Annotated in this window: 50 protein-coding genes and 1 tRNA gene (2 of these 51 running past the window's edge); 21 read left to right on the top strand and 30 right to left on the bottom strand. The window is 67.1% G+C overall.

What is annotated here, in order from left to right:
• From ACH2A7_RS03020 to ACH2A7_RS02980, 9 genes are all read left to right on the top strand, one after another.
• Positions 1-483: the final stretch of a hypothetical protein gene (locus ACH2A7_RS03020; protein ID WP_394959948.1), read on the top strand. Its footprint begins 1,083 nt before the window's first position; only the last 483 of its 1,566 coding nucleotides appear in the window; the start codon falls outside the window, past its left edge; the stop codon is at positions 481-483.
• A gap of 43 nt (positions 484-526) precedes the next feature.
• Positions 527-1,360 (top strand): HisA/HisF-related TIM barrel protein, encoded by an 834-nt coding sequence (locus ACH2A7_RS03015; protein ID WP_394959946.1) that lies wholly within the window; start codon positions 527-529, stop codon positions 1,358-1,360.
• 79 nt (positions 1,361-1,439) lie between these two features.
• The gene (locus ACH2A7_RS03010; RefSeq protein WP_394959944.1) at positions 1,440-2,162 is read left to right on the top strand and encodes a GntR family transcriptional regulator; all 723 of its coding nucleotides are present in this window, start codon (positions 1,440-1,442) and stop codon (positions 2,160-2,162) included.
• Positions 2,163-2,271: 109 nt separating this feature from the next.
• Entirely contained in the window at positions 2,272-2,796 is a 525-nt protein-coding gene (locus tag ACH2A7_RS03005; RefSeq protein ID WP_394959942.1) for an RNA polymerase sigma factor, read from the top strand.
• On the top strand, positions 2,793-3,389 hold the full coding sequence (locus tag ACH2A7_RS03000; protein ID WP_394959940.1) for a hypothetical protein: 597 nt from the start codon (positions 2,793-2,795) through the stop codon (positions 3,387-3,389). Before ACH2A7_RS03005 ends, ACH2A7_RS03000 begins: the two co-directional genes overlap by 4 nt.
• A gap of 1 nt (position 3,390) precedes the next feature.
• Positions 3,391-3,945 carry a hypothetical protein gene (locus ACH2A7_RS02995; protein ID WP_394959938.1) on the top strand — a complete coding sequence of 185 codons (555 nt, stop codon included), beginning with the start codon at positions 3,391-3,393 and terminating at the stop codon, positions 3,943-3,945.
• Between the two features lie 3 nt (positions 3,946-3,948).
• Positions 3,949-4,953 carry a hypothetical protein gene (locus ACH2A7_RS02990; RefSeq protein ID WP_394959936.1) on the top strand — a complete coding sequence of 335 codons (1,005 nt, stop codon included), beginning with the start codon at positions 3,949-3,951 and terminating at the stop codon, positions 4,951-4,953.
• Positions 4,954-5,141: 188 nt separating this feature from the next.
• A complete protein-coding gene (locus tag ACH2A7_RS02985; protein ID WP_394959934.1) occupies positions 5,142-6,500 on the top strand; it encodes an MFS transporter in 1,359 nt (452 codons plus the stop codon).
• Positions 6,501-6,608: 108 nt separating this feature from the next.
• On the top strand, positions 6,609-7,676 hold the full coding sequence (locus tag ACH2A7_RS02980) for a zinc dependent phospholipase C family protein (RefSeq protein ID WP_394959932.1): 1,068 nt from the start codon (positions 6,609-6,611) through the stop codon (positions 7,674-7,676).
• Between the two features lie 54 nt (positions 7,677-7,730).
• Here the strand turns inward: ACH2A7_RS02980 and ACH2A7_RS02975 are convergent, their stop codons facing one another.
• Positions 7,731-8,582, bottom strand: coding sequence for an NYN domain-containing protein (locus ACH2A7_RS02975; protein ID WP_394959930.1), 852 nt, complete (start codon positions 8,580-8,582; stop codon positions 7,731-7,733).
• Between the two features lie 234 nt (positions 8,583-8,816).
• Here ACH2A7_RS02975 and ACH2A7_RS02970 point away from each other — a divergent pair, with 234 nt between their 5' ends.
• Together ACH2A7_RS02970 and ACH2A7_RS02965 are read left to right on the top strand one after the other, a co-directional pair.
• Positions 8,817-9,545 (top strand): ABC transporter ATP-binding protein, encoded by a 729-nt coding sequence (locus ACH2A7_RS02970; RefSeq protein ID WP_394959928.1) that lies wholly within the window; start codon positions 8,817-8,819, stop codon positions 9,543-9,545.
• A complete protein-coding gene (locus ACH2A7_RS02965) occupies positions 9,542-10,462 on the top strand; it encodes a SufB/SufD family protein (protein ID WP_394959926.1) in 921 nt (306 codons plus the stop codon). The genes ACH2A7_RS02970 and ACH2A7_RS02965 overlap by 4 nt, the downstream gene beginning before the upstream one ends.
• A 41-nt stretch (positions 10,463-10,503) precedes the next feature.
• Here ACH2A7_RS02965 and ACH2A7_RS02960 read toward each other — a convergent pair whose 3' ends face one another.
• The 4 genes from ACH2A7_RS02960 to ACH2A7_RS02945 form a co-directional block, all read right to left on the bottom strand.
• Positions 10,504-12,273 (bottom strand): Na/Pi cotransporter family protein, encoded by a 1,770-nt coding sequence (locus ACH2A7_RS02960; RefSeq protein WP_394959924.1) that lies wholly within the window; start codon positions 12,271-12,273, stop codon positions 10,504-10,506.
• A gap of 191 nt (positions 12,274-12,464) precedes the next feature.
• Positions 12,465-14,243: a Na/Pi cotransporter family protein gene (locus ACH2A7_RS02955; protein WP_394959922.1), complete on the bottom strand. Its 1,779-nt coding sequence runs from the start codon at positions 14,241-14,243 to the stop codon at positions 12,465-12,467.
• Positions 14,244-14,606: 363 nt separating this feature from the next.
• Positions 14,607-15,536, bottom strand: a complete 930-nt coding sequence (locus tag ACH2A7_RS02950; RefSeq protein WP_394959920.1) for a polysaccharide deacetylase family protein — start codon at positions 15,534-15,536, stop codon at positions 14,607-14,609.
• Between the two features lie 21 nt (positions 15,537-15,557).
• Positions 15,558-15,911, bottom strand: coding sequence for a NusG domain II-containing protein (locus ACH2A7_RS02945; protein WP_394959918.1), 354 nt, complete (start codon positions 15,909-15,911; stop codon positions 15,558-15,560).
• Positions 15,912-16,075: 164 nt separating this feature from the next.
• Here ACH2A7_RS02945 and ACH2A7_RS02940 point away from each other — a divergent pair, with 164 nt between their 5' ends.
• Positions 16,076-17,464 (top strand): Sapep family Mn(2+)-dependent dipeptidase, encoded by a 1,389-nt coding sequence (locus ACH2A7_RS02940; protein ID WP_394959916.1) that lies wholly within the window; start codon positions 16,076-16,078, stop codon positions 17,462-17,464.
• 289 nt (positions 17,465-17,753) lie between these two features.
• On the opposite strand, the gene ACH2A7_RS02935 is transcribed toward ACH2A7_RS02940, so the two are convergent.
• Positions 17,754-19,235 carry a DUF1846 domain-containing protein gene (locus ACH2A7_RS02935; protein ID WP_394959914.1) on the bottom strand — a complete coding sequence of 494 codons (1,482 nt, stop codon included), beginning with the start codon at positions 19,233-19,235 and terminating at the stop codon, positions 17,754-17,756.
• A gap of 195 nt (positions 19,236-19,430) precedes the next feature.
• On the opposite strand from ACH2A7_RS02935, the gene ACH2A7_RS02930 reads away from it, so the two are divergent.
• The 5 genes from ACH2A7_RS02930 to ACH2A7_RS02910 all read left to right on the top strand — a co-directional run bounded on the left by ACH2A7_RS02930 (position 19,431) and on the right by ACH2A7_RS02910 (position 23,565).
• A tRNA-Val gene (locus tag ACH2A7_RS02930) sits at positions 19,431-19,507 on the top strand.
• Positions 19,508-19,620: 113 nt separating this feature from the next.
• A complete protein-coding gene (locus ACH2A7_RS02925; protein ID WP_394959912.1) occupies positions 19,621-20,088 on the top strand; it encodes an S-ribosylhomocysteine lyase in 468 nt (155 codons plus the stop codon).
• Positions 20,089-20,260: 172 nt separating this feature from the next.
• Positions 20,261-21,076 carry a MerR family transcriptional regulator gene (locus ACH2A7_RS02920; protein WP_394959910.1) on the top strand — a complete coding sequence of 272 codons (816 nt, stop codon included), beginning with the start codon at positions 20,261-20,263 and terminating at the stop codon, positions 21,074-21,076.
• Between the two features lie 455 nt (positions 21,077-21,531).
• Complete coding sequence (locus ACH2A7_RS02915) at positions 21,532-22,314, top strand: SDR family NAD(P)-dependent oxidoreductase (protein WP_394959907.1); 783 nt, start codon at positions 21,532-21,534, stop codon at positions 22,312-22,314.
• A 27-nt stretch (positions 22,315-22,341) separates the two neighbouring features.
• Positions 22,342-23,565: an OFA family MFS transporter gene (locus ACH2A7_RS02910; protein ID WP_394959905.1), complete on the top strand. Its 1,224-nt coding sequence runs from the start codon at positions 22,342-22,344 to the stop codon at positions 23,563-23,565.
• A 146-nt stretch (positions 23,566-23,711) separates the two neighbouring features.
• Here ACH2A7_RS02910 and ACH2A7_RS02905 read toward each other — a convergent pair whose 3' ends face one another.
• Together ACH2A7_RS02905 and ACH2A7_RS02900 are read right to left on the bottom strand one after the other, a co-directional pair.
• Positions 23,712-27,224 carry an FtsX-like permease family protein gene (locus ACH2A7_RS02905; RefSeq protein WP_394959903.1) on the bottom strand — a complete coding sequence of 1,171 codons (3,513 nt, stop codon included), beginning with the start codon at positions 27,222-27,224 and terminating at the stop codon, positions 23,712-23,714.
• 9 nt (positions 27,225-27,233) lie between these two features.
• Positions 27,234-27,947 carry an ABC transporter ATP-binding protein gene (locus ACH2A7_RS02900; RefSeq protein ID WP_394959901.1) on the bottom strand — a complete coding sequence of 238 codons (714 nt, stop codon included), beginning with the start codon at positions 27,945-27,947 and terminating at the stop codon, positions 27,234-27,236.
• Positions 27,948-28,236: 289 nt separating this feature from the next.
• Between ACH2A7_RS02900 and ACH2A7_RS02895 the strand changes: the two genes are divergently transcribed.
• The 4 genes from ACH2A7_RS02895 (at position 28,237) to ACH2A7_RS02880 (ending at position 34,018) form a co-directional block, all read left to right on the top strand.
• Positions 28,237-29,622, top strand: a complete 1,386-nt coding sequence (locus tag ACH2A7_RS02895; protein WP_394959899.1) for a radical SAM/SPASM domain-containing protein — start codon at positions 28,237-28,239, stop codon at positions 29,620-29,622.
• Positions 29,619-30,731, top strand: a complete 1,113-nt coding sequence (locus ACH2A7_RS02890) for a hypothetical protein (protein WP_394959897.1) — start codon at positions 29,619-29,621, stop codon at positions 30,729-30,731. The genes ACH2A7_RS02895 and ACH2A7_RS02890 overlap by 4 nt, the downstream gene beginning before the upstream one ends.
• 3 nt (positions 30,732-30,734) lie before the next feature.
• Positions 30,735-32,795, top strand: a complete 2,061-nt coding sequence (locus tag ACH2A7_RS02885; protein ID WP_394959895.1) for an AAA family ATPase — start codon at positions 30,735-30,737, stop codon at positions 32,793-32,795.
• A gap of 104 nt (positions 32,796-32,899) precedes the next feature.
• Entirely contained in the window at positions 32,900-34,018 is a 1,119-nt protein-coding gene (locus ACH2A7_RS02880) for an SLC13 family permease (protein WP_394959893.1), read from the top strand.
• Positions 34,019-34,307: 289 nt separating this feature from the next.
• On the opposite strand, the gene ACH2A7_RS02875 is transcribed toward ACH2A7_RS02880, so the two are convergent.
• The 22 genes from ACH2A7_RS02875 to malQ all read right to left on the bottom strand — a co-directional run.
• Entirely contained in the window at positions 34,308-35,606 is a 1,299-nt protein-coding gene (locus tag ACH2A7_RS02875) for a M23 family metallopeptidase (protein ID WP_394959891.1), read from the bottom strand.
• 131 nt (positions 35,607-35,737) lie between these two features.
• Positions 35,738-37,015 carry a murein hydrolase activator EnvC family protein gene (locus tag ACH2A7_RS02870; protein ID WP_394959890.1) on the bottom strand — a complete coding sequence of 426 codons (1,278 nt, stop codon included), beginning with the start codon at positions 37,013-37,015 and terminating at the stop codon, positions 35,738-35,740.
• A 609-nt stretch (positions 37,016-37,624) separates the two neighbouring features.
• Positions 37,625-37,834 carry a phosphatase gene (locus ACH2A7_RS02865; RefSeq protein ID WP_394959887.1) on the bottom strand — a complete coding sequence of 70 codons (210 nt, stop codon included), beginning with the start codon at positions 37,832-37,834 and terminating at the stop codon, positions 37,625-37,627.
• 106 nt (positions 37,835-37,940) lie between these two features.
• Positions 37,941-38,999 carry an A/G-specific adenine glycosylase gene (gene mutY / locus ACH2A7_RS02860; protein ID WP_394959885.1) on the bottom strand — a complete coding sequence of 353 codons (1,059 nt, stop codon included), beginning with the start codon at positions 38,997-38,999 and terminating at the stop codon, positions 37,941-37,943.
• Complete coding sequence (locus ACH2A7_RS02855) at positions 38,996-39,988, bottom strand: helix-turn-helix transcriptional regulator (RefSeq protein ID WP_394959883.1); 993 nt, start codon at positions 39,986-39,988, stop codon at positions 38,996-38,998. Before ACH2A7_RS02855 ends, mutY begins: the two co-directional genes overlap by 4 nt.
• 3 nt (positions 39,989-39,991) lie before the next feature.
• Entirely contained in the window at positions 39,992-40,858 is an 867-nt protein-coding gene (locus ACH2A7_RS02850; protein ID WP_394959881.1) for a prephenate dehydrogenase, read from the bottom strand.
• On the bottom strand, positions 40,855-42,126 hold the full coding sequence (aroA, locus tag ACH2A7_RS02845) for a 3-phosphoshikimate 1-carboxyvinyltransferase (RefSeq protein WP_394959879.1): 1,272 nt from the start codon (positions 42,124-42,126) through the stop codon (positions 40,855-40,857). Before aroA ends, ACH2A7_RS02850 begins: the two co-directional genes overlap by 4 nt.
• A 27-nt stretch (positions 42,127-42,153) precedes the next feature.
• The gene (locus ACH2A7_RS02840) at positions 42,154-43,260 is read right to left on the bottom strand and encodes a glycosyltransferase family 2 protein (RefSeq protein WP_394959876.1); all 1,107 of its coding nucleotides are present in this window, start codon (positions 43,258-43,260) and stop codon (positions 42,154-42,156) included.
• 13 nt (positions 43,261-43,273) lie between these two features.
• The gene (locus ACH2A7_RS02835) at positions 43,274-44,395 is read right to left on the bottom strand and encodes a glycosyltransferase family 2 protein (RefSeq protein WP_394959874.1); all 1,122 of its coding nucleotides are present in this window, start codon (positions 44,393-44,395) and stop codon (positions 43,274-43,276) included.
• 4 nt (positions 44,396-44,399) lie between these two features.
• Positions 44,400-45,491 carry a glycosyltransferase family 2 protein gene (locus ACH2A7_RS02830; RefSeq protein WP_394959872.1) on the bottom strand — a complete coding sequence of 364 codons (1,092 nt, stop codon included), beginning with the start codon at positions 45,489-45,491 and terminating at the stop codon, positions 44,400-44,402.
• 22 nt (positions 45,492-45,513) lie between these two features.
• The gene (locus ACH2A7_RS02825) at positions 45,514-46,608 is read right to left on the bottom strand and encodes a glycosyltransferase family 2 protein (protein WP_394959870.1); all 1,095 of its coding nucleotides are present in this window, start codon (positions 46,606-46,608) and stop codon (positions 45,514-45,516) included.
• 25 nt (positions 46,609-46,633) lie between these two features.
• Complete coding sequence (gene aroF, locus ACH2A7_RS02820) at positions 46,634-47,650, bottom strand: 3-deoxy-7-phosphoheptulonate synthase (RefSeq protein WP_394959868.1); 1,017 nt, start codon at positions 47,648-47,650, stop codon at positions 46,634-46,636.
• A 43-nt stretch (positions 47,651-47,693) separates the two neighbouring features.
• Positions 47,694-48,128: a type II 3-dehydroquinate dehydratase gene (locus tag ACH2A7_RS02815; protein ID WP_394959866.1), complete on the bottom strand. Its 435-nt coding sequence runs from the start codon at positions 48,126-48,128 to the stop codon at positions 47,694-47,696.
• Entirely contained in the window at positions 48,109-49,359 is a 1,251-nt protein-coding gene (locus tag ACH2A7_RS02810) for a shikimate kinase (RefSeq protein WP_394959864.1), read from the bottom strand. Before ACH2A7_RS02810 ends, ACH2A7_RS02815 begins: the two co-directional genes overlap by 20 nt.
• A gap of 13 nt (positions 49,360-49,372) precedes the next feature.
• A complete protein-coding gene (aroC, locus tag ACH2A7_RS02805; RefSeq protein ID WP_394959862.1) occupies positions 49,373-50,485 on the bottom strand; it encodes a chorismate synthase in 1,113 nt (370 codons plus the stop codon).
• Positions 50,486-50,489: 4 nt separating this feature from the next.
• On the bottom strand, positions 50,490-51,512 hold the full coding sequence (aroB, locus tag ACH2A7_RS02800; protein ID WP_394959860.1) for a 3-dehydroquinate synthase: 1,023 nt from the start codon (positions 51,510-51,512) through the stop codon (positions 50,490-50,492).
• 3 nt (positions 51,513-51,515) lie between these two features.
• Positions 51,516-52,607: a bifunctional chorismate mutase/prephenate dehydratase gene (locus ACH2A7_RS02795; RefSeq protein WP_394959858.1), complete on the bottom strand. Its 1,092-nt coding sequence runs from the start codon at positions 52,605-52,607 to the stop codon at positions 51,516-51,518.
• Between the two features lie 210 nt (positions 52,608-52,817).
• Entirely contained in the window at positions 52,818-52,997 is a 180-nt protein-coding gene (locus tag ACH2A7_RS02790; RefSeq protein WP_394959856.1) for a hypothetical protein, read from the bottom strand.
• A complete protein-coding gene (locus tag ACH2A7_RS02785) occupies positions 52,994-53,791 on the bottom strand; it encodes a hypothetical protein (protein ID WP_394959853.1) in 798 nt (265 codons plus the stop codon). Before ACH2A7_RS02785 ends, ACH2A7_RS02790 begins: the two co-directional genes overlap by 4 nt.
• Before the next feature lie 54 nt (positions 53,792-53,845).
• Positions 53,846-54,604 carry a hypothetical protein gene (locus ACH2A7_RS02780; RefSeq protein ID WP_394959852.1) on the bottom strand — a complete coding sequence of 253 codons (759 nt, stop codon included), beginning with the start codon at positions 54,602-54,604 and terminating at the stop codon, positions 53,846-53,848.
• Between the two features lie 42 nt (positions 54,605-54,646).
• The gene (locus ACH2A7_RS02775) at positions 54,647-55,384 is read right to left on the bottom strand and encodes a lysophospholipid acyltransferase family protein (protein WP_394959850.1); all 738 of its coding nucleotides are present in this window, start codon (positions 55,382-55,384) and stop codon (positions 54,647-54,649) included.
• A 177-nt stretch (positions 55,385-55,561) separates the two neighbouring features.
• On the bottom strand, positions 55,562-56,241 hold the end of the coding sequence (gene malQ, locus ACH2A7_RS02770; RefSeq protein ID WP_394959848.1) for a 4-alpha-glucanotransferase. The gene runs 799 nt beyond the window's last position; 680 of the gene's 1,479 nt are visible here — the last part of the coding sequence; its start codon lies beyond the right edge, outside the window; it ends in the stop codon at positions 55,562-55,564.

Genomic DNA, 56,241 nt, shown 5'->3' with positions numbered 1-56,241 from the left:
CTGATCTGGCCCGCCATCATCGGCGGCGTGTACCGCGCGGCCATCCTGCCCATCGTGCTGCTGGAGATGGAGAGCACCGGCTTCTCCTTCCTGGGCGCCGTCGACATGACCGGCCTGGTCATGGTGTCCGCCGGCATCACCCTGGCCAATGTGCTGTTCCCCCGCCAGAAGAGCGACGCGGCGGTGGCTCTGCCCGGCTTTTTGATCAACCTGGGCTTCGGCACCTTTGTGGAGGCGTCCTATCCCTTCATGTTCTCCAACAAGCTGGTGTTCGGCGGCGCCATCCTGGCCTCCACCGTGGCCAGCGCGCTGGTGGGCCTGCTGGGGGTGCGGGGTACCGCCTACGTCCCCTCGGTGATGGCCCCCTTCCTGGCCAACGAGGGCCACACCCTGCAGTTCGCGCTGTGCATGCTGGTGGCCATGGCGCTGGCCTTCGTCATCACCGTGGTGGCCAACCGCCTGCCCGTCAAGACCAAAGAATAAACCGCCGCGAAACGGCAACAACTGAGAAAAGAGGTTATTTGAGATGTTTTCCAACGATATGGCCAAACGGATGAGCCTTGGCATGGCAAAGGTCAAGAAAGTGCTGGAGGAGGGCGGCGGCCACACCATCCTCAGCACCGGCATCACCGGGGACGACGCCCGCATGGCCCGCGCCGTGGTGCAGGCCGGCGTGAAGATGCTGGAGCCCAACCACCCCGCCGTGGCGCTGGCCCGGGGCCACAAGGGCGTCACCGTGATGCACGACGCCGAGGCCATCCGCCACGAGATCACCGTGGATCAGATGGCGGAGGTCACCCGGGGCGTGCGCAGCGTGGTGCCCTCGGATGTGTACATCACCGTGGGCATCCCCGGCGGCTTCACCGAGGTGGTGCCCCATCTCCTCACCGAGCAGGACTTCATGAAGATGGCGCTGGCGGGCGCCGACGGCCTGCACACCCACAAGTCCTCCCTGAAGGACCTGGAGGAGCTGGTGACCATGGCCCACCGCTACGGCCTGCTGGTGGACGCCTACATCGGCCGCCCCAGCGACCTGCACACCTTCGGCCTGCCCGCCGAGACCCCCGAAGAGGTCTACAAGGTGGCCAAGCAGATGGAGGAGATCGGCACCGACATGATCGGCATGATGACCGGCATGAGCTACGAGGGCGTGGCCGCCGGCGAGATCCCCTCCCTGATGAAGGAGCGGGTCATGGCCATGGTGGAGGCGGTCAAGGTGCCCACCCTGGCCGAGGGCGGCATCAACACCGTCAACTTCAAGGCCTTCAAGGACACCAAGGTGAACATCCTGGTGGTGGGCACCGCCATCGACAACATGGTGGAGGAGGCGGCCCAGAAGGCGGTCCGTCAGTTCCTGTAAAGCAGATCTTTTTGGGCTCCGCCCGCCGCGCTGTGCGCGGCGGGCTTTGCCCGTATCCGCGGCGGAGAAAGGAGAGCGTATGGAAAAGGGTAAAGACTTTTTGTATATGAAGATGTACAATGAGTTCAAGGAGAAGATCGACACCGGGCGGCTGCGCCCGGGCGAGCGTCTTCCGCCGGAGTGCGACCTGGTGAAGCAGTACGGCGTGAGCCGCGACACGGTGCGCCGGGCCTTTTCCAGGCTGGAGGAGGAGGGCTATATCAAGCGCAAGGTGGCGGCGGGCACCTTTGTGCGCATCGAAAAGGCGGACTACGGCCTCTCCCGCATGGAGAGCTTTTCCGAGCAGATGCGCCGCCGGGGGCTGGAGCCCTCGTCGGAGCTGCTGTCCATCCAGTTCACCGCCGACCTGCCCGCCCTGGTGCGCCGGGAACTGGGTTTCTCCCGGGGGGAGCGGGCCTATGTCATCACCCGGCTGCGCAAGGCGGACGGCCGCCCCATGGCCTACGAGGTGGCCTATGTCTCCAGCGAGATCTGCCCGGGGATGCACACCCATCTGGGGGAGGGCACCTCGCTGTACCACATCTACGAGGATGTGTATCACCTGCAGCTGGGCAACGGCCGCATCACGCTGGAGGCGGAGACCCCCGGCCCCCAGCTGCAAAAGATGCTGGGGCTCCACCCCGGGGTGCCGGTGCTGACCATGCGCTGCACCATGCACCTGCAGGACGGCCGCCCGCTGTACTACGTCACCTGCGATTACAGCGGCGAAAAATATGTGTTCAGCGTGAATCTCACCCGCTGAAACGCGCCCCGGGCCAAAGGTCCGGGTTTTTTTGCGCGAGGCTGAAGAAACCGGCCCCGCCGGATCGTTACATAGACACAGCGAGGGGAAAGGGCGGTGAGACGCCGGCGTGACAAATGCACAGTTTGCGGGGCTGGTAGAGCAATACCAGCGGCTGGTGTACACCGTGTGCTACCAGCTGGTGCAGGACCCTCAGCTGGCCGAGGACCTGACCCAGGACACCTTCGTGTCCGCCTTCACCCACATGGATTCCTGCCCGCCCGAGCACTACAAGCCCTGGCTGGCCCGCATCGCCACCAACAAGGCCAGAGACCACCTCAAGAGCGCCTGGGCACGGCGGGTGAGCGCCCCCGGCGACGAGGGGATGCCCCAGGCGCCGCCCCCCGGCGCGGCCGCCCCGCCCGGCCCGGAGGACCTCACCGTCACCCGGGACGAGGCCGAGGCCATCCGGGCGATGGTGCGCTCGCTGAAGGAACCCTATTTAAAGGTGTCGGTGCTGTACTTTCTGGAGGAGCGCAGCGTGGAGGAGATCTCCCGGGCGCTGCGCCGGCCGCCCAAAACGGTGCACACCCAGCTGTTCCGGGCGAAAAAGATGTTACAGCAAAAAATCAGGGAAAGGAGCGGGATGCAATGACCGAATTGTTCCGGGAAGACGGCCATCTCACCGACGAGGGGCTGCGGGCCCTGGTGGACGGCGGGCTGGACGAACTGGGCCGGCTGGAAGCGGCGGAACATCTCAGCTTCTGCGACGCCTGCCTGGTGCGCTACACCGGCCTGCTGGAGGAGGGCGCGCTCCAGACGCCCGCCGCCGACCAGACCCTGCCGGTGATGCGCCGGCTGCGCCGCCGGGCCCTGCAGGCGCTGGCCAGCCGCTACACGGCGGCGGCCGCCGCGGTGCTCATCACCGGCGCGCTGTGGTACACCGGCGTGTTCGCCAACGTGGCGGGCATCTTCGCGGTGGCCGGCGGCGAGTTCACGCCCCCCGCCGTCAGCCAGAGCCAGCGGCAGGAGGACGCGGGCAGCGCCATCCTGCGGGCGGTGAGCGACTGGTCGGAAAAGGTGCAGATCGCGCTGCGCCCCGCCTACCAGGCCCCGCTGACAAAGAGCGAGGCCGGCCGCGCCGGCCAAGGCGACGCCCCGGCCATGGTGGACGCCTCCACCCAGGCCGACGATCTGCCCGACCCCCAGAGCGACCCCACATCGACGCAAACCAAAGGAGTGGACTGATATGTATAAAAACGGATTCCTCACCCTCTGCTTCTCCTTCATCCCCGGCGCAGGCCAGATGTACCAGGGCTACATGAAGCGGGGCCTCACCCAGGTGATCTGCTTCGTGATCCCGCTGATGATCGGCGGGGTGTTCTTCCCCGTGGTGATGGTGCTCAGCGCGGTGGTGTATATGTACAGCTTTTTCGACAGCCTCAACCTGCGGGCCCAGCTGCACCAGGGCACCGCCCCGGCGGACGCCTTCCTGTTGGGCTGGGGCGGCGGCGAGGACCTGGCCCGCCTGGTGGCCGGCCGCCAGCGGGTGCTGGGCTGGTGCCTGGTGCTGCTGGGGGTGGCCGGGCTGTACCAGAGCTTTGTGGCCCCCTGGCTGTCCACGCTGGTGGACCTCATCGGCTGGGACACGACGCTGGGCCAGCTGGTGAACAGCATCGTCCGGGGCATCCCCGGGCTGGCGGTGGGCATCGTGTTCATCGTGCTGGGCCTGCGGCTGGTGAAGGGCGGCAAGAAGAACAAGTCCGCCGAGCCGGACTACACCGAATTCAAAGGGGAGGTGTGAACCATGAGCGAGGAAAACCGCGTGAACGGCCTGCCCCCGCAGCAGAGCGGGCAGGAAGATCCCGCCTTTGCCCCGGCGCAGGGGCTGAACGGCGCCGACAAGGCCCCCGGCGAAGCCGGCCCGGCCGCCCAGGACGCCGCCGGCGTCCGGACCCCCGCCGCGCCCTGTCCGCCGCCGTTGCCGCTCCGCCCGCCGGTGCGCCGGGTGGGCACCCTCACCCTGGGCCTGGCCCTCATCGCCACCGGCCTTGTGATCACCGCCGCCTTCTTTGTGCCAAACTTCGACGTGGTGTTCGCCGCCAAGCTGGCCCCGCTGGTGCTGGTGTTCCTGGGGGCGGAGGTGCTGTGGGCCACCGCCCACCCGGACGGGCGGCGCATCAAGTTCGACTTTCTCTCCGCCTTCGTGGGCTTTGTGCTCATCTGTGCCAGCCTGTGCGCCGCCACCCTGCCGGTGGTGTGGCGCTGGTACGGCCCCGACCGCGCCCTCACCCAGCAGCGGCTGGCCGGGGAGCTGGAAGACCAGCTCTTCGACCAGCTGGGCGACCAGGACCTGCTGCGCTGCAGCGTGTGGGTGAACCTGTCCACCGGCGATTTTGACCGCCAGATGACCGCCGCCGATCTGCGCCCCGGCGACCAGGTGGGGGCGAACATCACCCTGGGCGGCACGGTGGAAAGCGCCGACGACTTCGCCGCCCGGGTGGCCGCCCTGCTGCCCGCCCTGCGGCAGGCCGGCGTCACCCAGGTCTACTTCTTCTGGGGCGACGACGCCGACCAGTGGGACCTGGATCTTTACGGCGACTTTGCCATGAGCGCCAGCGCCGAAACCTTGGCCGGGATGGCCCGCCACCAGCTGTATCTCACCGACGCCGACGGCGACAGCTACTGGGCGGAGGAGGACGAGGCCGCCGCCCTGGCCGACGGGCAGACCGGGCCCGACTCCACGCCCGCGCAGGAACCGGCTGCCGCGCCCCCGGCGGAGACCGCCGCCGAGACCGCGCCCGCCGCCTGACAGGGCGTTTTGCGCAGGGCGGTGCGCCGCGTCGGTTCCCGCGGGTCCGCCGCGCCCCGTCCCGCGCCTTTGTAAAATCGCCGCAAAACAACTGACAAAAAGCTCCCGTATTTTTTTACGGGGGCTTTTGTTGTGTTTCGGAGAAGGACGTGTTACACTGAAATGTAAGAAATGTGTGAGGTGAGACCATGAAATTTTTGCGGGGATACACCAAAAAAGAGATCAGCTGGATGATGTACGACTGGGCCAACAGCGCTCACTCGGTGGTGGTAGTCACCATCCTGCCCATCTTTTTCAACACGGTGGCGGGCTATATGCAGGACGCCGCCTCCGGCATGACCGTCTGGGGCTACGCCACCAGCGCCGCCATGGCCATCGTGGCGCTGGCCGCGCCGGTGCTGGGCGTCTTCGGCGACTTTGAGGGCTTTCGCAAAAAACTGTTCACCGTGTTCATGCTGGTGGGCGTGCTCAGCTGCGCGGGGCTGGCCGTCACCCCTCAGCTGGATTTCGTCACCCCCGGCACGGCGGAGAAGGTGGGCCTGGCCATCCTGGTGCTGTATATCCTGTCCACCATCGGCTTTGCCGGCGCCAACCTCTATTACGACAGCTTTCTGAACGACGTCACCACCGAGGAGCGGATGGACAAGGTCTCCACCATGGGCTATGGTCTCGGGTACATCGGCGGCTCCACCATCCCGCTGCTCATCTTCCTGCTGCTGAATCTCATCCTGGGCAGCGACGCCATGCTCTTCTGCCTCTCCTTCGCCTTCGGCCTCACCGCCGTGTGGTGGTTCGTGTTCAGCTTCCCGCTGCTGAAAAACGTGGAGCAGGTGAGCTTCGTGCCCCGCAAAAAGGGCGCGGTGGCCGAGGCCCTCAAGGGCATCGGCTCCACCGTGAAGGAGATCTTCCGCTACAAGCAGATGTTCGTCTTCCTCATCGCCTACTTCTTCTACATCGACGGTGTGAACACCATCATCCATATGTCCACCAGCTACGGCGACACCCTGGGCCTGGACTCCACCAGCATGCTGCTGGCCCTCTTGCTGGTGCAGGTGCTGGGCCTGCCCTTCGCGCTGCTCTACATCAAGGCCAGCGAGAAGTTCGGCGCCCGGTTCATGGTGGGCGTGGGCATCTGCGTGTACATGTGCGTCACCGTCTTCGGTTTCTTCCTGCGGGAGGTCTGGCAGTTCTGGGTCATGGCCATCATGGTGGCCACCAGCCAGGGCGGCATCCAGGCGCTGAGCCGCAGCATGTTCGGCAAACTCATCCCCGACAAGAACCGCTCCGGCGAGTTCTTCGGCTTCTACGACATCTTCGGCAAGTTCTCGGCCATCATGGGCCCGGCGCTGGTGGGCTTTACCAGCGCGCTGGCGGGGGACGTGATGCTGAAAAATCAGGGCCTGGACCGGGTGAGCGCCACCGCCGAGCAGCTGGCCGCGGTGGACACCGCCGCCGCCCCCTGGGGCATCCTCAGCGTGCTGCTGATCTTCTTTGTGGGCGGCGGGCTTTACTTCTTTGTGCTGCCCAAATACCTGAAAAAGAAGTGAGCGGTTGTAACTTTCGGCCATTCGTTGTAGAATAAAGGGGCGGCCCCGGCCCGAGCGGTCGGCCGGCCGCCCCTTTTTTCACTCAAAACCGCAAGGGGGGAACCACCCATGCCGGAAGGCTACACCCATGTGCGCACCGCCAGGCGGGCCGCCGCCCTGGCCCAGCTGGAGATCGAGCACCCCGCCGCCTTCGCCTGCGGGGCCAACGGCCCGGACATCTTCTTCTGCTACCGGGCCTGGAAAAGCGGCGAAAAGCGGGGAGAAGACCTGCCCGCCCTGGGCGAGCGGATGCACCACGAGAACACCGGCGCCTTTCTGCGGGCGCTGGTGCAAAACGCCGCCACCCCGGTCCAGCGCAGCTATGCCCTGGGCTTTCTGAGCCACTACGCCGCCGACTGCACGGTGCACCCCTATGTGGTCTATGTGACCGGGGAGGGCGGCCCCTACGCGGGCCCCGGCGGCCACGGCTATTTTGAGATCGCGGTGGACAGCCACCTGCACGAACTGGACACCGGCAAGCTGGCGGTGCCGGTGGACGACACCACCCCGCTGCTGGCGGGGGCGGACCTGGCCGAGGTGGGGGCGCTGCTGCAAAAGAGCCTGCGCCAGGCCTACGGCCTAACCGTCAGCCGGGAGGCCCTGGCGGACACCTTCTGGCACACCCGGGCGCTGCGGCGGCTGTTCGTCAGCCGCTTTCACATCAAATACGCCCTGTTCTGGCTGGTGGAGCCGGCCTTCGGCGGGCGGGGGGCCGTCACCGGCCACATCACCCCCGCCCGGCTGGCGGGCACCGGCAGCCACCCCAAGGGCAGCCTGCCCTGCCCCTGGGTGGACCCCTTCACCGGCCAGCGGCGGATGGAGGACCTGAACGCCCTGCTCACCAAGGCGGTGCAGCGCTCGGCGGCCTACATGCTGGCCGCCCGCGGCTGGTGGGACGACCGCCTCTCCATGGACAAACTCTCCGCGCTGCTGGGCAGCGCCAGCTACCTGTCGGGCCTCGCGGACGAGCGCAGCTGCCCCGGCTTTGTGCCCCCGGAGGAGCCGCACGCCGGCCCCGCCGCGCGCAGGGAGGAAGCCCCGGCCAAAAAGCCCGCGCCGACGGAGGCCCCAAAACGGCCCGCCCGCCCCCGGCACAAGGCGCCCGCCCCGGCAGACGAGGCGGCCCCGGCGGAATAAACCACACAAAAGGGCCCCGGAGGCACGCGCCTCCGGGGCCCTTTTCGCGTTTGTTCACTTGATGCGCACATAGGCCTGGCGGGCGTTGTCCTTGCCCCGCTCGGTGCGCACCTCGAAGAGCCCCAGGCTCAGCACGAAGGGGGTCAGCTTGGAAAAGCCGAAGTTGCGCACGTCAAAGTCCGGGTAGCGCTTCACCAGCAGGTTGCCGATCATGCTCACCGCCAGCCAGCCGTCCTCGTCCGACTGCTCGGCCACGATGGCCCGGATGGCGCTGCGCATGGCGGTGAGCTCCGGGTCCTCTTTCGGGGCGGGGGGCTCGGCGGGCTCAGGCTGGGCGGCCTTCTTGCGGGCGGCCTTGGTCTTGGCGGGCTTCGCCTTCTCCTTTTCCTTGCCCTTGTCCGGCGCCGCCTTCTCCTCGGCGGCGGGGGCGGGCTCGGGCGCGGGGGCGGGTTCCGGTTCCGCCTCCGGCTGGGCGGCCAGCACGTCCAGATAGCGGAACAGGTTGCAGGCGGCGATGAAGGGTTTCGGGGTCTTTTTCTCCCCCATGCCGATCACCGTCATGCCCCCCTCCCGCAGCCGGCTGGCCAGGCGGGTGAAGTCGCTGTCCGACGAGACCAGGCAGAACCCCTCCACCTTGCCGGAATAGAGGATGTCCATGGCGTCGATGATCATGGCCGAGTCGGTGGCGTTCTTGCCGGTGGTGTAGCTGTATTGCTGGATGGGGGTGATGGAGTAGTCCAGCAGCACGTTCTTCCAGCTGGCCATGTTGGAACTGGTCCAGTTGCCGTAGATGCGCTTGTAGTTGGCTACCCCCTGGGTGGACACCTCGTCCAGGATGATCTTGATGTATTTGTCCGACACGTTGTCCGCGTCGATCAAAACCGCGAAACGGCGGTCTGCGGGCATGGGTGTGCCCCCTTTCTCAAAGGTGGGGCGGCCGGGCCGCCCGGGCGATCTCTCGCCCTTTCATTCTATCATACCACAAAGGAATAAAAGTGTAAAATTTGCGCCATCCTTGTGCCGGGCGTTGCCCCGCGCCTTGACAATCCGCCCCGCCGGCCCCATAATAAGAATGGTTGTCCGCAGGGAGGGCCCACGGGCCGCGGACAGCGCAAAAGAAAGCGAGGGAGAAATACCCATATGTTACAATTGGAGCATCTCGCCTGGTCCATCCCGGGCGGAAACGACATCATAAAAGACATCACCCTCCGGCTGGACACCGGCCGTCTGGTGGTGGTCACCGGCCCCAACGGCGGCGGCAAGACCACCCTGGCCAAGCTGATCGCCGGCATCCAGGCCCCCAGCGCCGGGCGCATTGTGTTCGACGGGCAGGACATCACCGCCCTGGACGTGACCGCCCGGGCCAAGGCGGGCATTGCCTACGCCTTCCAGCAGCCGGTGCGCTTCAAGGGCCTCACCGTGCGGGACCTGATGGAACTGGCCGCGGGCGAGACCCTGAGCGAGGCCGCCCTGTGCGATTTGATGGGCAAGGTGGGCCTGTGCGCCCAGGAGTATGTGGACCGGGAGCTGGACGCCAGCCTCTCCGGCGGCGAGATCAAGCGCATCGAGATCGCCAGCGTGCTGGCGAGGGGGGCGAAGCTGTCCATCTTCGACGAGCCGGAGGCGGGCATCGACCTGTGGAGCTTCGCGCGGCTGGTGGAGACCTTTGAGGAACTGCGCAGCAAGGGCACCGGCACCCTGCTGGTGATCAGCCACCAGGAGCGCATCCTCTCCATCGCCGACGAGATCGTGGTGGTGGCGGAGGGCCGGGTGCGCCAGGCGGGCCCGGCGGCCCAGGTGCTGCCCACCCTGCTGGCGGACGAAAAAGCGGTGCGCTGCCCGCTGGAAAAGGAGGACGCGAGAGTATGAACCAGATCACCGACGAACTGCTGCGCCTCATCAGCGGCATCAAGAGCGGCGACATGAAGGGCGCCTACAACATCCGGGAGGACGGCCAGTGCGCCGCCCGCCAGTCCAGCGAGAACATCCTCATCGAGTCCAAGAAGGACGCGCCGGGCCTGGTCATCCACATCAAGCCCGGCACCAAGGGCGAGACGGTGTATATCCCCGCCTGCGTCACCCACGCGGGCATCGACGACCTGGTCTACAACGATTTCTATGTGGGCGAAGGGGCGGACGTGATCATCGAGGCCGGCTGCGGCGTGCACAGCGAGGGCGAGGCGGAGGCCCGCCACAACGGCATCCACCGCTTTGTGCTGGAAAAGGGCGCCCATGTGCTGTACAAGGAAAAGCACATCGCCACCGGCAGCGGCACCGGCGGCAAGGTGATCGACCCGGTCACCGACGCGGAGCTGGCCGAGGGCGCGTGCCTGGAGATGGACACCGTGCAGCTGGGCGGCGTGAGCCACACCGACCGCAAGACCCGGGCGGTGCTGCAGAAGAACGCCCGCCTGCTGGTGCGCGAGCGCATCATGACCAGCGGCGACGAGTTCGCCCGCACCGACTTTGTGGTGCATCTGGACGGCGAGGGCAGTGCGGCCGACCTTGTGAGCCGCAGCGTGGCGCGGGGCCACTCCCGGCAGGAGTTCGCCTCCACCATCCGGGGCAACGCCCCCTGCACCGGCCACTCGGAGTGCGACGCCATCCTGGCGGAGAACGGCACCGTGCTGGCCCAGCCGGGCCTGGAGGCCGGCCATGTGGACGCCGCCCTCATCCACGAGGCGGCCATCGGCAAGATCGCCGGCGAGCAGCTGCTCAAGCTGTGCACCCTGGGCCTCACCCCCGAACAGGCGGAGGAGAAGATCATCCAGGGCTTCCTGAAATAAAAAAAGCGCCTTCCCCCCGGGGGGAAGGCGCTTTTTTGCGCTCACGCTTCGGTCAGCGGCGCCAGATACTTCTGCTCGTAGGTGTTCAGCCGGGCGTTGAAGGCCGCGTCCTGCCCTGCCAGCAGGCTGTGCTTGCGGGCGTGCACGTCCGGGTCGTCGGTCTCGTCGCCGATGAGCCGGGCGGCGATGTTGGAACAGTGGTCGGAGATGCGCTCGGCGTTGGTGAGCATGTCCAGGAACAAAAGCCCCGGTTCGATGGCGCACTCGCCGCCCTTGAGGCGGGCGATGTGCTCCTCGCGCATCACGTCGCACATCCGGTCCACCGTCTCCTCCAGCGGCTCCACCTGGGCGGCCAGGTCGGCGTCGGTCTGCACAAAGGCCAGCGAGGCGATGCGCTGCACCTCGTCCACCGCTTCGAACAGCAGCGCCGCCTGCTTTTTGGCGGTGGGGGAGAGGCTCCACTCCTGCTCCGACAGCTGGCGGGCGCAGTCCATCAGGTTCACCGTGTAGTCGCCAATGCGCTCGTACTCGCCCACGAACTTCAAAAACTCGCTCACCGCGTGGCTCTCGCTCTCGGTGAGTTCCTGGTCGCTGATGCGGATGAGGTAGTCGGTGATGGACACCTCCATCTTGTCCAGCAGTTCCTCCCGGTGGGAGACGTTGGCCGCCACATCGGCGTCGAACCGGTTGAACAGGCCCACCGTCTTGGCGAAGTTGGTGTGGGTGCGGCTGGCCATCTTCTCCACCGCGTTCTTGGCCTGCTGCAGCGCCACCGCCGGGCTCTGGAGCAGGCGCTGGTCCAGCACCGGCATGGACAGGTCCGCCGCCTCGCCCTCCTTCTCGGGGATGGTGCGCTCCGCCAGCCAGGCCAGCGCCCGGGTGAAGGGCATGAACAGCAGGGTGACCACCACGTTGAACAGGGTGTGGAAGTTGGCGATGTCGCCCTTGGTCATCACGTCGTTCCAGAAGGGGAACAGCCCCGCGGCCTTCAGGCCGTAGACCGCCGCCAGGAAGATGGCCGAGCCGATGACGTTGAAGTAGAGGTGCACGATGGCGCTGCGCTTGGCCGCGGTGGAGGCCCCCATGGAGGCGATCAGCGGGGTGGAGCAGGTGCCGATGTTCTGGCCCAGGATGATGGGGATGGCGCTGCCCCAGGTGACGACGCCGGTGCTGGACAGCGCCTGCAAAATGCCCACGCTGGCGCTGCTGGACTGGATGGCCACCGTGACCAGCGCCCCCGCCAGCACCCCCAAAAAGGGGTTCTGCAGGCTGGTGAACAGCCGCACGAAGAGGGGGCTGTCCTTTAAGGGCGCCACCGCGTTCTCCATGGTGAACAGGCCGGTGAACAGGATGCCGAAGCCCATGCAGATCTGGCCGATGTTGCGCTTTTTGGGGCTTTTTAGAAAGACGAACAGCACTGCGCCCACAAAGGCCACGATGGGGCTGAAGGTGCTGGGTTTCAACATGGTCAGCAGCCAGCCGGAGCCGGAGATGTCGCTCAAACGGATGAGCTGGCCGGTGACGGTGGTGCCGATGTTGGCGCCCATGATGATGCCGATGGCCTGGGACAGGGTGAAGATGCCGCTGTTCACCAGGCCGATGCAGATGACGGTGGTGCCCGCGCTGGACTGGATGAGCCCGGTGAGGATGGCCCCCAGCAGCACCGCCTTCCACACGCTGCTGGTCAGCCGCTGCAGAACGGCCTCCATTTTGCCGCCGGCCAGCTTCTCCAGCCCGGTGCCCATGATGGACATGCCGTACAAAAACAGCGCGATGCCTCCCGCCAGGTTGATCACATTGAAGATGGTCATACCGTCCTGCCCTTTCGCGCGGCCCGCGCCGCCTCGTTAAATTTTGGTTAAAACAAGGTAAAAAATCCGTAATCAAGTTGATTATACCATCAAAGGCGGGGGCGGGGCAAGAAAAAACCCCGCGAAAGCGAGGCTTTCGCGGGGAAAAAAGGCGGGATCGGGCAAAACAGGGCGGGAAAAGGCCGGGCGGCTCAGCCCTCCGGCGAGATGCCCAGGGGCGCAAGATAGGTCTGGCGGGCGGCGTCCAGCTGGCGGTTGAACTCGTCGTCGTGGCCCGCCAGCAGGCTGTGCTTGCGGGTGTGGAAGTCCAGGTCGTCGGCGCTCATGCCCACGATGCGCCCGGCGATGTTGGAGCAGTGATCGGAGATGCGCTCGGTGTTGGTGAGCACGTCCAGGAACACCACGCCCCCCTCGATGCTGCACTCGCCCCGCTTGAGCCGGCCGATGTGCCGCTCGCGCAGCGCGTCGCACATCTCGTCCACCGCCTGCTCCAGCGGCTCCACCTGGGCGGCCAGCACCGCGTCCTCGGCGGCGAAGGCGTCGTTGGCCACCCCCAGCGCCTTGCCGGCGCACTTCTCCAGCTGGTCCAGTTCGGCCCAGGCGTTTTTGGACAGGGTGATCTCCTCCTCGTGGATGCGCTGGGCGCACTGGAGGATGTTGATGGAGTAGTCGCCGATGCGCTCGTACTCCGAGATGAACTTCAGCAGTTCGCTCACCTGGCGGCTCTCGCCCTCGTTCAGCTCCTGGTCGCTGACCTGGATCAGGTAGTTGGTGATGGACACCTCCATCTTGTCCAGCAGCTCCTCCCGGTGGGTGATGGTGCTGGTCACCTCCGGGTCGTACCGGCGCAGCTGGCCGAAGGCCAGCTGGAAGTTGCGCTGGGCCCGGCGGGCCATCTTCTCCACTGCGCCCCGGGCCTGCTGCAGGGCCACCGCCGGGCTGGAGAGCAGCCGCTGGTCCAGCACCGGCATATCCAGATCCGCCGCCTCGGCGGGCTTGTCCGGCACGGTGTGCACCGCCAGCCAGGCCAGCACCTTGGTGAAGGGCAGAAACAGCAGGGTGACCACCACGTTGAACAGGGTGTGGAAGTTGGCGATGTCGCCCCGGTCGATCACCTCGTTCCAGAAGGGGAAAAAGCCCAGGGCCTTGAGACTGTAGATCACCGTCAGAAAGATGGCGGTGCCGATGATGTTGAAGTAGACGTGCACCATGGCGCTGCGCCGCGCGGCGGTGGAGGTGCCGATGGAGGCCAGCAGGCTGGTGGAGGTGGTGCCGATGTTCTGGCCCAGGATGATGGGGATGGCGCTGCCCCAGGTGACCACCCCGGTGCTGGACAGCGCCTGCAGGATGCCCACGCTGGCCGAGGAGGACTGGATGGCCACCGTGACCAGGGTGCCCGCCAGCACCCCCAGGAAGGGGTTTTGCAGGCTGGAGAACAGCTGCACGAAGAGGGGGCTGTCCTTGAGGCTGCTCACGCCGGCCTCGATGGTGAACATGCCGGTGAACAGGATGCCGAAGCCCATGCAGATCTGGCCCACGTTGCGCTTTTTGGGGCTTTTGAAAAAGACGTAGAGCACCGCGCCGATGAAGGCCACGATGGGGCTGAAGGTGCTGGGCTTGAGCATGGTGAAGATCCAGCCGGAGCCGGAGATGTCGCTCAAACTCAGCAGCTGGCCGGTGACGGTGGTGCCGATGTTGGCGCCCATGATGATGCCGATGGCCTGGGGCAGCGCCAGGATGCCGCTGTTCACCAGGCCCACCACGATGACGGTGGTGCCGGAGGAGGACTGGATCAGCGCGGTGATCACCGCGCCCAGCAAAACGCCCTTCCACACGCTGCTGGTCAGCCGCTGCAGAATGGCCTCCAGCTTGCCGCCGGCCAGCTTTTCCAGGCCGCTGCCCATGATGGACATGCCGTAGAGAAAGAGGGCCAGGCCCCCGGCCACGTTGATCACGTCAAAAACGGTCATAAAAACACCTCAAAGCTCGATTCCCCGCAAACGTCATTTTCCGGTGCGGCCCGGTGCCGCACCGGCACGATTATACCATGGGATTTAACATGCCTTCCACAGCCCGGCGGAACATTTTACATACATTTTACCCAAACCGGGCGAAAAACCGCGCCCGAAGGGGCTTTTTCCGGCAGCATCTCCCGGCGGTGTTAAAAAAAGGGAAAGCGGGGCGGCGGGCGAAAAGGGCGCAAAGAAGCCGCCCCGGCAGGGGGCGGCGAGGCACCGGCGGAACCGGCGGCAAAGAGGGCACGGGCCGCGGCCCCGCAGCGGGGCGGGAGCCGGGGGGACAGGGGCGGGGCAGAAGCGGCAAACCGCCCGTTTTTACAGGGCGGCAAGGGTATAGCCGGCGGCCCGCAGCCCGTCGATCAGATCGCCCAGCAGGGCGCTGTTGGTGGCCATGGGGTGCAAAAGATAGATGGCGTCCGGGTGGGCGGCGGCCAGCGCCTTTTCCAGGCTCTCGGCCACCTCCGGCTGGTCATTTGCGTCCCAGTCGGCGTAGGCGTAGCTCCAGAAGACGCTGCGCATCCCCTCGTTGGCGGCCAGCGCCAGCAGCCGCTGGCTGAACACCCCCTCCGGGAAGCGGAACAGGGTGGGGGCCACCCCGAACTGCGCCGCAAATTGGGCGTTGAAGTCGGTGATCTCCGCCCGGGCCTCCTCGTCCGGGAGGGCGGTCATGTCCTTGTGGCTGGCCGAGTGGCTGCCCACCGTGTGCCCCTCCGCCAGCATACGCTCCACCGTGTCGGCGTTGTTTTTGGCGTAGCTGCCCACCACAAAGAAGGTGGCGGGGGCGTTTTTCTCCCGCAGCGTGTCCAGGATGGCGGCGGAATATCCCGTCTCATAGCCGAAGTCAAAGGTGAGGTAGATGGTGGGCGTCTCGGCCGCGGGGGCCAGGAACGCCCCGCCCCACGGGCCGTATTTCTCCTGGTAGGCCACCGCGCCGATGGGCTGGTTGCGCTCGTTCACCTGCCTGCCCTGGCCCCAGCCCAGGCGCTCTGTGTCCAGACCCGCCAGATCGAAGGGGGTGGCCAGCGGCTGCCAGGCCGGCCCTGCCGGGGCGGGGCTGGCCGTGGGCGCGAGGGTGGGGGAGGGCGACGGGGCAGGGGTGGGCGCGGCGCTCACAGCGGCGGGCGCGGCCGGCGCCGCGGGCGCGGAGGCCGGCTCCTCGTTCCGGGCGCGGCCGGCGAACACCGCCACCGCCAGGGCGAGGCAGCACACCGCCGCGAAGATGCACAAAAGGGCGAGCCTGCGCATAACAGCGCTCCTTTCCGAGGGTCAGCCACCCTCGCTCATCACCACCACGTTGGCCCGGGCGGGCAGGCAGGCGGCCCAGTCGTCCTGCCGGCTCAGCCAGCCGTAGCCCTCGCACAGGTGGTCGGGACAGGGGGAATCCACAAAGGCGATGGCTCCGTCCTTCACCTCCAGGTGGATGGTGTAAATGCCGGTGTCCACGTCGTAGCGGGCGTCCTTGTCCAGCGGGATCTCCATGGTCTTGCCGTCCTCGCCGAAGGTCAGCAGGGCGGTGCCCCCCGACGGCCGCAGCTGCAGCAGGGCAAACAGCGCCAGCGCCGCCGCCAGCAGCACGCCGGCAAAGATCAGGTTGGTCTTCAGGGCCTTTTTGTCCTTCATGAACGAGTCCTCGCGTTTCTCTGAATTCCCCTTCATTATAACAGAAAATACCCGGCGGGCAAATGGTTTTCAAGGCGGCGCGCCGGTGGTATAATAGACGGGAGAACTGCCGCGGCCCCCGCGGCACAGAGAGTATCGACCGATCCAAAAGGAGATAAACAACTATGCTGATCGAACAATACCGCGCCGCGGCGGAGGCCTTTGTGGCCCAAAACCGCGACAACGTCGTCCGCGACATCAAGCGCCTGGTGGATGTGCCCAGTGTGGAGGGCGCGCCCGAAGAGGGCAAGCCCTTCGGCCCCGGCCCCGCCGCCGCCCTGGCGGAGGGCCTGGCCATTGCCGGGGAGATGGGCCTTGCCACCCACAACTGCGAAAACTACATCGGCTGGGCCCAGCTTGCGGGCGCCACCGACGCCCAGATCGCCACCATCACCCATCTGGACGTGGTGCCCCAGGGCAACGGCTGGACCGCCGACCCCTTTGATATGCAGGTGCGGGACGGCTGGCTCATCGGCCGCGGCGTGGCGGACGACAAGGGCCCCAGCGTGCTGTGCCTGTACGCCCTGAAGTTTCTGAAGGAGAACAACGTCCCCCTGAAGTACACCGTGCGGGCGCTGCTGGGCGCCAACGAGGAGACGGGCATGAAGGACGTGGACTACTATCTGGAGCACTACGCCGCCCCCGCCTTCTGCTTCTCGCCGGACGCCGAGTTCCCGGTGTGCAACGGGGAGAAGGGCGGCTTCAACGGCGAACTGGTGAGCGGGCCGCTGGCGGGCAACCTGCTGGAGTTCGAGGGCGGCGTGGCCCACAACGTCATCCCCGACCGGGCCAGCTGCCTGGTGAAGGGGGACATCGCGCAGCTTTCCGAGCGCCAGGGCATCACCCTGGAGGCGGAAAACGGCGCGGTGCGCATCCGGGGCTGGGGCAAGGGCGGCCACGCCGCCATGCCCGCCGGCACGGTGAACGCCATCGGCCTCATCGTGGACTACCTGCTGGACAACGGGCTTTGCACCGAGGCGGAGAACGAATTTTTGAAGGTGCTGCAAAAGCTGCACCACGCCACCGACGGCAGCGGGGTGGGCATCGCCGCGAAGGACGAGGCCTTTGACCCCCTCACCATCATCGGCGGCATGATCACGATCCGGGACGGACGCATCCGGCAGGATCTGGACTGCCGGTATCCCACCAGCATCACCGGTGAGGAGATCGCCCGGCGGCTGGCCGACGCGCTGGGCAAGGCCGGCACGGTGGAGGACGCCCGCTGGAAAAAGCCCTTCTACATCAGCGCCGACGACCCGGCCATTCAGGCCCTGGTGGACACCTACAACCAGGTCACCGGCGAAAACGCCAAGCCCTTCACCATGGGCGGCGGCACCTACGCCCGGCACTTCCCCCGGGCGGTGAGTTTCGGCCCCGAGCGGCTGGACACCGTGCTGCCGGAATTTGCCGGCCCGATGCACGGCGCCAACGAGGGGGCCAACATCGACCAGCTGATGCAGGCGCTGAAGATCTACATCCTGGCGCTGCTGCGGCTGCAGGACATCGAACTGTAACTGATTTTTGAGGGAAAAACAGGGTCAGGATCCGCGGGCGTGTACCGGGGATCCTGATACCTTGACAGAAAAAGTCGGCGGTTTTGTGTGCACAGTGCGTAAAACCGCCGGCTTTTTCGCCGGCAGAGGGGTGCCGTTCGCTTTAGGGGTGGCGCCCCGGGGCCGTGGGGCAGAGGGCGCGCTGCCGGGACAAAGGGCGCGGCCTTACTGCGGCCGCGAAGCCCGGATGGGCAGACCAAAAAGCGGCCCCCGCGCTGTTGCGGGGGCCGCTTTTGTGCGTTTCAGGCCATCAGAAGAACAGGTCCTTGCCGGGATACACCGGCTCCATCGTGAGGCGCACCCCCAGCTTGCGCAGGGTGCCCTCGTCGCCGCTGTGCAGCATCTGGGTGGAGTGCATGTCGCAGTCCCGCAGGTCCTTGAGGGCGGCCAGGGCCCGGGCGGCGGTCTCGTCGGTGGCGGCGCTCACCGCCAGGCCCGCCAGCACGTCGTCCACCTTCAGCACGCTGGCCCGGCTGTGGAGGTAGTCCACCTTGAGGCGCAGCAGCGGCACCAGCACCTGCTGGCTGATGAGCAGCACCTCGTCGGGGATGCCCGCCAGCGCCTTGATGCTGTTCAGCACGGTGGCGCTGGAGGCGCTCATCAGATCGCTGGCTTTGCCGGTGACGATCTGCCCGTCCGGCAGCTGCAGCGCCGCCGCGGGGCTGCCGCTGGCGCGCTGCTTTTCCAGCGCCGGGGCCACCACCGCCCGGCTGTCGGTGCCCACGTCCAGCTGCTGCAGGATGCTCTCGATCTTGCGCAGAGCCGCCTCGCTGGCCTTGCCCTGCTTTGCGTCGCAGGCGGCCTTGTAGTAGCGGCGCAGGATCTCCTGGGTGGCGGCCTCGCGCACCACCTTGTCGTCGAAGATGGCGTAGCCCGCCATGTTCACCCCCATGTCGGTGGGGCTGCGGTAGAAGTTTTTGTCGCCGGTGATGCGGGCCAGGATGTTCTGCACGATGGGAAAGGCCTCCACATCCCGGTTGTAGTTCACGGTGGTCTCGCCGTAGGCCTCCAGGTGGAAGGGGTCGATCATGTTCACGTCGTCCAGGTCGGCGGTGGCCGCCTCGTAGGCCAGGTTCACCGGGTGCTTCAGGGGCAGGTTCCAGATGGGGAAGGTCTCGAATTTGGCGTAGCCCGCCATCACCCCCCGCCGGTACTCGTGGTACACCTGGGAGAGGGCGGTGGCCAGCTTGCCGCTGCCGGGGCCCGGGGCGGTGAGCACCACCAGGGGCTTGGTGGTCTCGATGTAGGGGTTGGAGCCGTAGCCGGCGTCGGAGCAGATGTGGTCCACCGCCATGGGGTAGCCGGCGATGGGCCGGTGGACGTAGTTCTTCACCCCCCGGCTGGAAAGCTTCTTGGCGAAGGCGTCGGCGGCGGGCTGGCCGGTGTACTGGGTGATGACCACGCTGTTCACCGCGATGTCCATGGCGGTGATGTCGTCGATGAGGCGCAGCACCTCCATGTCGTAGCTGATCCCCAGGTCCGCCCGCATCTTGGTCTTTTCGATGTCGCCGGCGGAGACGCAGAAGATGATCTCCGCCTTGTCCCGCAGTTCGTGCAAAAGGCGGATCTTGCCGTTCACGTCAAAGCCGGGCAGCACCCGGGCGGCATGGTAGTCGTCGAACAGCTTGCCGCCGAACTCCAGGTACAGTTTGCCCTTGAATTTGTCGATCCGGGCCAGGATGTTCTCGGTCTGTTTTTGAATGTAAAGATTGTTGTCAAATCCGATCTGCATACACATTACCCTCGCCATGTTTCAGAGTGAGTTCAATACTTATACAGGATACCACGCGCCCCGGCCCAATGCAAGAAAAACCGCGGCTTGAGGCGCAAAAGGGCCTGCGGCCCGCCCGCGAAAATGCCGGCGAAAAAAGTTCGAAAATTCCCCCTTGCATTTTGGCGCGGACCGTGCTATAATAAACGTCGTCGCGGAGGATTAGCTCAGCTGGTTAGAGTGCCTGCATCACACGCAGGAAGTCTGGGGTTCGAGTCCCTAATTCTCCACCACAACAAACAGATCCGAACCTTGTGCCGGTTGGCAATGGGTTCGGATTTGTTGTTTATACGGGCTGGCATCGCGGATCGCATGCCGCCAGGATCGAATTTACGGAGGAACTGTTATGGAACGAATCGCGAGCTTTACGATCGACCATCTGCGGCTGCTGCCCGGCTTGTATGTCTCCAGGCGGGACCGGCAGGGGGACTGTGTGGTGACCACCTTTGATCTGCGGATCACGGCCCCCAACCGCGAGCCGGTCATCGACGTGCCGGCGCTGCACACCATCGAGCACCTGGCGGCCACCTACCTGCGCAACGCGCCCCGCAAAGACGAGATCGTGTATTTCGGGCCCATGGGCTGCCGCACCGGCTGCTACCTGGTGATGTTCGGGGACCTGAACCCCCAGGATGTTCTGGAGATGGTGCTGGACATGTGCGACTTTATCCTGCGCTATGAGGGGGAGATCCCCGGCGCCCGGCCGGAGGAGTGCGGCAACTACTCCGAACAGAACCTGAACATGGCCAAATACTACATCAGAAAGTACAAAGAGGAACTGACGGCCCACCGGCGGTTCACATACCCCGCCTAAAGGCCGCGGCGGCGGGCCCCGGCCCCGCCGCCGCGGCAAAAATTTTTTCGGCGCCCGCGCTCCCGCCCGCCCCGGCTGGAAAAAAATGGGGGCAGTGTGCTATACTGATGGTATCGGCGGGCGGAAAACGCCGCCAAAAGCCTCAAGCCGCTTGAAGGGTGGGACGTACCGGATGTATCAGAAATACAGCATCGGCAAGATGGCCTCGCTGCTGGGCATCTCCGCCGAGGCGATCCGCTACTACGAGAGCAAGGGCATCATCCGCCCGCTGCGGGACCCGGAAACCGGCTACCGCTACTACAGCACCTGGGACCTGCACATGCTGCTGCGGGCCCGCCACTACCAGCGATACGGCTTCTCCCTGGAGCAGGTGAGCGAGTTGTTCCGCAGCCGGGAACTGGGCTTCATCCAGGACCGCCTGCGGGACCAGGAGGCCGCGGTGGAGCACGAGATCATCTTTCAGATGAACATGCTCAAGCGCATCCGCCAGAGCCAGGCCATGATCCAGGACGCCCGGGAGAGCGTGGGCGTTTTCAAGCTGGCCCAGCGGCCCGGCATCTACCGCATCAACACCCAGCAGAACTACACCCTCTTCCGGGACAAGGCCCAGCTGGGCCTTGTCGCCGAATGGGCGGAAAAGGAGCCCTTTGTCTACTCCTGCGCCGTCTTTTACGAGGACCGCATCCGGGCGGGGGACTCCCACTTCGACTTCGGCATGGGCCTCAACGAGGAGTACGCCGAATTTCTGCAGGTGAAACAGGGCTCCGGCGTGCAGTACTATCCTCCCTGCCCCTGTGTGCACACCTGCGTGCCCTCCCGCTCGGGCCAGTACCTCACGCTGGACAGCCTGCGCCCCGGCTTCGACTGGCTGCGGCGCAACGGCCTGGACCTGGCAGGGGACGTGGTGACCCAGGTGGTGTGCATGACCAAACCGGAGGAGGAGTATTTCAACTGGCACATCGTGTGGTATCCCGTGGCCCCGGGCTGACCGGGGCCGGACGGCCCGGCGAAAGCGCATCCCCCGCTGTCGGGGGCCCCGCCCCGGGCGCCCGCCTCGCCGACGGAAAATCGCCCGCCGCGCCCCGGCGGAAAAATGCCTGCCGTACCGACGGAAAATCGCCCGCCGCGCCGACGGAAAACGCCCGCCGGCCCCGGCGGAAAAACGCCCGCCGCCCGCGGAAAAGGCTCCCGTCCTGCCGCCTGCGGGCCTGCCAAAACGAAAATCAGCGCCGTCCCTGTTGTTGTTTTTCACAACGGGGGCGACTTTTTTTGTGGCAAAATGCCGGATTGACATTAAAATAACTTGAATCCCTATACTGTTGTGCGGAAACAAAAAAGATCCTTTTGCCGGCGGGCCCCCGGAAAAGGATCTCTTTGTTACCCGGGATCGTTAAATCCACAACGTTATAAATGCAACGATATGCTTTGAAGGAGCGAGGAACGATGAGTGAGGAAAAGAAAGTCGTGCTGATCACCGGCGCCGCCATGGGCCAGGGCCGTGCCCACGCGGTAAAGTACGCCCAGAACGGGTTCAATGTGGTGGTGGCGGACATGCTGGACGTGGAGGACGCCCGCTTCCAGGAGACCATCCGTGAACTGGAGGCCCTGGGCGCCGAGGTGCTGGCGGAGAAGTGCAACGTGTGCAGCACCCCGGATATGGAAAAGCTCTTTGCGGACACCTGGGCCAAGTTCGGCCGGCTGGACGTGGTGATCGCCAATGCGGGCGTGATCAACTTCGGCAACACCTGGGAGCTCACCGACGCCCAGGTGGAGAAGGTCATCAACATCGACCTGATCGGCACCTGGCGCACCGACAAGTACGCCACCCAGTACATGCTCAAGCAGGGCTTCGGGCGCATCATCAACATCTCCTCCACCAGCGGGCTGTACGGCACCCCCAAGCTGGCCACCTACTGCATGGCCAAATGGGGCGTGCTGGGCCTGACCAAGACCCTGGCCAAGGAAGTGGGCAGCAAGGGCATCATCGTGAACGCCCTGTGCCCCACCAAGGTGAAGACCCCCATGTGCGAGACCCAGGACTATGTGGAGTTCATCAACGAACTCACCGGCAAGCACTTCGCCGACTACAAGGAGATGTACGCCGGCGTGCCCTTCCTGGAGGTGGAGGACATCTCCGACATGGTCTACTGGCTGGGCACCAGCCGGGCCGCCGGCAAGTTCAACGGCCGGGACGTGGCCCTGGACCTGGGCACCCTGCAGTGCTGAGCACCCGACGAGAGAGGAGTTTTTGACATGACCGTTACCAAATCTACCCGCTGGCGGGTGTTCGCGGGCGTGTGGCTGCAGAGCCTGTTCACCTCCGCCACCGCCTTTTTCAGCCTGTTCTGCATCCCCCTGACCACCCAGTTCGGCTGGAGCGATTCCGACTTCGCCCTGGCCTACACCATCTACATGTTCGTCTACTGCGCGGTGGGCTTCATCGGCGGCTCGCTGGCCGAGAAGCTCAGCCCCCGCATCACCATCTACATGGGCCTGTGCCTGTTCGCCGGCGGCTGGTTCCTCACCGGCTTTGCCACCAGCATCCCCCAGCTGTACATCTTCTACGGGCTGCTGGCCGGCGCGGGCGGCGGCCTGATCTACCCCGCCTGTCTGCCCACCGCCCTCAAGTGGTTCCCGGACCGCTCCGGCTCCATCTCCGGCCTGGTGCAGGCCGGCGCCTCCTGCGGGCCCTTCATCATGAGCCCCATCGCCCAGGCGCTGATCGACTCCCTGGGCGCCCAGATGACCTGCCGTGTGCTGGGCATCGTGTTCCTGATCGGCGTGGGCGCCGTGGCCTGGATGATCGTGCCCTGCCCCGAAGGCTGGATGCCGGAAGGCTGGAAGCCCTCCGCCTCCCAGGCCAAGGTGCTCTCCACCCGTGACTACAACATCGGCCAGATGGTGCGCACCCCGGTGTTCTGGGTGCTGCTGCTGATGTTCATCTTCGCCAACGCCGCCGGCACCATGATGGTCAGCTTCACCAGCCCCATCGCCCAGCGGCAGGTGGGCCAGGACGCCATGGTGGCCGCTCTGTGCGTGTCCATCATGACCCTGTCCAACATGTGCGGGCGCATCGGCTTCGGCTTCATCTACGACATCCTCAAGGGCTGGAAGAGCCTGGTGCTGCTGATGGTCATCAACGGCGCGTCCATGCTGCTGCTCACCCAGGCCACCAGCCTGCCCTTCTTCATCTTCTGCGTGGTGCTGGTGGGCTTCTCCTTCGGCGGCCTGCTGGTGGTCTTCGCGCCGATGGTCCGGCTGATCTTCGGCTCCAAGAACTACAACAGCAACTACGGCCTGATCTTCATCGGCTACGGCATCGGCGCCTTTGTGGGCCCGAAGATCAGCGCCTACTTCTACGACACCACCGGCCGGTACACCATGGGCTTTGTGGGGTCCGCGATCCTGGCGGTGGCCGCCATCGTGCTGATCCTGGTGGCTCAGAAGCTGGCCGAAAAGATGATGGCGCAAAAGTAAAAACGCCCGCGCGGCGCGGCAAACAAAAGCGGGGCGGCATGGCAAAGGCCATGCCGCCCCACTTGTTTTGTTGTGCGGCGCAGCGGCCGGCAGGCCGATGCCCGCCGCCCCCTCGGCACCCGGGCCGCGGGTGAACGCGGCGGGGTTTACTCCGGCGCCTTCATGCTCTCCACCATGCTGATGTTCTTCAGCTTGCGGTACATCACCGCGTTCACCAGCAGGCTGAACAGGATGGTCAGCAGGGCCGACCACACAAAGCTGGGCGGATAGATGGAGCGGCCGAACATCACCATGTCCACCTCGGCGGTGCGGATGACGAAGGTGTGCAGCGCGATGCCGAACACGAGGCCGCAGGCCGTGCCGATGAGGGTGAGGATGGAGGTCTCCCGGTAGATGTAGGCGCCCACCTCGCCGTCGTAGAAGCCCAGCACCTTGATGGTGGCCAGCTCCTTCGAGCGCTCGGTGATGTTGATGTTGGTGAGGTTGTACAGCACCACGAAGGCCAGCGCCCCCGCCGCCACGATCAGCACCACCACGATGTAGTTGATGCTGTCGAGGCTCTGGGAAAAGCTGGCGGTGATCTCGTGGGTGAACTGGGCGCCCGCCACATCCCGGCACTTCAGCAGCGCGGTGGCCAGGGCGTCCTCCCCCTCGGGGGTGTCCACGCCGTCCGCCAGGCGACAGTAGAGCAGGTTGGGCTCCGGGTCCTTGCCGAAGGCGGCCCGGTAGACGTCCGCGCTCATGTAGACGTAGTGATACACATAGTTCTCGCAGATGCCGGTGATGGTGAAGGTGGCCTCGTCGCCGTCGGCGTTCTCCACCGTGATGGCGTCGCCCACCTCCAGCTTCTGACGCTCCGCCAGCTTTTCGGTGATGATCACCGAGCCCTCCTCAAAGGGCACCGTTCCGCCGCCCACCCGGTGCCGGAAGGTGAAGTACTCGTTCATGGCCTGGGTGTCGGTGGGCACCGCCAGATAGACGTTGTCCTCCGGGGTGTCCTCCCGGGGCACCACGGTGGCGTCCTCCTGGGTCACCGCCAGGTAGCCGGTGATCTGGTCGCCGCTTTGCAGCAGGGCCTGCAGGTCCCGGCCCTCCAGGGCGCTCTCGTCCTGCAGCGACACCAGCAGCTGATAGTGGGCCAGCTCGTTGAACTGCTTTTCCACGATGTCGGAGATGGAGTCGTGCAGGCCGAAGCCGGTCACCAGCAGGGCGGTGCAGCCGGCGATGCCCACCACCGTCATGAAGAAGCGCTTTTTGTAGAGGAACAGGTTGCGGGCGGTGACCTTGTGGGTGAAGCGCATCCGCCGCCACACCGGGCCGATGTGCTCCAGCAGGATGCGCTTGCCCGCCTTGGGGGCCTTGGGCAGCATCAGGCTGGCGGGCTGCTCCCGCAGTTCGGCCCAGCAGGCGTTCAGGGTGGCCAGCAGGGTGCAGGCCAGCGCCGCGCCGGTGGCCAGCAGCCCGAAGCCCCAGTTGAAGGGGGTGAGCAGTTCGGGCAGGTCATACATGATGTTGTAGGCGCTGAGGATGATGCGGGGGAACAGATGCATGCCGATGAGCATGCCCACCGCGCTGCCCGTGAGGCTGGCGGTGAGGGCATAGAGGATGTACTTGGCGGCGATCTGCCAGCGGGAGTAGCCCAGCGCCTTCATGGTGCCCACCTGGCCCCGCTCCTCCTCCACCATGCGGGTCATGGTGGTGAGGGCCACCAGCGCCGCCACCAGGAAGAAGAACACCGGGAACACCGTGGCGATGGCGGCGATCTTGTCGGCGTTGTCGCCGTAGCTGGAGAAGCTGGTGTTGTCGCTGCGGTCGCCCAGGATCCACTTGCCCTTCTCGATCTGGCGCACCTCGCTCTCGGCGTCCAGGATCTCCTCCTTCGCGTCCGCCAGTTCTGTCTCCGCCTCGGCCTTGTTGTCCTCATATTCCTGCTGGCCGTCGATCAGCTCCTGGCGGGAATCCTCCAGCTCGGCCAGGCCGTCGGCGTACTGCTGGCGGGCGTCCAGCAGCTTTTCGTCCGTCTCCGCAAAGGTTCTCTCGGTGGAGGCGATGGTGTCGTTCAGTTCCTGCTCCTTCTGCTGCAGTTCGGCCCAGCCGTCGCTCAGCTGTTTGCGCCCGTCGTTGATCTGGGCCTGCTGGGCGTCCAGCGCCGCCAGCGAGGCATCCAGAGTGGTGCCCTGGTCCGCCAGCGCCTGCAGGCCGGTCTTCAGCTGGGTCAGCTGCTCCAGCAGCGCGGCGCTCTGCTCGGGGGTCATGGCCGCGCCGGCGGGCACGCCCGGAAGCGCCCCGGTCCCGGCGGCCGTGCTGTCCCCGGTGGCGCCGCTTTGGGCGGTGCCGCCCTCGGCAGCCGTGCCGCCCTGGGCCGTGCCGCCTTCCGTTGTGCCGCCCTGGGCCGTGCCGCCGCCGGCGAGAAGCTGCTCCACCGTGGCGATGGTCCGCAGGGTGGCGGCGTCCGACTGGTCGGAGGCGTCGATGGGCAGGCCCATCTGCTGCAGCATCGGCACGATCTGCCCCCAGAAGGCGGTCTTGCCCGTCTGCAGCTGGTCCAGCTGCGCCCGGCCCTCGTCCAGTTTGGCCTGGGCGTCGTCCAACTGGGCCTGGTTGCTCAGGATCTTGTCCTTGCCGTCGGCGATCTGCTGCTTGTAGCCGGGCAGCAGCCGGTAAAACTCGTCCTTGCCGTCGTCCAGTTCCGCCTGGCCCCGGTCGATCTCCAGCTTGGCGTCCTCCAGCTCCGCCTCGCCGTCCGCCAGCTTGGCCCAGCCGTCGTCCAGCTCGTCTTTCGCGTCCGCCAGTTTCTGCTCCGCCTCGGCCTTTTTGTCGTTGTATTCCGCCCAGGCGTCGTCCAGTTCGGCCTGGGCGTCGTGGATGATCTGGTCGTAGCGGGCCTGGACCCGCCCGTCCTGAATGGCCTCCAGCCCGTCCATCACGCCGGCCACCTTGTTCTCATAGGCCGCGGAGAAGGAGTTGAGTTCGCTCGCCCCCTCCACCGCGATGTAAAAGGTGGTGTAGTAGTCCATGTCAAAGCTCGCCTCGGGGGCGTAGGCGAACAGGTCGATGGTGCCGCTGCCGGTGTTGGTATACTCCGCCTCCACCGAGAAGTAGGCGGCGGAGCGCACGGTGCCCACCACCGTGAAGGTGGCGGGCAGCGCGCCGGTGATGTCCTCGTCGTTTTCGGTGGCGTTTACCGTCAGCACGTCGCCGATCTCAGGGGTGTCGCCGGAAAAATCCTTGGTCAGGCCCACGGCGATCTCGCCGGGGGCGGAGGGCATCCGGCCCTCCACCAGCGTGAGCCGGTTGAGCCGGTCGGCCTCGGGCAGGTCGTCCCCGGGGATGCTCTGCAGCCGGGTGGTGAGGCTCTCGCCGGAGGACTTGGTCAGCACCAGGTCCATGTCCCGGGCGGGCATCACCGTCGCCACGCCCTCCACGGCGCGCACGGCGGCCAGGTCCTCGTCGGTGAGGCCCTGGGTGGACTGGATCTTGATGTCGTAGAGGTCTGCCTCGCGGCAGTAGGTGTCGGTGGACAGGCGCATGTCCACCGGGGCGGCCAGCAGGCCGGACAGAAAGCCCACCCCCAGCGCCACGATGGCGAAGATCGCCAGAAAGCGGGAGAGGCTGGAGCGCACCGTGCGCAGGATGGACTTCCAGTAAGTACGATTCAACAACTCATATCACCACTCGATCTGTTCCACCGGCGTGGGGGCGGGGTTGGTCTCGTTGGAGATGGCCTGCCCGCTCTTGATGCGGATCACCCGGTCCGCCATGGCGGTGAGCGCGCTGTTGTGGGTGATGACGATCACCGTGCGGCCGGTGGTGCGGCAGGTGTCCTGCAGGAGTTTGAGCACCTGTTTGCCGGTGTTGTAGTCCAGCGCGCCGGTGGGCTCGTCGCACAGAAGGATCTTGGGGTTCTTGGCCAGCGCCCGGGCGATGGACACCCGCTGCTGCTCGCCGCCCGAAAGCTGCGCCGGGAAGTTGGCCATCCGCTGCCCCAGGCCCACATGCTCCAGCGTCTCGGCGGCGGGCAGGGGGTCGCGGCAGATCTCGCTGGCCAGCTCCACGTTCTCCAGGGCGGTGAGGTTCTGCACCAGGTTGTAGAACTGGAACACAAAACCCACGTCGTGCCGGCGGTAGCCGGTGAGCTGCCGCTGGGTCATGGCGCTGATCTCGGCGCCGTCCAGCCAGATGTGGCCCTCGTCGCACACGTCCATGCCCCCCAGCATGTTCAGCACGGTGGTCTTGCCCGCGCCGGAGGGGCCCACGATGACGCAGAACTCCCCCTTGTCGATGTGGAAGCTGATGTGGTCGGCGGCGGCGATGCGCACTTCCCCCATCTGGTAGTACTTGCACACCTTGTCGAATATCACAAAATGCTCCCGGCCGTCCATGCCAGATCCCTCCGCCCTGCAAAGTTGAAAGAAGGGCGCTGCGCGCGCCCGGTCCTTTTACCTCATATTATAAAGAAAAGTGTGGCGTTTGTGTGGGCTAATTTGTAAATTATCTATGAAAAAAGCCCCTTTTTTGGCCCTTTTTCCTCCCCGCGCCGCCCGGCGGCGAAAAAGAGGAGCGCGGCGCGGGCAAAAGGCCCGCCGCGGTCTTTTTTTGGCGGGGCGGGTGTGATACAATAAAGCAGAGCGCGTGCCCGGCACGCCGCCGCCCCAAAAGGAGGAACGACCCGTGATCGATCTTGTGACCCTGCGGGAATTTTTGTTTCGGGAAAAATACCTGCGCCAGGTGCGCCACATCACCCTGAACCCCGGCGGGCCGGGGGTGGTGCGGCTGCACATGGTGCCCCCCGCCACCCGGCTGCGGCGCAGCGTGCCCTATGTGGTGATCCTCAACGGCCGCGACGTGCTGCCGCTGAACATCTCCTGGGCCATCCTGCTGGCCTGCCTGATGGACGCCCTGGCCCCTTACGCCGACCGGGAGGTGCCCGACGAGGCGCTGGAGGGGGTGGCCGCCAAAGCGGTGGACGCCGCCCGGCGGGTGTACCCCGGGGTGAAGCCCGCCCGCATGCGCGCCGAACTGGACCGGATGCTGCAAAGCTTCATCGCCATCGCCCGGGGCCAGCAGCCGCCGGAGGAGGTGGCGCCCATCAGCCTGGGGGACTATGCCCCCCAGATGACCGCGCCGCACCGGATGGACCTGATGATCAGCGCCATGGAGAAGGAGGGCCGCTGGAACTGCAACCAGAAGTGCCTGCACTGCTACGCCGCCGGCCAGCCGGAGGCGAGCCTGGAGGAGCTGGACACCGCCGGCTGGAAACAGGTGCTGGAAAAACTGCGGGCCGCGGGGGTGCCCCAGGTGACCTTCACCGGGGGCGAGCCCACCATGCGCGCCGACCTGGCGGAACTGGTGGACGCCGCCCGCTGGTTTGTCACCCGGCTGAACTCGAACGGCCGGCTGCTCACCCCCGCGCTCTGCAAGGCCCTCTATGAGGCGAGCCTGGACAGCGTGCAGATCACCCTGTACAGCGCCGACGCCGCCGCCCACAACGAACTGGTGGGCGCGCCCGGCTTTGCCGACACGGTGGCGGGCATCCAAAACGCCCTGGCGGCGGGCCTCTCGGTGAGCGTGAACACCCCGCTGTGCAGCCGTAACGCCGACTACGCCGCCACGCTGGCGTTCCTCCACGGCCTCGGGGTGCGCTACGTCACCTGCTCGGGGCTCATCCCCACCGGCGGGGCCCTCACCGAGGGCAGCCGGGCCACCCGCCTGTCTCCGGAGGAACTGGAAGCGCTGCTGAAGCAGGCGGTGGAATACTGCGCCGCAAACGGCATGGAGATCGATTTCACCAGCCCCGGCTGGCTGCCCCCCGAGACGCTGCTGGGCCTGGGGCTGCCCATGGCCCCCACCTGCGGGGCCTGCCTGAGCAACATGGCGGTGGCCCCCGACGGCACGGTGGTGCCCTGCCAGAGCTGGCTGACCGATGACGGGCTGGGCAACATCCTCACCGATGACTGGAAGGCCATCTGGCACAGCCCCCGGTGCGCCGCCATCCGGGCCGAGAGCGCCAGGATGGACCACATCTGCCAGCTGCGGGAGAAGGAGGGCGCGCAATGAAAAAAGCAAAACGCTTCGCCCTGGCCTTCGCGGCGCTGGCGCTGCTGACGGCGGTGCTCTTCTGCCCGGCGACCCTGGCCGCCGATCTGGATCGCATTGACGACTACAACATCGTGGTGACGCTCCAGGAGGACGGCAGTGCCGTCATCGACTATGAGATCACCTGGACTGTGCTGGACTCCACCACCGCCGGCCCGCTGGAATGGGTGAAGGTGGGAATGCCCAACAATAATATTGAGCCGGTGATCTGGATGCGTAAGCCCATCACCGTAGCCTACCCTTACAACGAAGGAGGCAGCTATGTACGGCTGGAACTGGATCGCCCCTATCAGGCGGGGGAGACGGTGCAGTTGGACTTTTCGGTGCAGGTGAGCCACCTGTATGAGGTCTACGACGACGGGTCCGTGAATTTCGAGTTTACTCCCGGCTGGTTCGACGAGGCTGAGACCCGCCACCTCTCCCTCACCTGGAAGGACGGCGCGGGTAACGCCAGCTATGCCGCCAGCCTGGATGGCGTGCCCGTTACCGGCGACCTGGTGGACGTGGAGGGCGGCGTGCAGGGCGAGTGGACCGACCTGCCCAGTGGCGCGCGCCTCACCTTTACCGCCGACTACGCGGACCAGTCCGCCTTTGCCGCCGCCCCGCTGGACGCCACCATGGACCGGAACAGCGCCGACACCGGCGGCTGGGAGATGGGCGACATCGTGGTGCAGCAGAGCAGCGTGGACGTGGACGCCCTGATGACGATGGTGCTGGTGACCATCGTGATCCTCTGGATCATCGTGCGCCGCGCCTCCGGCAATTATTTCCTGGGCGGTTTCGGGGGCTGGTTCTGGCCCCACCACCACGGCGGGCCCCGCCCGCCCCATGGCGGCGGGGGCGGCGGCGCTTCCGGCGGCTTCGGGGGCTTTGGCGGCGGCTCCAGCCGGGGTTCCGGCGCGGGCCGGCGCTCGGGGGGCGGCTGCGCCTGTGCCTGCGCCTGCGTCTCCTGCGCCTGCGCCTGTGCCTGCGCGGGCGGCGGGCGGGCCGGCTGCAGCGCCAAGGACTTTAAGGGCGCGGTGAACGCCGCCGCCCTGCACGCCATTCTGGAACAGAACAAGGAGGAGTGACCCATGGCCGGCAGCACCGACTGGGAGGACCTGATGAACGGGGTGTTCGGCCCCGGCGGGCGCTTTCGGGGCGCGGCGGGCGGCAAAGGGCCGGAAAAGGACCTGGCCGACGCCCAGAAGAAGCTGGAGGAGGCGGCGGCCCGCACCGCCGCGGCCGCCGACGCGGCCAAAAACACCGACGGCGCCCGCCTTTTGCGCAACAGCGAGGAACTGACCAGGCAGCTGGAGGAACAAAGCCGGGAGATCAGCCGGCTGGGCCAGGGCCTTGCCCGGGAGATGGAGCGGGACGGCCTGCTCACCCCGGCCCAGGCGGCCGCCGCCGCGCCGGCGCCGAAGGACAGCGACGCCGCCTTTGAGCGGGCGGCGCAGCGCCAGCGTGCCGCGCTGGCGGGCCGGGAGGATTTCTCCGCCGCGCTGCTGGCGGCCTTCCGCCGGCCCTTCGTGCTGGGCGAGGCGGGGGAAAAACCCCGCAACGTGATCGTGCTGGCGGGCAAGGCGGGCCGGGGGCGGCACTACGCCCTCACCGAGACGGTGAAGGCCCTGAAGGAAGAGGGGCTGCTCACCGGGGGCGTGGCCTGGATGGACCTGGCCCTCTACGGCAGCCCGGCCCAGGAAAAACTCTTCTTGCAGGACCTCTACGCCGCCCTGGCCGGCCCCGACCCGGTGCTGGCTTTTGAGAACGCGGAGAGCTGCCACCCCGGCTGCCTGGCCCTGCTGGCCCAGCTGGCCGAGACCGGCAGCGCCCGGCTGGCCAGCCGGTATGTGGTGCAGAAGGGGATGCTGGTGGAGACCGGCACCGCCCTGGCCCCCGGCGCGGTGGGCACTCTCAGCGCCAGGGGCAAGTATCTGGTGTTCCTCTGCCCCGGCGGAAAGCGAGCGCTGGCGTCGCTGCTGGGGGCGGCCTTCGCCAGCGCGGTGGGGGACGAGTGCGAGGCGCCGGCGTTCTGCAAAGAAGAACTGCTGGCCATCGCAGGGCGGCAGCTGAACGGGCTGGCCCGCAGGACAAAGGAGCGGCTGGGCTGGACCCTCACCGCGGCGGGCGAAGGGCTGGCGGACCTGGTAGCCCAAAAGGGCGAACAGGGGGTGGGCCGGCTGGCGGACTTCTGTGACCGGTGCTTCGCCGCCCTGGCGGAGCACAAGCTGCGGGGCCGCAAAGCCGCCGCCGTCACCCTGCAGGCGGGGGAGAACGGGCAGGTGCTGGCCGCCTTTGACGGGGGCGAGCCGGTGGACCTGCTGGCCGTGCTGCCCGCAGAATACACCGGCGACCTGGCGGAGGTGAAGGCCGAACTGGAAGGCATCATCGGCCTTCGCGAAGTGAAGGACTATGTGCTGCGGCTGGAGGACGCGGTGGCCGTGCAGCGCCGCCGGGCGGCGGCGGGCATGAAGACGGCGGGCGTGTCCATGCACATGATCTTCACCGGCAACCCCGGCACCGGCAAGACCACCATCGCCCGGCTGGTGGGCAGGTATCTCAAGGCCATCGGGGCCCTCTCCGGCGGGCAGCTGGTGGAGGTGAGCCGGGCGGACCTGGTGGGCCGCTATGTGGGCCACACCGCGCCGCTGACCCAGAAGGTGATCCAGTCGGCGCTGGGGGGCGTGCTGTTCATCGACGAGGCTTATTCCCTCTACCGCGGCGAGCAGGACACCTTCGGCCTGGAGGCCATCGACACGCTGGTGAAGGGCATGGAGGACCACCGGGACGAACTGGTGGTCATCCTGGCGGGCTACACCAAAGAGATGGAGGAGTTTTTGCAGGCGAACAGCGGCCTGCGCAGCCGCTTCCCCAACAAGATCGAATTCCCCGACTACACCGGCGCCGAACTGCTGGCCATCACCAAACTCACCGCCAAGGGCCGGGGCTACCGGCTGGCGGCGGAGTGCGACGGGCCGCTGCTGGCCTTCTACGACCGCAAACAGGCGGAGAACGCCGCCGAGAACGGCAATGGCCGGCTGGCCCGCAACACCCTGGAGGCGGCCATCCTGAACCAGGGGCGGCGGCTGGCGGCGGAGCCGGACGCGGCGCTGGACGAACTGCGCCCGGGGGATTTCCAGCTGGACGAATAACAACAAAACACAAACAAAAAGCGCCCCCACCGGGCGGAGGGAAGCCCCCGCCGCCCGGGCAGCCGGGGGCGCCTCTTTGCGGAAAAGAGAGTGGGAAGGAACAAATGAAAAAGTATCTTGACCGGGCGCTGGCCTTCGCGAAGAGCGAGGTGGTGCTCTGCGCCGCCGCGGTGCTGGCGGTGCTCTCCATGGCGGCGGTGCCGCCGGACAGAGGGTATCTCGACTATGTGGACTGGGACACCCTGGCCCTGCTTTTCAGCCTGATGGCGGTGAGCAAGGGCCTGCAGGGGCAGGGGGTGTTCGACGCGCTGGGCGCGGCGCTGCTGGGGCGGCTGTCCACCACCCGGCAGATGCTGCTGGTGCTGACCTTTCTGCCCTTTTTCGTGAGTATGCTGGTGACCAACGACGTGTCCCTCATCACCTTTGTGCCCTTCGGGCTGGTGGTGCTGGAGATGGCCGGCTGCGAGCGGCTGGCCATCCCGCTGGTGGTGCTGCAGACGGCGGCGGCCAACCTGGGCAGCATGCTCACCCCCATGGGCAACCCCCAGAACCTCTACCTCTACAACCGGTCGGGGATGGCCTTCGGCAGCTTCTGCCTGCTGCTGGCCCCCTACGCGGCGGCCTCGGCGGCGGGCATCGCTCTGCTGGCCCTGGTGCCCAAAAGCGAAAAAATGCACGCCGAGGTGAAGCCGGAACAGCAGGGCAGCCCCCGGCGCATCGCCCTCTTCGCCGCCCTGGGGGCGGTGTGCCTTTTGTGCATCGCCAAGCTGCTGGCCCCGCTGGCCGCGGCGGGGCTGACGCTGGCGGTGCTGCTGGTGGTGGACCGGCCCCTTTTGAAAAAGCTGGACTACGCCCTGCTGGCCACCTTCGTGGCCTTCTTCCTCTTCATCGGCAACATGGGCCGGCTGCCCGCCTTCTCGGCCTTTCTGGCCGGGGCGCTGGCCGGCCGGGAGGTGGAGGTGGCGGTGCTGGCCAGCCAGGTGATCAGCAACGTGCCCGCCGCCCTGCTGCTGGCGGGGTACAGCTCCAACTGGCCCGCCCTCATCGTGGGGTGCGACCTGGGGGGCCTGGGCACCCTCATCGCCTCCATGGCCAGCCTCATCTCCTACAAGTTCTTCGCCCGTCGCTACCCCGCCCAAAAGGGGAAATACCTGCTCTGGTTCACCCTGGTCAACGTGGGGCTGCTGGCGGTGCTCATGGTTTTGTATTATTTGATAAGATAATACATATAGTAAAATCACTGGATGAAAAAGTGCCCGGCGCGGGGGATCTCACCGTGCCGGGCACTTTTTGTGGAAAGGAAAAGCCGCCGCGGGAACGGGAGCCCGGGGCGGCAAAAGGGAACGGATCTGCGGGCAAAGGCCGCCGGGGCGGACCGGTCGTCCGGCCCGACGCGGCCCGGCATGGACCGGCGGGAATCGGGGCGGAGAGGCGCCGGGGCGAAGGCCGGCTTCCGCCGCCGGGCGCCGGGGCCAGGCATATGCCGGGAGAGAAGGGGAGGGATGCCGGCCCTCAGCCCTGCCACATCAGGGCGCCCTGGCCGCGCCAGGCCTCCCAGGGGCTGATGGGGATGTCGTACAGGCGCATTTCGCAGGTGATGTGGCCCTGGGTGGTGCCCAGCACATCGTTCTGGGCCACATACTCGCCCTCGCTCACGTCGATGCGGCCCAGCAGGTAGAGGATGCTCTTGAGGCCGCAGCCGTGCTCGATGACCACCGTGCGGCCGGCGCTGCCGGCGATGCCCGCGTAGACCACCCGGCCCGCCGCGGGGGCCAGCACCTTCTTGCCGGGGGTCACCGCCATGGTCACGTTGACGCTGCGCCGGGGAACGATCTGCTCGTTGAGCACCGCCAGTTCGGGATAGATGGAGAGGGTCAGCTCGTCGATGCGGTCGGTGTATTCCATCACCGCGTAATCCCGCACCACCTTGCCGCTCACCGGCTGGGTGAAGGCGCCGTTCCAGTAGATGTCGGGGTCGCAGATGGTCATCACATCCTCCAGCTGACCGGGCACCGACCCGATGTAGGGGATGGCGGCCGTGCCGTCGATGGTGTAGGTGTCCAGTTCCCGGATCTCCCGGCCGTAGACGTTCACGGTGGCGCTCACCGTCTGGTCGCCCGCCGTGGCGGTGATCTCATAGTCGCCGCCGAACTGGTTGTAGTCCACCGGGATGTAGCTGATCCAGGCGCCCTCGTGGAAGGTGAACACCGCCGGCGCCAACTCGCAGGAGAGGGTGGGGGTCACATCCCCCATCACGCCGGTGAGCCGCACCCCGATCACCCCGCCCTGCACCATGCTGGTGTGGGACAACGTGAGGGTGGGCCGGGCGTTCAGCCGGAAGGTGAATTCGTAGAGACAGTAGCCCTCCATCCGGGTGGTGGGGTTGAACTCGTTCACCTGGGGGCTCACCGTCAGCCGGGCGGTGTAGACGCCGTTCTGCCCGAAGGAGAAGGAGGCGTACTCGTCGGCGGTGCCCTCGAACACCGTCTCACCCGCCTCGTCGGTGATGGTCAGCCGGCCCTCGGTGCCGGCGGGCAGAGTCAGGGCGGGGCGGCCGTCGGTCACCTCGCCCAGGTCGGCGGCTTTGTCCTCCTGGCTCAGGGTGCGGTGCAGCCAGTCGCCGGCGATGGGCACCGACCAGTGGTAGCCGGTCTGGGGCAGCTGCTCGTCGCCGAAACTCACGGCGTAGGCGGGCAGATCGCCCGGTTCCACCTGGGTGTACATGAAGCCGAGAGCCCCACCCAGCAGCACCACCACCAGCACCACCACCAGCGCCAGCCATTTGCCCACGGCTTTCAGGATATCCAGCAAAATGGTTCACCTCACATCGATCGCGCCCCGCGCGGGCGCGTCAAACCAGTGCCACGCCCGGCGTGACACTGGTTTTGTATCGTCCAAAGCAGCCGCGGGGCGCGGGCCGCGTTGACGCCGCAAAAGGGGGATCAGCGAAGCGCGTCCCCCACCGGGCGGTAGAACAGCCCGTCGCTGCCGCCTCGGGTCAGTTTCTGGGGATCCACGCTCTTGTTGCCGATGCGCACCTCCCAGATGAGTTTGCGCCCGGCCACCCCCAGCCCCTGCCCGGCGCTCACCTGGTCGCCCGCGGCGACGCCGGCGATGCTTTGCAGGCCGAACAGGTAGCTTTTCACGCCGCATCCGTGGTCGATGACCACCGTGTTGCCGGTGAGCTGCAGCTGGCCCGCGTAGGCCACCCGGCCCGGGGCGGGGCTGGTCACCAGGGCGTTTTCAGGGCACAGCAGGGTCAGGTTGGCGGCCCGGCCGGCGGAAGTTTCGCCGTCGTAGAGATATGCGCCGTAGGCCTGGAAGATGCTGGCCCCCTGGGCGGGGTATTGAAACGCGCCGGACCAGCTGGCCTGGTTCGAACCCTGGTCGTAGAGGCTCCAGATCACCCGGCGGAACTCCTCGTTGGCCGCGTCGGTGGCCGGGGCGCTGTCGGAGGCCTGGGTGGTGGGGAACTCGGTGCTGCGCACCGACAAGGTGGCGGTGAGGGTGGTGTCCTCCAGCGTCACGGTGACGGGCCAGTCGCCGCCCTCGGCGTTGTAGGTCACCGGCAGATAGCCCAGCCACCCGTTTTGGGTGGGCCGGAACCACACCGGCCCCAGTTCACACTGGGCGGTGGGGGGCACGCTGCCCCCGCCCAGCGCGCCGGCGACGTACACCGCCACCACATCCCCCTGTGCCGCCTCGCTGGTGGAGAGGGTGAGGGTGGGCTGCACGTTCACAAAAAAGCGGCACTGGTACTGGTAGTAGCCCACCGGCTTGGCGGGCCGCTGGCCGGAAGCCTGCCGCCCCGCCCGGATGGTGAGGCTGTATTCGCCGCTGGCGGGAAAGGTGAAGTCCTTCCACTGGGCGGCGGTGCCCTCAAACACCGTCACGCCGCCGGCGCTCTTCAGCTGCAGGGTGGTGCCGTCGGCGGTCATGTCCTCGGCCAGGGTCAGCGCCGCGGCGGGGGTGGTGATGGACTGCAGTTCCACACTGGCCAGGCTGGGGCTCAGATCGAATTCCCGCCAGAGCACGCCCCCCAGCACCGGCAGTTCCCAGTGGTAGCCGGCGGCCTCGGTGAGCGGCTGCCCCGCCAGGGTCACCCCGGCGGGAGGCAGGTCGTCTTCATCGGTGGAATAGTAGAAAAAGCCCAGCGCACCGCCCAGCACCAGGGCGGTGAACAAAAGGACCATCAAAAGCCAGAGCAGCGCGCGCTTCATGCCCTGCGCCTCCTTCCGAGGGCGGGCCGGGCGGCCCGCGGTGTGCGCGCCTCCCGTTTGGGGCGCGTATATACCCGCATTATAGCACAAACGGGGCAAAAGGGCAAAACCGGCGGGGAAAGACGCCCGCGGCCGCGCAAAAAAAGCGCCCGGCGGCGGGCGCGGGCAGGGCGTTTCGCGGGTGGGGACGCGCAAAAAGGGGCAGGCCGGCCTTGTAAGGAAGGGCGAACAAAAAACAGGGGGCAGGCTTGCCCGCGATGGAGGGCGGGCAAAAACAGGGGGGCAGATGTGCCCGCGATGGAGGGCGGGCAAAAACAGGGGGGGCAGATGTGCCCGCGATGGAGGGCGGGCAAAAACAGGGGGGGCAGATGTGCCTGCGATGGAGGGAGGGCAAAAACAGGGGAGCAGATGTGCCCGCAATCGAGGGCGAATAAAAACATGGGACAGGCTTCCCTGCGATGGAGGGCGAACAAAAACAGGGGACAGACTTGCCCACGATCGAGGGCGAACAAAAAACAGGGGACGGGCTTCCCTGCGATGGAGGGCGAACAAAAACACGAAAAAAACCGCGGGTGGGAAAACTCCCGCCCGCGGTCCAAAGCCCACGATTTATTCGGCGTCGGGTTCGGCGTCGTCCTTGGCAGAGGCGGCGGCGTCCTCGGCGGGCGCTTCCTCATCGTCCATGTCCTCGCTGAACAGCAGCTGCTCGTACTCGTCCAGCTCCTTCTCCCGGCGGCGCACATACAGCCAGGCGGCGGTGAGCGCGCCCACGCCGGCGGCCAGCATCAGCACCAGCGCGACAAAGGTGGATTGTTTCATGAGATGACCTCCTTTATTTTGGGTTGCCCCGGTGAGGGCACAAAATCCAATGCGATTACCCTTATTATAGCCCGCCGCGGTGCGGATTACAACCGCAATTTGCGCGTCAGCGCCCGGCGGTGAGCAGGGGGCGGTATGCCTTGAAGGCCCCCGGCAGGGCGTAGCGCTCCGCCGCCTGCTCCGGCGCGGCCCACACGCAGCCGGCGGGGGCGGGCCCCGCCGCTTCCAGTTCCCAGCCCGTCATGTGCCACTCCACATGGCTGAAGATGTGTTTTGCAGGGTGCAGGGGCCGGGGCGGCACGTCCCCGCGCACCGAAAGGCCCAGGCCGGCCAGCCTGGCCAGCGCCTCGTCCAGTGTCAGCTGCTCCTCAAAGAGGAAGGGCTGCCACAGCCCCGCCAGCAGCCCCTTTTCCGGCCGCTTTTGCAGCAGGCACCCGGCCGCCGAGCGCAGGATCAGCACCGTCACCGGCTGCACCCGGCGGGCCTTGGGAGGCGTTTTCACCGGCAGGTCGTTCTGGGTGCCCGCCGCGTTGGCAAGGCATTGGCCCGCCAGCGGGCAGGCGCCGCACAGGGGCGCGCCCCCCGGCAGGCAGACCAGCGCCCCCAGTTCCATCAGCGCCTCGTTGAAGGGGCCCGGCGAAGCGGCGGGCTGCTGGTCCATCACCCGGCGGGTGAAGACCTTTTTCACCGCCGGGTCGGCGATGTTGCCGGCGTCGTTGTACAGCCGGGCAAACACCCGCAGCACGTTGCCGTCCACCGCCGGCGCGGGCAGGCCGAAGGCGATGGAGGCGATGGCCCCGGCGGTGTATGCGCCGATGCCCGGCAGCTTTTGCAGCTCCTCATAGCTTGCGGGCAGCTGCCCGCCGTACTCCTCGCACACCCGCTGCGCCGCCTTTTTCAGGTTGCGGGCCCGGGAGTAGTAGCCCAGCCCCTCCCACAGCTTGAACAGCTCCTCGTCGGGGCAGGCGGCCAGGGCCTGCACGCTGGGCAGCGCCGCCATAAAACGGCGGTAGTGCTCCAGCGCCGCCGCCACCCGCGTCTGCTGCAGCATGATCTCGCTGACCCAGATGTGATAGGGGGTGGGGTCCTGGCGGAAGGGCAGCGCCCGGGCGTTTTGCCGAAACCAGGCCAGCAGCGCCGGCGCGATGGGCCCCGGCCCCTTCACAGCGCCTCCTCGGCGGCGGAAAGGCGCGCCAGGGTGCGGCAGAATTCCTCCTTCACCCCGGCGGGGCCCACAATGCGCACCTTGCCGGAAAAGCCGCACACCCACCCGAAAAAGGTGGGGCTCACCGCCACGTCGGCGTAGAGGTGGAAGGTGGCGCCGTTCGGCTGGGGCACCACCGTCACGTCGGTGCCGAACCGGTCCAGCAGGGGGCCGATCACCGCGTTGTCGCACTCCAGCTGCACCCGCTCCACCGGGCCGGCGTACATCTGGAACATGGGCTTTGCGTAGTCCTGCATCTTTTTGGGGTCGTAGTCCGCCGCGCCCTGGCGGGGGCGGTCCAGCAGGGTGATGGAGGCCATCTTGTCCACCCGGTAGTGGCGCAGCCCCTGCCCCTCGGCCCAGGCCACCAGATAGTAGTTCTCATCCTCCCACAAGAGGGCCCAGGGGCTCACCTGGTAGGCGCTGCCGCCCCGGCGGGCCACCTTGCGCTTGGCCAGGTCCCACTCCTGGTAGACAAAGCGCACCTGTTTGTCCTCGGCGATGGCCCGGTGCAGGGCGTCCACATTGTAATAGATGCTCTCATTCATGGTCTTCACCCGGCTGGAGGCGAACACCTGCCGCTTTAAGTCCGCCGCCTGCCAGTCGCTGGCAAAGCGGGCCAGGGTGCGGATCAGCTGGTCGCTCTTCTTGCGGGTGATGAACCGGCTGGCTTGCACCGCGTCCGCCAGCAGCTTTAACTCCGGCAGCTGGAACTGCCGGCTGGCCAGGTAGTACCCGCCGGAGCGCCCCCGCTGCTGCACGATGTCGTAGCCCAGCTGCTGCAGGGTCTCGATGTCGGAGTAGACGCTCTTGCGCTCGGCGTGCACCCCCTCGGCCTCCAGCAGCTCCAGGATGCGGGGCACGCTGATGCGGTGCTCCTCGTCGGTGTATTTTTCCAGGATGCGCAGCAGAAGCAGGATCTTCCCCTTCTGCCCTTCCACGCGGGGCATTCCTCAGCCCTCCTTCTCTTTCTTGTCAAAGGCCGCGCGGGCCGCCGAGGAGGTGCGGAACATCTCCTCCAGCTCCTCCCGCCGGCCCTCCTGCAAAAAGGTCTTGAGCCGCTGCAGCCGGGCGGTGAAACCGTCGATCTCCTCGGTCAGGTATTCCCGGTTCCACAAAAACAGCTCCGCCCACATGGGGGCGTTCAGATAGGCGATGCGGGTCAGGTCCCGGAAGGAGTCGCCGGTGTAGTCGGCAAAGCGCTCCGCGCCCGGCGCGCACATCAAACTCACCGCGATGGCGTGGGTCAGCTGGCTCACATAGCCGATCATCCGGTCGTGTTCCTCCGGGCTGATGACATGGATGCGGGCAAAGCCCAGCGCCTCGGCCAGTTCGCGGGCAAAGTCCAGCCCCCGCCGGGTGTTCCTTTCGGTGGGGGTGATGAGGAAGTTCGCCGGGGCGAAATCCACCAGATGCGCGTTTTCCACCCCGCTGCGCTCCTTGCCCGCCATGGGGTGACTGGCGATGAACTCCACCCCTTGCGGCAGCAGCGCCTGCACTTTGTCCACCAGGCCCTTCTTCACGCCCGACACGTCGGTGCACAGGCAGCCGGCGGGCAGGAGAGAGCCATATTGTTCTACCCACTGTATAAAAGTGGTGGGATACAACGAGAAGATGATATAGTCCGCCCGGGCCAGCAGGTCCTGAAACTCCCCGGTGCGCCCCTCCTCGATGTAGCCCTTTTCTTTTGCGAAGGCCAGGGCCTCCTTCTTCAGGTCGAGGGCGGCCACATGGACATAGCCCGCCCTGCGCAGGCCACGGGCGTAGGCCCCGCCCAGCAGGCCCAGGCCCACGATGACAAAACGGCTTTCTCTGTTCATTCCTTTTCCACCTCGATGCCCGCGCCCAGCTGTTGCAGCACGGCAAAAAATCCCGGCCAGCTTTTCGCCACCGCCTGCGCGCCGGAAATGCGGGCGGTGTAGCCGGCGGCCAGCGCCGCCACCGACAGGGCCATCACCACCCGGTGATCGTTGTGGCCGTACAGAAGGCCCGGCAGCACCAGCGGCCCGCCCTCCACCGTGACGGTGTTCTCGTCGCTCTGCAGCTTGCCGCCGAACTTTTTCAGCTCCTCCTCCATGGCGGCGATGCGGTCGCTCTCCTTGAGGCGCAGCCGCCCGGCGTTGCGGATGACCGTCTGCCCTTCGCAGAACAGGCCCAGCACCATCAGGATGGGGCCCAGGTCCGGGCAGTCGGCCAGGTCGATGTCCGCCGCGCGCAGCTCGCTCTTTTCAAAGGTGACCGCGTCGCCCGCGCGGGTGAACTTCGCGCCGCAGCGCTCCAGGATGTCCAGGATGGCCCCGTCGCCCTGGGCGGAATTTTCCTTCAGGCCCCGTACGGTCACCCCGCCCAGAACGGCCCCCAGCACCGCCAGGAAGGCGGCCTGGCTGTAGTCGCCTTCCACGGTGTAGCCCCGGTTGTGGTAGCGCTGGCCGCCGGGGATGAAGAGGGTGTTCTCCCGCTCGTCGTCCCAGTCGGCCCGGATGCCGAAGTCGTGCAGCACGTCCAGGGTCAGCTGCACATAGCTGCGGCTCTCGAAGGGAGGCACGATCTCCAGGCGGCTGGCCTTGTGGAGCAGGGGCAAAGCGTAGAGCAGGCCGGTGATGAACTGGCTGGACACATCCCCCCGCACCCGGTAGTCGCCGGGGGCAAGGCGGCCCCGGATGACCAGGCCCTTGTCGCTCTGGGAGAACAGCAGCCCCTGGGCGGCGAAGATGTCCCGGTAGACGTCCATGGGCCGCTGGAACAGCCGCCCCCGGCCGGTGAACTCCACCTGCTGCCCGGTGAGGCTGAGCACCGGCACCAGAAAGCGCAGGGTGCTGCCGCTCTCGCCGCAGTCCACCGGGGCCAGGATGGTGGCAAAGCCGCCCCGGCCCTCGATGTCGGCGTACTGTTCGGTGAGTTTGACCCTGGCCCCGAAGCCCCGCACCGCCGCCAGGGTGGCGGCGATGTCCTGGCTGGGGTCCAGGTTGTAGATGCGGGACAGGCCCTTCGCCAGCCCCGCCGCCAGCACCGCCCGGTGGGCGATGCTCTTGGAGGGGGGCACGGTCACCGCGCCCCCGATGGGGCCGGGATGGATGGTTGCCAGCATGGTATCAGCTTCCTTTTTTGTGTGAGTTCATTCCTTGAAGGCGGGGGGCTCCTGCCAGCCGGGCAGCAGCAGTTTGAACAGCAGCCGGAACCGGAAAAACCAGGCGCTGCGGCGGATGTCCCAGTCGTAGAAGCGGCGGATGAAGGCCGCGCTGCCCAGCCGGAAGGGCAGGTAGTAGGGCACAAAGACGCGCTGGCGGCGGCAGAAGTCCAGCATGGTGCGGGTGACGGGGGTGTCCCAGTCCCGCCGGGCCAGCGGCTCGCCCAGCCGGTCGGCGCTCCACATCCCGAAGGCCAGGCTGCGCAGGTAGATGCGCACGGTGCAGGCCGCGGCAAAGGGCTCGCCCGCCAGCAGGTCGGGGGCGACCCGCAGCTTCTCCTCATACTCCGCCCGCAGCCGGGCGCAGTAGTCCGGTTCGGGCGGGTCGGGCTCGTCCGAACCGGTTTGGGGCGTGGCGGTCATGGAGACCGGGTTGTTGTAGTAGTGGTACAGCGGGTTTTGGATGTGGGCCAGCGGGAAGTTCTCGCCGGGATACACCCGCTCCAGAAACTCCGCCATGAATTTCCGGTCTTCACCGGTGGCCCCGGCGTAGCCGATGGAGCAGTCGAAGGAAAGGCCGTGGCGGCGCAGGGTGTCCAGCGGGAACAGCTTGTTCCACACCGCCACGAACACCAGCGTGTAGTCCGACGCCGTCTCCTGGGCGGCGCGGCTGGTGCGCTCCCACTGCAGCGGCGCGTCCTTCTGCCGGGCAAAGAGGGCCGGGTCCCGGGTGTACTCCCACCAGACCAGGGCGTCAGGGGCCTCGGCCTGCACCCGCGCCGCGTATTCCAGCGCCCGGGGCGCCAGCTCGTCGTCGGCGTCCAGAAAGAGCACATACCGGCCCCGGGCGGCCTCCAGCCCGGCGTTGCGGGCGCTGGACACCCCGCCGTTGGCCTTGTGGATCACCCGGGCAGCGGCAAAGCCGGCGGCGAATTGGTCGCACAGCGCGCCGCTGTCGTCGGGGGAGCCGTCGTCCACCAGGATGCACTCGAAATCCCCGAAGGTCTGGCCGCGGACGCTGTCAAGGCAGGCGGGCAGCCGCTCGGCGGCGTTGTAGACCGGCACGATCACCGAGACAAGAGGGGCCGTTTCCATGGAAAAACTCCTTTCACGCCTGCTGCCAGCGCTTGCCGCCGCAGGCAAACAGGATGTAATAGGTGAGGGTGTACAGCCGGCGGTAGAGGGTCAGCCGGCCGCTCTCCTCCGATTCGTAGCACCGGGCGATGAGCCCCTTGCACCGCAGCCGGAACAGCAGGTAGTAGGGGGTGAAAAAGCGGTGGCGGCGCAGCAGTTTTAGCAGTTCCGGCACAGCGCCGGCGGTGAAGAAGTCCGCCGGCAGCACCTCACCCAGCTGCCCCGCCGCCCACACCGCGAAGGCGAACCGCCGCAGGTAGGTGCGCAGCTGGGGGGCCAGGTCCGCCTCGGCCATGCCCTGCCAGCCGTGCATGGCGGCGCGGGTCTCGGCGTATTCCTCCGCCAGGCGGCGGGCGTAGTTCCGGTATTCCTCCGGCTCCCATTCCACCTTGCCCCGGCGGTCGCCCCGGGCCTTCCGGTTGCTGACGCTCTCCGGATTCATCCGCCAGAAGTACAGCGGCGCCTCCAGCTGGCGCACCAGGGCCCCGGGCCGGGCGGCAAAGAGGGCCTGCAGATACGCCCCGCCGAACACATAGTCCTCCGCCTTGGCCAGGGCGGTGTCAAAGCGCACCCCGGCGGCGCGGAGGAGGGCGGCGTCGAACAGCTTGTTGGTCACGGCGTGGCCGTCCACGGTGGTCATGTACACCCGGCTCTGGGCCTGGGTGTAGAGGGTCTGGCCCAGAGCGGCGCAGTCGGGGGCAAAGTCCGCCTTGGCCAGTTCAGCCTGCCGGCGCACCCGCCGCCAGCAGACAAGGTCCCCCGGCCAGCGCCCGGCGGCGTCCAGGGCCAGGGCCAGGGCGCAGGGGGCCAGGGCGTCGTCGGCGTCCGCAAAGAGAAGATAGTCGCCCCGGGCGGCCTCCATGCCGCTGTTGCGGGCGGCGGAGACCCCGGCGTTCCGCTTGTGGATCACCGAAAAACGGACGTCGGCCGCGGCGGCTTCGTCGCAGAGGGCGCCGCTGCCGTCGGGGCTGCCGTCGTCCACCAGGATGCACTCCCAGCCCGGGAAGGTCTGGGCGCGGATGCTCTCGATGCAGGCGGGCAGGAACTGCTCCACCTTGTACACGGGAACGATGATGCTGATGACGGGTCTTTCCATGGTGTTACAACCTGTTCCAGCGGCGGCCCAGCAGCAGGTCCCCGATCAGGAAGACCTTCCAGTACAGCCGCTTGGATTCGCTTTCGTCGGATTGATACACCGCCGCGATCAGGCCCTTCCAGCCCAGGCGCAGCGGCCAGTAATAGGCGCAGTAAAGCCGGTAGCGCCCCATGGCGGCCACCAGGTCGCCCACGGCGCCGCCGCCCCAGAAGCCCCGGGGCAGCGCCTCGCCCAGCTGCCGCGCCGCCCACACCGCAAAGGCGAACCGGCGGGCGTACTGGTGGGCCATATACAGCCGCTCTTTGGGGGTGTAGCCCTCCCAGCCGCCCATGGAGGCCAGCAGGCCGGCGTACTCGTCCATCAGCCGGGCGGCGTAGCCCCGGCTGGCCTCAGGATCCCAGTCGATGGCGTGGGCGGCCACCTTTTGGCTGCTGGCCCGGCCCGCGCCGTTGTCGGCGTAGACCACATACAGATGCAGCTCGTACTGCCGCACCGCCGCGCCGGGGCGCAGGGCGAAGAAGGCGTCCAGATACCGGAAACAGAAGTCCTGATCCTCCCCCCGGGCCAGGGCCGGATCAAAGGCCACGCCGCCCTCCCGGATGACGGCGGCGCTGAACAGCTTGATGGTCACGTTGCTGCCGAAGTTGCCGGCCATGTAGGCCTGCTTCTGGGCGGCGGTGTAGCTGCGGGGGTCCCCGGCGGCGGCCGGGTCGTCGGGGGCGTCCCGGTCGCTGCGCATGTGAAAGCCGATCAGGTCGCCGGGCCACTGGGCGCGGCGGGCGGCCAGCCACTCCAGGGCGAAGGGCTCCAGCGCGTCGTCGCCGTCCAGAAACAAAAGGTCTTCCGCCCGGGCGGCGCGGATGCCGGCATTCCGGGCGCAGGACACCCCGCCGTTCGCCTGGTGCAGCACCACGAAGCGGGGGTCTTTGGCGGCGTAGGCGTCGCACACCCCGCCGGTGCCGTCGGCGGAGCCGTCGTCCACCACCACGCACTCCCAGTCGGGCAGGGTCTGGGCCAGCAGGCTGTCCAGGCAGCGGGGAAGGAGATGTTCCAGGTTGTAAGCGGGCACGATCACCGAAAAGCGCGGCGTCGGCATGGCGCGGGGCCCCCTTTGTGTGTTATTTCTTCCAGCCGCGGAAGAACAGGCGATGGGTCGCCTCATAGAACCGCCAGTAGTTGATGTGGTGGCTCTCGTCCCAGGCGTAAAGCCGGGCGCAAAGCCCCGCCAGCCCCAGCCGGAAGGGCAGGTAGTAGACCGAGAAGACCTTCTGCTCCTTCGTCAGGTCCAGCAGGCGGCGGATCTCCGGGCGGCGGAAAAAGCCCCTGGGCAGAGGCTCCTTCAGCTGCCGGGCGCTCCAGACGCCGAAGGCGAAGCACCGCAGATAGTGGCGCAGATAGTCCTGCAGGGCCTTTTCCTGCCCCAGGTCGCACATGGAGGGAAAGGTGGACGCCATGTCCGCCAGGAGCACCTCGCAGTAACGAGGTTCCGGCGGGGGCAGGGCGACAGAGTCGGCGGACCTGGCCCGGGCCGCCTGCTTCATGAGGGAGTTTTCGTTCTCCTGGGCGTAATAGTACAGGGGCGCGCCGATCACCAGCAGGGGAAGGTCCCGCCCGCCCCGGTCCAGGGCACAGTAGCGGGTCACAAAATCGTGATCCTCGCCGATGAGGGCGCCGCGGCCCATGGCGGTGTCGAACCGCAGGCCGTGGGCGCGGATGCGCTCCAGCGAATAGGTCTGGGTGTAAACGTTGGCGAACAGGGCGCTGTTCCAGCTCATAGCGCGGAGGGTGGACCGGGTCACCGGACGGGGGGCGGACAGGGAGGCGGCAAAGGCCTCCGGGTCCATGGTCAGGCCCCAGAGGACCATGGCCTCCGGCTCCTGCTCCAGCAGCCCCATCGCCAGTTCCAGCAGGTCGGGGGCGACGGCGTCGTCCGCGTCCGCAAAGACCAGAACGTTTGCCCGGGCGGCGTCCATGCCCGCGTTGCGGGCGCTGGACACCCCGCCGTTTTCCTTGTGGATGACCCGGAAGCGGGGGTCCTTCGCGGCGTAGCCGTCGCAGATGGAGCCGCTGTCATCGGCGGAGCCGTCGTCCACCAGGATGCACTCCCAGCGGGGATAGGTCTGGGCGGCGATGCTGTCCAGGCAGCGGGCGAGCCAGCGCCCGGCGTTGTAGACCGGCACCACCACGCTCACCGCGGGCAAATTGTGATCCATAAGCCGCTCCTTCCTGCCGGGGATGTTATATATCCCGGCCTACCACATGGGCGATGGCCCGGCACTTGTCCACCACCTGACGGAACTTCTCGGGCTTTAAGGTCTGGGCGCCGTCGCTCCAGGCGTGCTCGGGGTCGGTGTGCACCTCGATGATGAGGCCGTCCGCCCCGGCGGCCACGGCGGCCAGGCTCATGGCCTCCACATAGCGCCAGTTGCCGGTGGCGTGGCTGGGGTCGATGACGATGGGCAGGTGGGTCTTCTCCTTGATGATGGGGATGACCGACAGGTCCAGCGTGTTGCGGGTGTAGGGCTCGAAGGTGCGGATGCCCCGCTCGCAGAAGATCACGTTCTCGTTGCCGCCAGCCATGATGTACTCGGCGCTCATGATCCACTCCTCGATGGTGTTGGCCAGGCCCCGCTTGAGCAGCACCGGCTTTTTCATCTTGCCCACCGCCTTCAGCAGCTGGAAGTTCTGCATGTTCCGCGCGCCGATCTGCACCAGGTCCACATACTCCTCGAACTCGTCGATCTTGTCCTCGCTCATCAGTTCGCTCACGATGGGCAGGCCGGTGGCCTCCCGGGCCTTCACCAGGTCCAGGATGCCCTCGGTGCCGAGGCCCTGGAAGGCGTAGGGCGAGGTGCGGGGCTTGTAGGCGCCGCCCCGCAGCATCCGGCCGCCGGCGGCCTTCACCGCTTTGGCGATGTCCACCACCTGCTGCTCGCACTCCACGCTGCAGGGCCCGCCGATGACCACCACGTTTTCCTGGCCGCCCACCTTTACCCCCGCCACATCCACGATGGTGTCGGCGGCGTGGAACAGCCGGTTGGCCTTCTTGTAGGGGGCGGACACCCGGGTGACGCTCTCCACCCAGGGGTTCGCGGCCACCACCTTTTCGTTGATCTTGGTGGTGTCGCCCACCAGGCCGAACACGTTGTAGTCGGTGCCCCGGATGAGGGTGACCTCAAGGCCCTGGGCCTCGAACTCGGAAATGATTTTTTGCAGCTCCGCCTGGGGCGTGCCTTTTTTGGTGGAAATGATCATGTGTTGTTCTCTCCCTTATCGCGATGTCCCTTTGATGGTTCGCTTATTGTTCGCTGCCGCCGGCCAGCCAGCGCACGGCGTTCAGATAGCCGGCGAGGCCCTGGCCGATGAAGTGGGCCTGGCAGGCCATGCCGGCGTAGCTGACCTTGCGGAACTCCTCCCGCTGGTTGATGTCGGTGATGTGCACCTCGGCGGCGGGCAGCGCCACCGCCTTCAGCGCGTCCAGGATGGCGATGCTGGTGTGGGTGTAGGCACCCGGGTTCAGCACGATGCCGTCGCAGTCCAGCCGCGCGGCCTGGATGGCGTCCACCAGGTCCCCCTCGTGGTTGGACTGGTAAAACCGCACCTGCACCCCCAGCGCGTCGCACTCCTTTTGAATGAGGGCCACAAGGCCGTCGTAGTCCACGGTGCCGTAGAGACCCGGCTCCCGCACCCCCAACAGATTGAGGTTGGGGCCGTTAAGAACCAAAATACGCATGCAATGCCTCCTGTGCGGCCTGGGCCGCCCGTCGAAATACATCGCCGTCGTTGGCGATGCGGATGTCCGCCGCCGCCTGATACAGCGGGCGGCGTTTCCGCTCCATGGCGGCCAGGGCCTCCCGGTCGGTGGAGAGGGGCCGCCCGCCCCCGGTGCAGAGCAGTTCCAGCGGCCGGTCGATGAACACCACCGGCCCGTTCTGGCGCAGGGCGGCCACGTTTTCGCCCCGCAGCACCACGCCGCCGCCGCAGGAGAGCACCTGCCCGCCCTCCTTGGCAAAGCGGGCGGTCACCTGCTGTTCCAGGTCCCGGAAGCCCGCTTCGCCTCCCTCGGCGAAGATGTCCGGGATGCTTTTGCCCGCCGCCTTGGCGATCTCGGCGTCCAGGTCCACGAAGGTCTTGCCCAGGGCTTTGGCCAGCATCCGGCCGATGGTGGTCTTGCCGCAGCTGGGCATGCCGATGAGGCTGATGTTGGCCCGGTCGGCGAAGATGGCCTTTGCCAGCGGGGCGATGCGCCCTGTCTGAGGCTCGGTGCCGGTGAAGAGGGCGGCGGCGTACACCGCCTGGGCCACCAGCATTTCCAGCCCCCCGGCGGCCTTGGCCCCCGCCGCCCGCCCGGCCTGCACCAGCCGGGTGGAGAAGGGGTTGTACACCGCGTCCAGCACCGCCTCGAGGCCGGGCATTTTTGTCACGTCCATCGCCAGCGCCTCGTTGTTCGGGTACATGCCGGCGGGGGAGGTGTTCACCACCACCTGCGCGCCGCAGGAAAGGGCCTCGGCGTAGGACACGCGCCCGGCGCCGGGGGTGCGGCTGGCGTAGAGCACTTCGGCCGCGCCGCCCGCCTTTGCCACGGCGGTGACGGTTTTGCTGGTGCCGCCGGTGCCTAAGATCAGCACCCGCCGGCCGGCGAACTGCACCCCGTGGGCCGCCGCCAGAAAGGCAAAGCCGTCAAAGTCGGTGTTGTAGCCGTGGAGCGTCCCGCCCTGGTTCACCACCGTGTTCACCGCGCCGATGGCCCTGGCCTTGTCGTCCAGCACGGCGCAGTAGGGGATGACCAGCTGCTTGTAGGGGATGGTGACGTTGATGGCCTTGAAGGGCCGCTTTTCCATGAATTCCCGGGCATCGGCCTCGGTGGGCAGCTCGGTGAGCCGGTAGTCGCAGGGATACAGCTGCTCGTGGATGAGCTTGGAGTAGCTGTGTTTGAGGGTGGCGCCGATGAGTCCGTACTCCATCTTCCGCGCCCCCTTACCGCCCGGCCTGGCGCTGCTCGCCGCCGTTTTGGGTGAGCAGGTCCAGCAGGCCGAAGGCCGTGGCCGCCGTCTGCACGATGGCCGCCCGGTGCAAAATGCAGGGGTCGTGGCGGCCGTGGATCTGCAGGGTGGCCGGCTCATTGGTGGAGAGGTCCACCGTCTGCTGCTGTTTGTAGATGCTGGAGGTGGGGCGCACGCAGGTGCGGAAGACCAGGGGCATGCCGCTGGTGATGCCGCCGTTCACCCCGCCGCAGTGGTTGGTGAGGGCCTTCACCCGTCCGTTTTCCACCGTGAGCGGGTCGTTGGCCTCGCTGCCTTTCATCTCGGCAAAGCCGAAGCCCGCGCCGAACTCCACCGCCTTGATGGCCGGGATGGAGAAGAGCAGGTGGGACAGCTCGCTCTCCACACTGTCGAAGAAGGGCTGGCCCAGGCCCGCCGGCAGGCCCACCGCCGCCGTCTCCAGAATGCCGCCCACGCTGTCGCCCTCGGCGGCGGCGGCGCGGATGGCCGCCTGCATTTTTTCGCCGGCGGCCTCGTCCAGCACGGGGAAGCCGGGATTCTTCTCCACCGCTTCCAGCTGGGCGCGCAGCGCCGCCTCGTCAAAGGCATAGGGCGCGTCGGGCAGGCCCGCCACCCGGGCGGCGTGGGTGGCCAGCAGGATGCCCTGCCCCGCCAGGATGCTCTGGCACAGCGCGCCGGCGGCGGTGAGGGCCGCGGTGATGCGGCCGGAAAAATGCCCGCCGCCTCGCCAGTCCTCAAAGCCGGCGTACTTCACATGGGCGGTGTAGTCCGCGTGGCCGGGGCGGGCCAGGCCCGCCGTCTTGGCGTAGTCGCCCGAGCGGGTGTTCTGATTCTCGATCACCAGCGTCACCGGGGTGCCGGTGGTGCGGCCATTGAACACGCCGCTGAGGATCTTCACCTTGTCCGCCTCGGTGCGGGTGGTGGAAAGGCCGCCTCCCCGGGCCCGGCGCTTGTCCATCTGAAAGGCGATGTAGGTTTCATCCACCGGGTGCCCGGCGGCAAGGCCGTCCAGCACCGCGCCGATGGCCGCGCCGTGGCTCTCGCCGAAGATGGTCAGCTTCAACGCCCCGCCAAAGGTATTGCTCATCTCGTCACTTCCCCATCACAATGGTTTCCAGCTGGCTCAGCGGCACCTTGTCCAGCCGCCAGCACCCCAGGCCCGGCACCTTCACCAGGGTGATCTGGTCGCCCCGGGCCTTTTTGTCGTGCAGCATGTAGGCCAGCACCTTTTCCTTGTTGTAGGCCGCCCGGCAGGGCAGCCCCAGCTTGCGGAAGACCGCCCGGGTGCGCTTTTGCAATTGCTTGTCCTCGATCATGGGCAGCATGCCCAGGGCCACGCACTCGCCGTGGTACAGCCCCGTTTTGCGCCGCCCACCGATGCCCTTCACCGCCTCGATGCCATGGCCGATGGTGTGGCCGAAGTTCAGGATGGCCCGCAGGCCCTGCTCCGTCTCGTCCCGTTCCACCACCCGCTTTTTGATCAGCAGGCTGCGGTGGATGATGGTCTCCAGGTTTTCGTCCACATCGCCCGTCTCGAACAGTTCGAACAGTTCCGCGTCGCAGGTCAGGCTCATCTTCACGCTCTCGGCCAGGCCGTTCACAAAGTGGCGGCGGGGCAGGGTGGCCAGGGTGTCCGGGTCCACCACCACCAGTTTGGGCTGCCAGAAGGCGCCCACGATGTTCTTGGTGCGGTCCAGATCCACCGCCACCTTGCCGCCGATGGAGGAGTCGATCTGGGAGAGGGTGGTGGTGGGGCAGTTGATGAAGTCCACCCCGCGCATGTAGGTGGCGGCCACAAAGCCCGCCAGATCCCCTACCACGCCGCCGCCCACGGCCACCACCGCGTCGCCGCGGCCGAAGCCCGCGTTCAGCATGGCCCGCAGCAGCTGCTCATACACCGCCAGGCTCTTGCTGGCCTCCCCCTGGGGCACGGTGTACACCAGGCCCTCTTTGCACTGGGCGCGCACGGCTTGGGCATACTCGGCGGGCACGCCGCTGTCGGTGACGATGAAGACCTTGCGGTCCAGATTGATGAGGGCGGAGAGGTTGTTCAGCGCCCCCCGCTTTAAAATGATGTCGTAGCTTCGCCTGCCCAGGCGCATGGTCAGTTTCATGGTTTATTCCCTCTCCTCCCCGGCGCTGCGGGTGTAGACCCCCAGCAGCCGCAATGTGTCGCACACGCCGGACAGCTCGTCCAGCAGGGCCCGCGTGGCGTCGGTGTCGGTGCTGCCCACCAGTTCCACATAAAAATAGTATTCAAAGGGCACCCCGGGCTTGGGGCGGCTCTTGATGCTCTCCATATTGTACCCCGCCGCCCCGATGGCCTGGATGACCCGGGCCAGCATGCCCACCTTGTGCTCCACCGTGAACAGCAGGCTGAACCGGTCGCCCCGGGGGGGCAGCGCGGTGCCGATGACGATGAAGCGGGTGGTGTTGTCGCCGTCGGAGTTGATGTCCGCCGCCAGCACCGTGAGGCCGTAGAGGGCGGCGGTCTCGGCGCTGGCGATGGCGGCCAGCGACACATCGCCGCTCTCCGCCACCTGCTTTGCCGCCAGGGCGGTGTTGGCGCAGCTTTGGGCGGGCAGGGAGAGGCTCTTTAAAAACCGGTCGCTCTGGGCGATGGCCTGGGGGTGGCTGTAGACCAGCCGGATGTCCGACAGCTTCGCCCCCGGCAGCCCCAGCAGGTTCTGGCGCACCGGCAGGTCGTACACCGCCGTGACGCAGATGTTCTTGTGGGCGTAGCACAGGTCCAGCACTGCCGCCACGTCGCCGGCGTGGCTGTTTTCAAAGGGCAGCACGCCGAAGGCGGCCCGGCCGCTCTCCACCTCCTCGAACACCCCGCTCCAGGCGGGGCAGGCCACCGCCTTTGCCCGGGGAAAGAGCTTTTTCAGCACGATGTGGGAGAAGGCGCCCTCCACCCCCTGATAGGCCACCCGGTCCCGCCCCAGCACCCGGGCCTGGTACTGGCGGGAGAGGGACATCTGGTATTTGATGTAGTCGGTGTAATAGGGGGCGAGAGCCTCGTCGTTCAACAGCGCCAGATTCTTTTCGATCACCTGGGCCTCCCGCCCGGCGTCCAGCACCGGCAGGCCGTGGGCCTCCTTGTAGGCCGCCACCTGCCCCACCGCGGCCATCCGCTGCTTGAACAGCGCGGCCATCTGCCGGTCCACCTCGTCGATGGTCCGGCGGGCCCTGTCCAGTTCGTTCATCCCCGTTTCCTCCCTCCGGCGCGGCCCCGCCGCGCACTCTGTCGCAGTAAAGTATACCATAAACAGTGCTTTGGTACAAGGCGGGAAAACGACAAAAATCCCGGCCTCCGCAGGAGGCCGGGAAGGGTGCGGCGGAAAAGCGCGGCGCCCTGGGGCGGGGAGCCGGGCGGGCAGGAACAGGGCGGCCGGCCGCCGGGTAAAAGGCCGGTTTCAGCCCCTGCCCCGGCCGCCGGGCCGCGTTTCGGGCCTGGTCGGGGCCGCCTTGGGGCCGGTGAGCTCCTCAAAGCGGCGCTCGCGGCCGTAGACGGGCCGGTAGGGGTTATCCAGCTGGGCGCTCAGGGGGCGGGGCCGCTCTTTGCCGGCCCGGCGCAGGAAGGCCGGCAGTTTCATGACGGCGTCTCCTGTTCCAGTTCCGCCTCCCGCCGGCGGCGGAACTGCTCCTCCAGGCCGAACACCCGGTCCATGATGCGCCAGGCGATCTGCTGGCAGAACAGCGCCACCGGCACAAAGCCCAGCACCGCCAGCAGCACCACCGACAGGGGGAACAGCAGCAGCATGGCCACCCAGTAGGCCGCCTGCACCAGCGCCATCAGCAGCGCCCAGGGCGCGTTGCTCAGCGCCAGGAACAGGCTGTTCTTCAGCAGGGTGGCAAAATTCATCTCCATCAGCACCAGCTGGCCGAACACGAAGGGCAGGCACATGCCGGTGAGCAGCAGGTTCAGCGTCAGCATGGCCGTGGAGAGCAGATCCGCCCGGATCGTGCCCATCAGCAAAAAGCAGATCAGAAAGGCCTGGCCGGCGGTGAGGAAGCCCAGCAGCGCACCGGGAGCCAGGGCGGCCCGCCAGTTGTTTTTGAAGGCGCGCTTGTAAACGTGCCACCAGTAGCCCGGTTCGTCCCGCAGCGCGCGCAGCACCGTGTCGTGCAGCCCCGCCAGGGCGGGGCCGGCGATGGCGCCCCCCACCAGGCCCCCCGCCAGGGCGAAGAGCAGGCTGCCGGTGAGCAGGCCGACGCCGGTGAGCAGCCCCCAGGGAATGTAGCCCAGCAGGCACAGCAGGCTGGCCTTCCAGAAGCTGCCCCAGTCCCGCCCCAGCACCTCAAAGTAGCGGGCAGCGCCTTTTTTGCGGGGGGCGTCCTTGGAGACGCCCGGGCCCGGCCGGTCAAAGTTGCGGTTGAAGATCCCCATTGGGTCAATCCCCCTTTGCGCGGCCCGTCGGCCGCTTTTTTGTGATGCGCCGCGTCACTGCGGCAGGGCCCCGGCGATGAGCTGTTCGTAGAGGGCCTGGTTCTCCGCCGGGTATTCCGCCAGCGTCTGCCCCTCCACAAAGCCCCGGTGGGCCAGGAAGAAATCGTTCAGGTAGGCCCGCGTCTCCTCGCTCAGGGGCAGCCCCGCCAGCGCCGGGCAGCCCGCGAAGGCGTAGAGTTCCACCCCGGCAAGGCCCGCGCCCTCTTCGGGCAGGCTGCCGTCCGCGGCCGCCAGCAGGCCGAAGGATGCCTGGAGGTCCTCCGGGTCGTCGGTGAGGAAGATGAGGCTGGAGCGGGCGGTCACGTCGCCGGTGAGGGTGGTGAGCCCCGCCATCTGGGTGTAGGCGTCGGGCGCCAGGGCGCTGCCGGACGCGGACGCCGACCCGGATGCGGGCGCGCTGCCCGCCTCCGCCATCCCGCCCAGCGCCAGCTGATAGCCGGTCACCTGCACCACTGTTTTGCCGTCGCCGTTCAGGTCCTGGCCGAAGGCGGCCAGGGCGTCCCCCAGTTCGGTGGTCACCGAGTCCGGGACATAGCGGCTGGTGACCAGGGCGATCTGGTAGTCCGGCAGGGTGCGGCCCAGCATGTCCGCCGCCAGCCAGACCAGAATGACCAGCACGGCGGCGGCCAGGGCCACATGCACCCGGTGGTACCACCACCAGTTGGCCAGCTTCTCCTTGCGGGTCAGCTGCCGGGGCTGGTCGGGCTTCAGGTCCTCGGGTTTGATGTTCAGGGTGTAGCGGGCGCTTGCCATGGGGCGTACCTCCCAAAAAACGAAACAGCGAAACAGCCCGCCTCAGCGGTTGCCGCTGTGATCGGGCAGATGCCGGGCGATGATGTCCGCGGTGCGCTGGGGCAGCGCGCGGATCTCCTCTTTGGTGAGCCCCTCGGTCTCGATGGGCTCCAGCACCCGGATGGTCACATGGGCCGGGTGCATGAACATATGGTGGTTCTCCATGATGTCCCGGCTGCCGGTGATGGCCACCGGCACCACGGGAGCCTTGGCCTTGGTGGCGATGCGGAAGGCGCCGCTCTTGAACTCCAAAAGGCTCCCCTCCGGCCCCTTGTTGCGGGTGCCCTCGGGGAAGATGGTCAGGGAGTAGCCCTTTTTCACAAGATCGATGGCCTCGTTCAGCGCGGCCATGGCCTTGCGGGGGTCCTCACGGTCGAGAAAGACGCAGTGCAAAAGGCGCATCCAGCCCCGCACCAGGGGCAGTTTGTCCACCTCTTTTTTGGCCACGAGGCCGTGGGGGGCGTCCAGCCGGGTGAGGGCCAGGGGGATGTCGTAGTAGCTGCGGTGGTTGGCGGCAAAGACGCAGGGGCGGCCTTTGGGAATGTTCTCCAGCCCCTCCACCGTCACCGTCACGCCGGCCAGCCGCAAAAGATGGTTGGCCCAGTGGGGCACATGCTCGGCGGCCAGCGCGTCGGAGGTGGCCCAGTCGCCCGCCTTCAGCGCCCTGAGGCCCCGGCGCAGATCGCCCAGATGGAGCAACATATAGCCCCAGAAATAGATGAACCAGACCAGCGTGCGCATAAAAAAGCCTCCGAAGGGTGCGAATTCGACCGCGAAATGCCGTTGCAAACTATTTTACCATGGAATTGTGAAAATAGAAAGACAAAAAAACGCCCCGACCGCCGCTGCCCCGCCGCCAAAGGAACAAAAAAAGCGCCCCGGCCGCGGGCCGGGGCGGGGAGAAGCGCACGAAAAAGGTCAGCGGCCCTGCCGCTGGTAGAGTTCGGCGAGGGCGCGGATGCGCTTTGCCAGGGCGGGGCTCGCCGCCCCGGGGGCCATCCGCCACTGCCAGTTGCCCTCGGCTTTGCTGGGGGTGTTCATCCGGGCGAAGGCGGGCAGGGCCAGCCAGTCCTGCATGGGGATGATGGCGGTGTCGCTCACGCTGGCGTAGGCGGTGCGGATGAAGGCGTCCACCAGCGCTTCGTCCCTGCCGCAGGCCATGTAGGCCCGGGCCAGCGCCACGTCCTCCGGCGCGGCGTCGCCCTCCCAGGCGGCGGTGGTGGTGTTGTCGTGGGTGCCGGTGTACACCACCGAGTTCGGGGTGTAGTTGTGGGGCATGTAGTCCCCGGCCTCCCGGCGGTCGAAGGCGAATTGCAGCACCTTCATGCCCGGGTAGCCGCTGCCCGCCAGCAGCGCCTTCACCTCCGGGGTGAGGTAGCCCAGATCCTCGGCGATGATGCGGGCCGCGGGCAGCCGGCTGTGCAGCGCGTCCATCAGGGCCATGCCCGGCCCCTTGCGCCAGACGCCGTTTTTGGCGGTGGTGTCGCCCGCGGGGATGGCAAAGTAACTCTCAAAGCCCCGGAAGTGGTCGATGCGCACCACGTCGTACACCGTGCAGGCATAGGCCATCCGCCGCACCCACCAGGCGTAGCCGGTGG

The sequence above is a fragment of the Candidatus Allofournierella merdavium genome, assembly GCF_944382735.1.
GTDB classification, from domain to species: Bacteria; Bacillota; Clostridia; order Oscillospirales; family Ruminococcaceae; genus Allofournierella_A; species Allofournierella_A merdavium.
The sequence above is the reverse complement of the archived record's forward strand: the minus strand, read 5'-3'. Positions and strand labels throughout refer to the sequence as shown.

Excerpts from the sequence above, each read along its gene's own strand:
- ACH2A7_RS02940 (WP_394959916.1), top strand. The coding sequence starts at position 16,076 with ATGCTGATCGAACAATACCGCGCCGCGGCGGAGGCCTTTGTGGCCCAA.
- ACH2A7_RS02900 (WP_394959901.1), bottom strand. The coding sequence starts at position 27,947 with ATGGACGGCCGGGAGCATTTTGTGATATTCGACAAGGTGTGCAAGTAC.
- ACH2A7_RS03015 (WP_394959946.1), top strand. The coding sequence starts at position 527 with ATGTTTTCCAACGATATGGCCAAACGGATGAGCCTTGGCATGGCAAAG.
- ACH2A7_RS02850 (WP_394959881.1), bottom strand. The coding sequence starts at position 40,858 with ATGAACAGAGAAAGCCGTTTTGTCATCGTGGGCCTGGGCCTGCTGGGC.
- ACH2A7_RS02780 (WP_394959852.1), bottom strand. The coding sequence starts at position 54,604 with ATGGCAAGCGCCCGCTACACCCTGAACATCAAACCCGAGGACCTGAAG.
- ACH2A7_RS02990 (WP_394959936.1), top strand. The coding sequence starts at position 3,949 with ATGAGCGAGGAAAACCGCGTGAACGGCCTGCCCCCGCAGCAGAGCGGG.
- ACH2A7_RS02955 (WP_394959922.1), bottom strand. The coding sequence starts at position 14,243 with ATGACCGTTTTTGACGTGATCAACGTGGCCGGGGGCCTGGCCCTCTTT.
- ACH2A7_RS02885 (WP_394959895.1), top strand. The coding sequence starts at position 30,735 with ATGGCCGGCAGCACCGACTGGGAGGACCTGATGAACGGGGTGTTCGGC.
- ACH2A7_RS02870 (WP_394959890.1), bottom strand. The coding sequence starts at position 37,015 with ATGAAGCGCGCGCTGCTCTGGCTTTTGATGGTCCTTTTGTTCACCGCC.
- ACH2A7_RS02785 (WP_394959853.1), bottom strand. The coding sequence starts at position 53,791 with ATGGGGATCTTCAACCGCAACTTTGACCGGCCGGGCCCGGGCGTCTCC.
- ACH2A7_RS02995 (WP_394959938.1), top strand. The coding sequence starts at position 3,391 with ATGTATAAAAACGGATTCCTCACCCTCTGCTTCTCCTTCATCCCCGGC.
- aroF (WP_394959868.1), bottom strand. The coding sequence starts at position 47,650 with ATGATCATTTCCACCAAAAAAGGCACGCCCCAGGCGGAGCTGCAAAAA.
- ACH2A7_RS02960 (WP_394959924.1), bottom strand. The coding sequence starts at position 12,273 with ATGACCATCTTCAATGTGATCAACCTGGCGGGAGGCATCGCGCTGTTT.
- ACH2A7_RS02920 (WP_394959910.1), top strand. The coding sequence starts at position 20,261 with ATGTATCAGAAATACAGCATCGGCAAGATGGCCTCGCTGCTGGGCATC.
- ACH2A7_RS02835 (WP_394959874.1), bottom strand. The coding sequence starts at position 44,395 with ATGGAAAGACCCGTCATCAGCATCATCGTTCCCGTGTACAAGGTGGAG.
- ACH2A7_RS03010 (WP_394959944.1), top strand. The coding sequence starts at position 1,440 with ATGGAAAAGGGTAAAGACTTTTTGTATATGAAGATGTACAATGAGTTC.
- ACH2A7_RS02815 (WP_394959866.1), bottom strand. The coding sequence starts at position 48,128 with ATGCGTATTTTGGTTCTTAACGGCCCCAACCTCAATCTGTTGGGGGTG.
- ACH2A7_RS02810 (WP_394959864.1), bottom strand. The coding sequence starts at position 49,359 with ATGGAGTACGGACTCATCGGCGCCACCCTCAAACACAGCTACTCCAAG.
- ACH2A7_RS02985 (WP_394959934.1), top strand. The coding sequence starts at position 5,142 with ATGAAATTTTTGCGGGGATACACCAAAAAAGAGATCAGCTGGATGATG.
- ACH2A7_RS02825 (WP_394959870.1), bottom strand. The coding sequence starts at position 46,608 with ATGGATCACAATTTGCCCGCGGTGAGCGTGGTGGTGCCGGTCTACAAC.
- ACH2A7_RS02965 (WP_394959926.1), top strand. The coding sequence starts at position 9,542 with ATGAACCAGATCACCGACGAACTGCTGCGCCTCATCAGCGGCATCAAG.
- ACH2A7_RS02975 (WP_394959930.1), bottom strand. The coding sequence starts at position 8,582 with ATGCCCGCAGACCGCCGTTTCGCGGTTTTGATCGACGCGGACAACGTG.
- aroC (WP_394959862.1), bottom strand. The coding sequence starts at position 50,485 with ATGAGCAATACCTTTGGCGGGGCGTTGAAGCTGACCATCTTCGGCGAG.
- ACH2A7_RS03000 (WP_394959940.1), top strand. The coding sequence starts at position 2,793 with ATGACCGAATTGTTCCGGGAAGACGGCCATCTCACCGACGAGGGGCTG.
- ACH2A7_RS02970 (WP_394959928.1), top strand. The coding sequence starts at position 8,817 with ATGTTACAATTGGAGCATCTCGCCTGGTCCATCCCGGGCGGAAACGAC.
- ACH2A7_RS02840 (WP_394959876.1), bottom strand. The coding sequence starts at position 43,260 with ATGGAAACGGCCCCTCTTGTCTCGGTGATCGTGCCGGTCTACAACGCC.
- ACH2A7_RS02945 (WP_394959918.1), bottom strand. The coding sequence starts at position 15,911 with ATGAAGGACAAAAAGGCCCTGAAGACCAACCTGATCTTTGCCGGCGTG.
- ACH2A7_RS02980 (WP_394959932.1), top strand. The coding sequence starts at position 6,609 with ATGCCGGAAGGCTACACCCATGTGCGCACCGCCAGGCGGGCCGCCGCC.
- ACH2A7_RS02925 (WP_394959912.1), top strand. The coding sequence starts at position 19,621 with ATGGAACGAATCGCGAGCTTTACGATCGACCATCTGCGGCTGCTGCCC.
- aroB (WP_394959860.1), bottom strand. The coding sequence starts at position 51,512 with ATGAAACTGACCATGCGCCTGGGCAGGCGAAGCTACGACATCATTTTA.
- ACH2A7_RS02890 (WP_394959897.1), top strand. The coding sequence starts at position 29,619 with ATGAAAAAAGCAAAACGCTTCGCCCTGGCCTTCGCGGCGCTGGCGCTG.
- ACH2A7_RS02795 (WP_394959858.1), bottom strand. The coding sequence starts at position 52,607 with ATGAACGAACTGGACAGGGCCCGCCGGACCATCGACGAGGTGGACCGG.
- ACH2A7_RS02910 (WP_394959905.1), top strand. The coding sequence starts at position 22,342 with ATGACCGTTACCAAATCTACCCGCTGGCGGGTGTTCGCGGGCGTGTGG.
- aroA (WP_394959879.1), bottom strand. The coding sequence starts at position 42,126 with ATGCTGGCAACCATCCATCCCGGCCCCATCGGGGGCGCGGTGACCGTG.
- ACH2A7_RS02950 (WP_394959920.1), bottom strand. The coding sequence starts at position 15,536 with ATGCGCAGGCTCGCCCTTTTGTGCATCTTCGCGGCGGTGTGCTGCCTC.
- ACH2A7_RS02790 (WP_394959856.1), bottom strand. The coding sequence starts at position 52,997 with ATGAAACTGCCGGCCTTCCTGCGCCGGGCCGGCAAAGAGCGGCCCCGC.
- ACH2A7_RS02880 (WP_394959893.1), top strand. The coding sequence starts at position 32,900 with ATGAAAAAGTATCTTGACCGGGCGCTGGCCTTCGCGAAGAGCGAGGTG.
- ACH2A7_RS02855 (WP_394959883.1), bottom strand. The coding sequence starts at position 39,988 with ATGCCCCGCGTGGAAGGGCAGAAGGGGAAGATCCTGCTTCTGCTGCGC.
- ACH2A7_RS02830 (WP_394959872.1), bottom strand. The coding sequence starts at position 45,491 with ATGCCGACGCCGCGCTTTTCGGTGATCGTGCCCGCTTACAACCTGGAA.
- ACH2A7_RS02865 (WP_394959887.1), bottom strand. The coding sequence starts at position 37,834 with ATGAAACAATCCACCTTTGTCGCGCTGGTGCTGATGCTGGCCGCCGGC.
- ACH2A7_RS02915 (WP_394959907.1), top strand. The coding sequence starts at position 21,532 with ATGAGTGAGGAAAAGAAAGTCGTGCTGATCACCGGCGCCGCCATGGGC.
- ACH2A7_RS02935 (WP_394959914.1), bottom strand. The coding sequence starts at position 19,235 with ATGCAGATCGGATTTGACAACAATCTTTACATTCAAAAACAGACCGAG.
- ACH2A7_RS02775 (WP_394959850.1), bottom strand. The coding sequence starts at position 55,384 with ATGCGCACGCTGGTCTGGTTCATCTATTTCTGGGGCTATATGTTGCTC.